Raw genomic sequence first — 55,005 nt, 5'->3', positions numbered from 1 at the left:
ATCGCCCTGGCTGTCGATCGGGTTGGCGACGCGCGGAATGGTCGAGAGATCGGCGGCAGAAATGCCGAAGACCTCGACACCGGAGTTTCGGCCATTGGCGGTGGCCATGACCTGGCCCTTGACCAGCGGCGCGGCGCGGGTGACGAAATCGAGCGCGGAGATCCGCGCCCGCAAGGCATCGAAATCCTCGATGCTGCGTTCGATCTGGCCGAATTCGTTGATCTGCTGCTGATAGTAGACGGTGACATGGGCGTTGGTGCCGACGATGGTATCGACGAATTCCTCGCGAAACCCCGAGCGCACCGCCAGCGTGGCAATCAGCGCAAAGACCGCCAGCGTGATGCCGATCAGGCTGATCCAGGTCATGGTGCTGACGCCGCCTTCGGCGCGTTTGGCGCGCAGGTAGCGCCAGGCGATCATCCATTCGAAGGCGGCGAAGGGCGCGGGGCTGCGCGGAGTGGCTCTGCTCATGGGCTTTCCTTGTTTCGCGCGGAAATTGGTCAAAGGGGCCGCAAGGGTCAAGCGGCGAATGCCGCGGCGCCGCGCGGGCTGTCGCGATTGTGTTGTTCGGGCGCGATGGCGGAGCGCTTGCATCCTTCGGCCGGCTCGGGATAGTGCAGGGGGATGAGAGGACCGCGTTTCACCGATATCGTCGCCGCCCTGCCGCCCACCGTGCCCTTCGTCGGCCCGGAACAGATGGAGCGTGACCGGGGCGCGCCTTTCGTGGCCCGTCTTGGCGCCAACGAAAGCGTCTTCGGCCCGTCGCCGCTGGCCAGCCGGGCGATGCAGGCAGCAGATGCCGAGATCTGGAAATACGGCGACAGCACCAGCTTTGATCTGCGGCATGCGCTGGCCGAGGATTTGGGCATCGGTGCCGACAATATCGTCCTCGGTGCCGGGATCGACGGGCTGCTGGAATCCACCGTGCGGCTGATGGTCGGCCCCGGAGATCAGGTGGTGACCTCGGATGGCGCCTATCCGACGTTCAACTTTCACGTGGCGGGCCATGGCGGCACGCTGCACCGGGTGCCCTATCGCGACGATCACGAGGATACCGAGGCACTGCTCGCCAAGGCGCGCGCGGTCGGGGCAAAGCTGATCTATCTGGCCAACCCCGACAATCCGATGGGCAGTTGGCTCTCGGCGGCGCAGGTCGAGGCGATGATCGCGGCGCTGCCGGCGGGATGTGTGCTGGTGCTCGACGAGGCCTATGTCGAATTCGCGCCTGAGGATTCGGTGCCGGCGTTTGACGTCACGGACCCGGCGGTTCTGCGCTTCCGGACTTTTTCCAAGGCGCATGGCATGGCCGGCGCGCGGGTGGGGTATGCCATCGGCCAGGCTGATGTGATCGCCGCCTATGAAAAGGTGCGCAACCATTTCGGGATGAACCGCTCGGCCCAGGCGGGCGCGCTGGCGGCCTTGCAGGATCGCGCGTGGCTGGCCCGGGTGCAGCGCGACGTGGCCACGGCGCGCGACAGAATCGCGGCGATCGCGCGGGACAACGGGCTTCGGCCGCTGGCCTCGGCCACCAATTTCGTGGCGGTGGATTGCGGCGCCGACGGCGATTTCGCCCGCCGGGTTCTGACCGGCCTGCTGGCACAGGGGGTCTTTGTGCGAATGCCCTTTGTTGCGCCGGAAGACCGCTGCATCAGGATCAGCGCCGGCACGCCGGAGATGCTCGACGCTTTTGCCGCCGCACTGCCCGAGGCGCTCGCCGTCGCGCGACGGGGCTGAGCCACTGGTCTTTGCCGGCCTGCGGCCTATCTTCGCTGCATGCAGATTCTCATCTTGTATTTCGCCACCGCGCTGGTCTTTCTCGGCCTCGATGTCATCGGGTTGCGGCTCCTGATCCGCCCGGTGTTCGAACGCCATGTCGGCGACCTTCTGGTCGACGGGTTCCGCCTTGTTCCGGCGCTGGTCTTCTACCTGTTCTACGTCGCAGGGCTGATCTGGTTCGTCAGCCTGCCGGCCCTGCGGGCCGAAGCGCCGGCGCAGGCGGCGCTGGGCGGGGCCTTTCTGGGGGCGCTGGCCTATGGCACCTACGAGTTCACCAATCTGGCGACCTTGAAAGGCTGGTCCTGGTCGATGCTGCTGACCGATCTGAGCTGGGGCATTTTCCTCACCGGCTTTGCCGCCTGGGCGGGGCTGATGATCACCCGCGCGCTGAGCTGATCAGCGCCGCCGCCGCCGCCCGGCGCGCGGGATCGAACTGCGTGACAGCGGATACGTGGCATCGGGATGCGGCGGGTGGCCTTGGGTTTTCGCCCAGAAGCGCGGCCCGCCAAGCCGCATCCACAGCGGAAGGCAGAGCACGATCCCGGCGACGAAGCCGCCGGCATGGGCCCAATAGGCGACGCCGCCGCCATCGCCCGGCGTGCTGAAGCCGCCAAAGAGCTGCATGCCGAACCACAGCCCCAGCATGATCCAGGCCGGCAGCGGCAGAACCTTGAAAAAGACGATGAAGATCAGCAGGATATCCACCTTGGCCCGAGGGTAGAGCAACAGGTAGCCGCCCATCACCCCGGCAATCGCCCCCGAGGCGCCGACCACCGGCACCATCGATTGCGGCGCACTGGCCCATTGCAGCACCGCGGCGGCCAGCCCGCAGGCGAGGTAAAAGCCCAAATAGGGCAGGTGCCCCATCTCATCCTCGATATTGTCGCCGAAGATGAAGAGAAACAGCATGTTGCCCGCAAGGTGCAGAAAACCGCCATGCAGGAACATCGAGGTGAAAACCCCGGTGATCCCCTCGCCGGCGCTGACCTTGGCCGGGATCAGCGCGTAATCCCAGTAGAAATAGGACAGCGCCCGGTCGCCCATGTCCACATATGACAGGAACACGACGATATTGATCGCCATGAGCGCATAGGTGACAAAGGGCGTCCGGCCGGAGGGGTTGTGATCGCGGATCGGGAACATGGGGGAAAGCTTGTGGCTTTCCCCCCGAAGGTCAAGAGATCACACGCCGGTCATGACATTCCCGAGAGCAGCGCGGCATTGCCGCCCGAGGCGGTGGTGTCGACGCAGACATGGCGTTCATGCGCCACGTGCCCCTTGTCGGGCAGGCCGGTGATCAGCGGCAGGATCGGCCCGTCACGTCCGGCCAGCGCCTGCGCATAGGCCCGTCCGGTGGATGCGTCGCCCCACCAGAGCGCACCCGAGATGGCCTCCAGCGCGCCCAAGGCCGCCGGTTCCAGCGCGCCGGCGACGCGGACGCCGCTGCCGCCAAGCGCCTCGACGGCCGCTTTCTGCGCCTGCGCTGCGGCATCCCCCGGCCCGAGGCAGAGCAGCGGCGGGCGCGGCAGGGCGGTGAGCCGGTTGGATTCGCCGGTCGGTCCCGGCAGCGAGAGCGGCTGATCGGCTTCGGGCAGTTCGCGGGCCTTCAGCGCCTCTTGCAGGGCCAGGCTGTCGACCTGCGCGCCGGGGCTCTCGCTGGCGAGGGGGGCGGGATGGCTGGAATAGCGCGCCAGATAGTTCGGCCCGCCCGCCTTGGGCCCGGTGCCCGAAAGCCCCTCGCCGCCAAAGGGCTGGCTGCCGACGATGGCACCGATCTGGTTGCGGTTGACGTAGATATTGCCGGCATGGATGCGCTCGGACACATGTTGCACCCGGTCGTCGATGCGGGTGTGCAGCCCGAAGGTGAGGCCGTAGCCGGTGGCATTGATCGTGTCGATCACCTGATCGAGTTGATCGGCCTCGAAGGTGGCGAAATGCAGCACCGGGCCAAAGATCTCGCGGTCCATCTCTTCGATGCCGCTGACGCGCAGCAGGGTGGGGGGGATGAAATGGCCGGTTTTCGGCACCGAGATCTGCTTGATGACGCGGCCTTCGGATTTGGCCTTGGCGATATAGGTGGCGATGCCTTCATGCGCCTCGGCGTCGATCACCGGGCCGAGATCGGTAGAGAGCTGCCAGGGCAGCCCGGGTTGCAACGCCTCCATCGCGCCGGTCAGCATCTCGATGAACGGCCCGGCAATGTCGCGCTGCACGTAGAGACAGCGCAGGGCGGAACAGCGCTGGCCGGCGGACTGAAAGGCGCTTTCGACAATGGCCTGAACCGCCTGTTCGGGCAGGGCGGTGCTGTCGACGATCATCGCGTTCAGCCCGCCGGTTTCGGCGATCAGCGGCGCGCCGGGGGCGAGGGTGTCGGCCATGCTGCGGCGGATTTTCAGGGCCGTCTCGGTCGAGCCGGTAAAGGCCACGCCGCCGACGCGCGGATCGGAGGTGAGCGCCGCACCGACGTCACCTGCACCGGGCAGACATTGCAGCACGTCGCGCGGCACACCGGCCTCGTGCAACAGCTCGACCGCGCGGCAGGCGATCAGCCCGGTCTGTTCCGCAGGTTTGGCCAGCACCGCATTGCCCGCCGCCAGCGCCGCCGAGACCTGACCGGTGAAGATCGCCAGCGGAAAGTTCCAGGGGCTGATGCAGGTAAAGGTGCCGACCGGCGCGTCCTCGGGCGCATTGGCGGCGTAGTAGCGCAGGAAATCGACCGCCTCGCGCAGCTCGGCCACCGCATCCGGCAGGCTTTTGCCCGCCTCGCGGGCGACCAGGGCGAAGATCTCGCCGTAATTGGCCTCGTAGAGATCGGCGGCCTTGTTGAGGATGGCGCCACGTTCAGCCGCAGAGGCCTGCCATGGGCGGGCCGTGTCCAGGGCGGTTTCGCAGTCGGCGGGGCTGGCAAAGGCGACCGCGCCGACCGTTTCGGAGGGCAGCGCCGGGTTGGTGACGGGCACGGCCTCGCGCGGTGCGGCCTTGCCGGCCAGCAGCGGTGCGGCCTGCCACTGGTGCGTCGCGAAGGGCGCGCGGGCGGCATCGATTTCCGCCAGCGTCGGGCGGTGCGCCAGATCCCAGCCGCGCGAATTCACCCGCTCGGGCTGAAACAGCTCCGGTCCCTTCGGCAGATGGGGCTGCGGATCGCCCACCGCCTCAAAAGGATCGCGCGCCACCACCTCTGGCGGCACATCTTCGTCGACAATCTGATTGACGAAAGACGAATTTGCGCCGTTTTCCAGCAGCCGCCGCACCAGATAGGCCAGCAGGTCCTTGTGCGCGCCGACCGGGGCGTAGATCCGGCAGCGGGTGCCTTCGGATTTCAGAACGATGTCATGCAGCGCCTCGCCCATGCCGTGCAGACGCTGGAATTCAAAGCTGTCCTTGTCCTCGGCCATGTCGAGAATCGCGGCCACGGTATGGGCGTTGTGGGTGGCGAACTGCGGATAGATCCGGTCGGTCATGTTCAGCAGACGGCGGGCATTGGCGATATAGCTCACGTCGGTCGCCGGTTTCGAGGTGAACACCGGGAACCCCGCCAGCCCCTCGACCTGCGCCAGCTTGATCTCGGTGTCCCAATAGGCGCCCTTGACCAGCCGCACCATGATCCGGCGGTCGGTCTCTTCGGCCAGCGCGTGAAGATATTCGAGCACCGCGCCGCAGCGCTGACCAAAGGCCTGCACCACCACGCCCAGGCCATCCCAGCCGGCAAGACCCGGATCGCGCATCAGCCGCTCGATCAGATCCATCGAGATCGACAGCCGGTCGGCCTCTTCGGCGTCGATGTTGAGCCCCATCCGGCGGCCGCGCGCCATCAGCGCCAGGTCGCGCAGGCGGGGATAGAGCTCGGCCATCACCCGGTCTTTCTGCGCCTCTTCGTAACGCGGATGCAGCGCCGAGAGCTTGACCGAAATGCCGGGGTTCCTGCGCACGTCGTCCGAGCCGCAGCCCTTGGCAATGGCCTCGATGGCGCGGCCATAAGCGGCGTGATAGCGCATCGCGTCGGCATCGGTGCGCGCGGCCTCGCCCAGCATGTCGTAGCTGTAGGTATAGCCCTTCTGCTCCATGCCGCTGGCGCGTTTCATCGCGGCGCGGATGTCCTCGCCCAGCACGAACTGGCGGCCCATCTCCTTCATCGCGCGGCCGACGGCGGTGCGGATCACCGGCTCGCCCAGCCGCTTGACGGCGGCGCGCAGGTGGCCGACCGGGCCGGGCTCGGCATCCTCGCGCAGCACCTTGCCGGTGAGCATCAGCGCCCAGGTCGAGGCATTGACGAGCGGCGAGGTGGAATGGCCCATGTGGCGGCCCCAGTCCGACGGCGCGATCTTGTCCTCGATCAGCGCATCGATGGTTTCCGGGTCGGGCACCCGCAGCAGCGCCTCGGCCAGGCACATCAGCGCCACACCCTCGTCGGTCGAGAGACCGTATTCCGCCAGAAAGACCTCCATCATTCCGGGGTCGGAATTGTCGCGGATGCGGCGGACCAGTCCGGCGCCGGCGGCCGAGATGCGCGCCCGGTCCTCGGGCGAGAGCGCCGCGGTCTCGATCAGCCGCGCGACGGTGTCGGCCTCGTCCGCATAGGTGAGCACGTCGATGCGGTCGCGCAGCGCCGCCAAGTCATTCTGTGTCATTCGAATCCCCGAGGGTTGTCTTTGCGCCCAAGATATCGCGATTCCACTGGCCATTTCTCCCGGAGTTTGCTTTATTGGAAGCCATATTCATCGAATTTTCGGGTATTCGCAGTGCATCTTGACCAAATAGAGCTCGACCGTTTCGATCGGTCCATCGTCACCGTTCTGGCCGAGGACGGCCGCATCTCGATCACCGATCTGGCCAAGCGCATCGGCCTGTCGAAATCACCCACCCAGGCGCGGCTGCGGCGGCTGGAAGAGGCCGGGGTGATCCGCGGTTACCGGGCGCTGCTCGATCCGATCCGCCTGGGGCTGGATCATGTGGCCTTTGTCGAGGTCCGGCTCGAGGATACACGCGAGGCGGCGCTGGCGGCCTTTGCCGCGGCGGTGGCGAAAATTCCCGAGATCGAGCAATGCCATCTAATTGCGGGAAATTTCGACTATCTGATGAAGGTGCGCACCTCGGACATGCGGGCCTATCGCAAGGTGCTGGCCGAGAAGATCTCGACCCTGCCGCATGTCTCGAACACCTCGACCTATGTGGCGATGCAGGCGATCAAGGAAAGCGGTCTCGGCGATGTGACTTGATCGCTGGCGTCCGCGTGGCACCATGGGGCATGTCGCGCCTTGCCCTGATCGTTCTTGTCCTGCTGTTGCCACTCACGGCCCGGGCCGAGACCTGCCCCCCGCCGCCGGATCATACCGAGACCTTTGATGGGCTGTTCGAAGAGGTGCAGGCCGCGCCCGACGCGGGTGCCGCGCAGCAGGTGGTGAACCGGATGTGGGCGCTCTGGGCGGATGCGCCCGATGCGCGCGCGCAGGAAATCCTCGATCGCGGGATGCGGCGGCGGTCGGCTTACGATTTTCTCGGGGCCATGCAGGATTTCGACCGGTTGATCGCCTATTGCCCGGATTACGCCGAAGGCTACAACCAGCGCGGCTTCGTCAGCTTCATCCGGCAGGATTATCCCGCCGCGTTGATCGACCTCGACCGGGTGATCGCGCTCAACCCGCGTCACACCGGCGCGCTGACGGGGCGGGCGCTGACCTTGATGGCGCTGGGCCGGACGGCCGAGGCGCGGGCGGATCTGCTGGCGGCGCTGGCGCTCAATCCCTGGCTGCCGGAACGGCGCTTTCTCGATCAACTGACGCCGGGGCCCGAGGAAACCGATCTTTAGCGTGATTTTGCGGTTTTCCACCGCGTCAGAGGGGCTTATGGTCGGCCCCGCTGGCCCGCGTGGTGGAATGGTAGACACAGGAGACTTAAAATCTCCAGGCCCCTGGGCCGTGCCGGTTCGAGTCCGGCCGCGGGTACCAGCGAAGATCGGGATATCCCAGCGGTCAGACCGCCTCGGGGTCCATCACGCTGGCCCAGCGCAGGCGCGTCGCGGCGACCTCTCTGGTCAACGCATTGGCCAGCCAGAGCCGCAGCCAGGCCAGGGTGACCGCGCCGAACATCATCGAACCGCCGGCCATACGCTTTCGATCCGGGTTGTCATCACACCCATTGCCAGGTGCCAGGTTGCGGCGAGAAAGAGCGCCAGCATGGCGGTCATGAGCAGCCATGATCCGATGGATCTGAGAGTGAGTTTCGGCATGATGTCCTCCGGCATTTCGCGTCCCCGATCCCGAGCTTTGACGCGAAATGCGGCGGAACTGCGGCCGAGATGGGGAATTGCCGGCGGCGGGGCGCTCAGCCCTCTCTGCGCCGCAGGCGGATCACCACGTCGACGCTGGCGATTTCGGCGCCCTCGGGCGCGTCGGGTAGGGCCACGATCTTGAGCTGGTCGGCCGGGGCATCGGTCAGATAGCCGTCGTCTTCCCAGTAGAAATGCGGGTGGTCGTGGGTGTTGGTGTCGAAATAGCTTTTCTGGCCATCCACCGTCACCTCCTGCATCAGCCCAGCGTCGCAAAAGGCGCGCAGGGTGTTGTAGACCGTGGCCAGCGACACGCTTTCGCCGGCTTCCTGAACCTTGGAAAACAGGCTCTCGGCAGTGACATGGCGGTTCTTGCCGTCGCCCACCAGCAGCTGCGCCAATGTCAACCGCTGCCGCGTCGGGCGCAAGCCCGCGCCAGAGAGCCAGGTGGCACCGCGGTCCAAAGCTGGGGACGTCATTCTCATGCCTCGCTTGTCATGCACGGTTTCAATATAGGGGCCTTCGCGAATGGTTTTCAATGTCCAGCTGACCTCGGGGACGGTTGATTTGCGGCCAATGGGCTGAAAAAGCGGTGGCCTTGCATGGGTCGCGGACGGAATGCTAGACCGGTTCAAACTTGTGATGACCCTTCCAGAAAGGCGCCTGAATGGCCGATTTTCCCACCAGCTTCGACAAAGACGACCTCCTGAAATGCGCGCGGGGCGAGCTCTTTGGACCCGGCAATGCGCAGCTGCCGGAACCGCCGATGCTGATGATGGACCGGATCACTGAGGTTTCGGCGGATGGCGGCGAACACGGCAAGGGCCATGTGCGCGCCGAATTCGACATCACCCCGGACCTGTGGTTCTTTGACTGCCACTTTCCCGGCAATCCGATCATGCCTGGCTGTCTCGGCCTTGACGGTCTGTGGCAGCTTACCGGCTTCAACCTCGGATGGCGCGGCTGGCAGGGGCGCGGCTATGCGCTGGGCGTGGGCGAGGTCAAGCTGACCGGCATGGTGCGGCCCGACCGCAAGATGCTGACCTACAAGGTGGATTTCACCAAGGCGGTACAGACCCGCCGGCTGACCATGGGCGTGGCCGATGGCATCGTCGAGGCCGACGGCGAGGTGATCTATCAGGTCAAGGACATGAAGGTGGCGCTCAGCGAGAGCTGATTGGCGCCCGCCAGCGAGATGTGTCGGACGCCGGCTGCGCAGCATCGCAGCCGGCGTTTTTGTGCGCGAGGAGGGCAAGGCAGGGCCATGGCGGGTGCCTTAACCGCAATGTCATGGCGCGGTCGCAAAAGCGTTACGATCCGGGCTTAGGCGCAGAGCGAACCGGCGCGGCCCCGAAAGGCGGCGCCTTTCTCAGCCAGACAGTCTAGCAAGGGATTACTGACATGGTGGACAAATCGCTCATCGACCTTTCGTGGGATGACTTCGACGAACAGCGCGATCCGCGCCCCGCGGGCAACCAGTTCGACGCCGTCGTCGACCGTGCCATTTCGCGCCGCGGCTTTCTTGGCGGCGCGCTCGCCTTCGGTTCGGGCGCGGCCGTCTTCGGCACCGGCCTGCTGTCGTCGACCACCGCGTCGCGCGCGGCCGGTCACGGCGGGTTTGCCTTCGAGCCGATCGACATTGCCACCGACCACGAGATCCATGTGCCCGCCGGCTATGCCCACAAGGTTCTGGTTCGCTGGGGCGATGCGCTCTGGTCCGAGGCCGATGGTGCCTATTCGCCCGAGACCGGCGTGTCGGTCGACATGTCCGACAAGGTCTTTGGCGAAAACACCGACGGCATGGAGCTCTTCGAGGTCGACGGCCGCGAGGTGATCGCCGTCAACTCGGAATACGTGAACCCTAAGATCAACCTGCCCGCCGCTTCGGAAGGTGTGCCGCAGACCGCCGACGAGGTGACCCTGCTGAAGAACCTGCAAGGTGTCACGGTGATGGAGGTGACCCGGGGCGACGCCGGTTACGAGGTGGTCAAGGACAGCCCGCTGAACCGCCGCATCACCCATGAGACCGAGATGACCCTCGAAGGGCCGCTGGCCGGTCATGACCTGGTCAAGACCAATGCCGATCCCGAAGGCCGCACCGTCAAGGGCACGATGAACAACTGCGGTTCCGGCCGGACACTCTGGGGCACCTACCTGACCTGCGAAGAGAACTTCAACGGCTACTTCGGCGCCACCGGCGAGATGCCGGAAGGCGAGGGCTACAGCCGCTATGGCATCGGTGGCGAAGGCCGCTATGCCTATGAGATCTTCGATCCGCGTTACGACATCTCGCAAGAGCCGAACGAACCGCACCGCCATGGCTTCGTGACCGAGATCGATCCCGCCGATCCGGCCTCGACCCCGATCAAGCGCACTGCTCTGGGCCGCATCAAGCACGAGAACGCGGCCATGACCCAGGCCGCCGACGGCCGTGTGGTTGTCTATATGGGCGACGACGAGCGCGGCGAGTTTCTTTACAAATACGTCTCGAACGGCACTTGGGAAGAAGGCCAGGACGGCGGCGATCTGCTGAACGACGGCACGCTCTATGTCGCCAAGTTCAATGACGACATGACGGGCGAATGGCTGGCGCTGACGCCGGAAACCACCGGCATGGCGCTGCCCGAGCTCCTCGCCTTCACCCGCATGGCGGCCTCCGCTGCGGGCGGCACCACCATGGACCGCCCCGAATGGGTCGCCGTGAACCCGGTGAAACCCGAGGCCTATGTGGCGCTGACGAACAACTCGCGTCGGGGCGAAGGTGCCACCAACGCCGGCGGCGACGACATGTCGACCAACGCCGCCAATCCGCGCGAGACCAACAACTTCGGTCAGATCGCACGCTGGACCCCGGCAGACGGCAATCACGCCGCCGAGGCCTTTACCTGGGATCTTTATGTCATGGCCGGCAACCCGGCGGTGTATGACAACGCCTATGCCGGCTCGGAGAATGTCACCGAGGGCAACATGTTCAACTCGCCCGACGGGATGATCTTCTCCTCCGACGGCATGCTCTGGATCCAGACCGACGGCGACGACGACAACGAAGGCGACTTCGCCGGCATGGGCAACAACCAGATGCTGGTGGGCAACCCCGAAACCGGCGAGATCGCGCGCTTCATGACTGTGCCGAACGGCGCCGAGGTGACCGGCCTGTGCTTCTCGCTCGACAAGTCGGTGGCCTTTGTCGGCGTGCAGCACCCCGGCGGCGCATGGCCCGACGGCGAAGGCGCCCCGCGTTCGTCCATCGTCGCCGTCTGGCGCGAGGACGGTGCGACCATCGGCTAAGCTGGACCTGAAAGTACAGTGCGCGGCGCCGGGGAACCCTTCGGCGCCGTGTTGCATTGGGGCCTGCGCCGGCGGCGCCCAATCTGCTTGCCCCTAAACCCCTGCCTGTCTTACACAGGGCGCCAACAGGCCAAAGGGAGTGCGTTCATGCGCCGTGTCGTCGTCACCGGGTTGGGGATCGTTTCCTCCATCGGCAACAATATCGAGGAGGTCCTCACCTCGCTCAAGGCCGGAAAATCCGGCATCACCGCCAACGAACAGATGAAAGAACATGGCTTCCGCAGCCAGATCGCGGGGGATATCAAGCTCGATGTCGCGGATCACGTCGACAAGCGGACCCTGCGGTTCATGGGGCCGGGCGCGGCCTATGCCTATATCGCCATGGGCCAGGCAATCGCCGATGCCGGGCTCGACGCCGACGTGATCTCGAACCCGCGCACCGGGCTTGTCGCCGGCTCGGGCGGGCCCTCGACCAGCGCGATGTTGCAGGCCCATCAGACCGTCCTGAAAACCGGCGCGACCAAGCGCATCGGGCCGTTTGCCGTGCCCAAGACCATGTGCTCGACGATTTCGGCCAATCTCTCGACCGCCTACGAGATCAAGGGCATCAACTATTCGATCACCTCGGCCTGCTCGACCTCGCTGCATTGCATCGGCAATGCCGCCGAGCAGATCATGCTGGGCAAGCAGGACGTGATGTTCGCCGGCGGTGGCGAAGAACTCGACTGGACGCTGAGCTGCCTGTTCGACGCGATGGGCGCGATGTCCTCGAAATTCAACGACGCGCCGGAAAAAGCCAGCCGCGCCTTCGACAAGGACCGCGACGGATTTGTCATCGGTGGCGGCGGCGGCATCGTGGTGCTGGAAGACCTCGAGCACGCCAAGGCGCGCGGCGCCAAGATCTATGCCGAGGTCACCGGCTACGCCGCCACCTCGGACGGCCATGACATGGTGGCCCCCTCGGGCGAGGGTGGCGAACGTGCGATGCGGCTGGCGTTGCAGAGCCTCGGCGCGGATCGCAAGGTGGGCTACATCAACGCCCATGGCACCTCGACCCCGGTGGGCGATGTCGGCGAGATCGAAGCCGTGCGCCGGGTCTTTGGCGAGGGCACGACCCCGCCGGTCAGCTCGACCAAATCGATGACCGGCCACAGCCAGGGCGCCACCGGCGCGCAGGAGGCGATCTACTGCCTGCTGATGCTCGAACATGATTTCATTGCCCCCTCGATCAATGTGGACAGCCTCGACCCGGCGCTGAAGCCGGAGGAGATCGCCACTTCGCTGGTCGAAAACGCCGGATTGGATTCGGTGATGACCAATTCCTTTGGGTTCGGCGGCACCAACGGGTCGATGATCCTGAGCAAGTACAACGGATGATTTGAAGATGTCTCATTCCATGCAGGGCAAACGCGGGCTGATCATGGGCGTCGCCAACGAGCGCTCGATCGCCTGGGGGATCGCCAAGGCGATGGCCGGGGCCGGGGCCGAACTGGCGTTCTCCTACCAGGGCGAGGCCTTTGGCAAGCGGGTGGAGCCGCTTGCGGCTTCGGTCGGCAGCGATTTCCTGGTCGATGTCGACGTCACCGACGATGCCTCGCTCGACCAGGCCTTCGAAAAACTGGGCGCGCGCTGGCCGACCATCGATTTCCTAGTCCATGCCATTGCCTTTTCCGACAAGACCGAGCTGACCGGCCGGGTGCTCAACACCAGCCGCGACAACTTCAAGAACTCGATGGACATTTCGGCCTATTCCTTCATCGAGGTGGCCCGCCGGGCGCATCCGCTGATGGTAGAGAACGGCGGCACGCTCCTGACGCTCACCTATATGGGATCGAACCGGGTGACGCCGAATTACAACGTGATGGGCATCGCCAAGGCGGCGCTCGAGGCCTCGGTGCGCTATCTCGCCAATGACCTCGGCCCCGAAGGCATTCGCGTCAACGCGATCTCGCCCGGCCCGATGAAGACGCTGGCCGGCGCGGCCATCGGGGGCGCGCGCAAGACCTACAAGCACACCGATCAGAACGCGCCCCTGCGGGCCAATGCCACGCTCGAGGCGGTGGGCGGCACCGCGGTCTATCTGGCCTCCGATGCCGGAGTCTGCACCACCGGCGAGATCATCCGCGTCGATGGCGGCTTTCACGTCTTGGGCATGCCGCAGGCGGAATACCTCTGATGCGCGAATATCGGTAAATCGCCACAACTCTGGCGGTTTTGCGCCCCGTTCCTGCCAAGGAGCGGGGCTAATTTTTTTCCATGACACCAGATCAGGCTCTGAAAACCGCCATGATGGGCGACGCGGCCCAGCCGAAGGGCAAGCCCGCGAAACCGCCGCGCGCCGCTGCCCGGCCGAAGTCCCGCGCCTTTCGCTGGACAATCCGGCTGCTGTTTGTCGCGCTGTCGCTGATGATCACCCGCGGCGTGCTTCAGACGCCCGAGATCCGTGCGATGCTGGATGATGGCGTCGCGACGGTGCTGGCGGTGCTCGCCAAGGAACGCGCGCAACAGGACGCCATGGCCGGTGCCGCAAGGCTGGAAGAGATGCAGGGCAGCGCGCTGCAACAAGCGCCGGCACCGGAGATGTTCGAGGATCGCGTTGCGGTGCGCCGATCCGAAAGCCCCGCCGGGCCGCGCAGGCTGACCGGCCCGGTAGAGGCGGTGATTGCCGGCAATGCCTTCATGCTGGGCGGCGTGCCGGTGGTGCTCGACGGCCTGGTCTGCGCCGCCCCCGACACCGAGGCCGGGCGCAGGGCGACGGACGGGCTTGAGGAACTCACCCGCGCGCAAGACCTGCGCTGCACTGTGACCGGCGCCGCCGGCGAACATGCGGTCCGGGCGACATGTATGCTCAAGGGCGGGGGCGACCTGGCGCTTGCGATGCAGGCCGACCGGCTCTGCGACGCGGACTAGCGGTCAGAACCACTGCCCGGGCTCCATCAGCCCCAGATCCAGCAATTGCCGCGAATGCCATTCGAAGGGCACCGAATTGTGCCAGGTGAAGGCCGCGATGTCATAGGTCGAGCCGGGGTTGAGCTTGAGTGCCTTGGCGGTGCGGAACGAGGCCACCGCCGCGGTGATGTTGTGATGCCACGGGCAGGAATAGGTGTTGTATTCCTCGTCGGAAAAGGTGTGATCGGGCCGCATCTTCAGCTTGGGCCGGGCCCGAAAGATCGAGATCCGGTCGATCTTGCGCCGGTGCGCCGGCACATGTTCCTCATAACGCCAGCGCAGCCCGCCGTGGAAATCGAGCTGTCGTTCCTTGGGATGATTGTTGTTCGCGGGATCGGGCCGGGCCAGAGCGTAATAGCCGGTGCGGTCGAGATGCGCGCTCTCGAGCGAGACGGCATTGCCGAAACGCCGCAGATCCCCGGCATAGAGATCGACGACAAAGCTCAGCATCGCATCCCGCCGTTCCTCGCTGTGAAAGGCCAGCATCTCGCCGATGGTCCGTGTTTCGCAGAAGGGATAGAACAGGTATTCGGCGTTGTAGCAGTAATAGACCCAGTTATCGCCGGCCCGGGGGATCACCGCGTTGACGATGGTGTCGATGCCGCCGTCGCGCACGTGGCTGTGGTCGACCCGGTGAATGCTGTCCACCAGATCCTCGGGCAGGGTGATCCGCGCGGGCATGAACCCCACGACCGCCTTGAAGCCCTGATATTGGTGGTGGCGCAGGGTCGAGGCGACCTCGGCCTCATCCTCGCAGAGGATCAGCGCCACGGGCCCTCTGGCCAGCGCGTCTTTGCCTCGGGCGAGGAAATCGGAAAGCGACGAATACTGCATCTCGGCCTCGTTTTGCCGCAGAATCGGTGAATTTTGTGTGCATTGCAAGAGAGGGGGCTTTTGATGTAGGCACGCGGCTCAGACGCGCGTCCGAGGAATCCCCCAATGTCCGACTTGAAGCCCGAACCGAAGAAGCTCTTTATCAAGACCTATGGCTGTCAGATGAACGTCTATGACAGCGAACGCATGGCCGAGACGCTGGGCGGGCAGGGCTATGTCGAGACGTCTTCGCCGGACGACGCCGACATGATCCTGCTCAACACTTGCCATATCCGTGAAAAGGCGGCGGAAAAGGTCTATTCCGAGCTGGGCCGCTACAAGGGGTTGAAGGCCGAGAAACCCGATCTCAAGATCGGCGTAGCCGGCTGCGTCGCGCAGGCCGAGGGCCAGGAGATCATGCGCCGCCAGCCGCTGGTCGATCTGGTGGTCGGCCCGCAGAGCTATCACCGCCTGCCCGAGATGGAGGCGAAGACGCGCGAGGGGGCCAAGGCGCTCGATACCGATTTCCCCGAGGAAGACAAGTTCGAACGGCTGAAATCGCGCCCCAAGGCGGCGCGCGGCCCGACCGCCTTTCTCACTGTCCAGGAAGGCTGCGACAAGTTCTGCGCCTTCTGTGTCGTGCCCTACACCCGCGGCGCCGAGGTCTCGCGCCCGGCGGTGCAGGTGCTCGACGAGGCCCGCGATCTGGTGGATCGCGGGGTGCGCGAGATCACCCTGCTGGGGCAGAACGTCAACGCCTATCACGGCGCCGGAGAAGGCGGCGACTGGTCGCTGGCGCGGCTGGTCCGGGGCCTGAGCAAGATCGACGGACTGGCGCGCATCCGCTATACCACCTCGCATCCCAACGACATGACCGACGATCTGATCGCGGCGCATGGCGAGTGTGACAAGCTGATGCCCTATCTGCACCTGCCGGTGCAGGCCGGTTCGGACAAGATCCTCAAGCGGATGAACCGCGCCCATACCGCCGAAAGCTATCTGAAGCTGATCGACCGGCTGCGCGAGGTGCGTCCCGATCTGCATCTGTCTGGCGATTTCATCGTCGGCTTCCCCGAAGAGACCGAAGAGGATTTCCAGGCCACGCTCGATCTGATCCGGGCCGCCCGCTACGGCACCGCCTTTTCCTTCAAGTATTCCACCCGCCCCGGCACCCCGGCCGCCGAGCGCGATCAGGTGGCCGAGGACGTCAAGAGCGACCGGCTCCAGCGTCTCCAGGCGCTGATCAATCAGCAGCAGCGCGAATTGCAGGACGCCATGGTCGGCCGCGAGGTTTCGGTGCTGTTCGAAAAGGCAGGCCGTCTGCCCGGCCAGATGGTCGGCAAGTCGGAATATCTGCACGCCGTTCACGTCGCCGAGGCCAATGTCGCCCGGGGCGAGATCGCCCGCGTCCGCATCGTCGACAGCGCCGCGAATTCCCTCGCCGGCGTCTTGATCTAGGCGGCGCGGCCCGCCGGCCCGTCACAACAAAAGGGCGGACCGAGGCCCGCCCTTGCGTCTCCTGCTCCCCTGCGGGGTGTCAGTAGTTGTGTTTCCGGTGCGAGGCGCGGTTGCGATAGATGTTCCGCATCGTCGATTTCAGCCCCTCGGGATTGCCCACCAGCGCCTTGTCGCGGCAGACCCGCTCGGCAATGGCATGTGCGGTGGGGTATTCGTAGCCGACCGCCACCAGGCTGTCGACGAAGACCGCGTTCGGACGATCCCAGATCACCTCGTTCCACGGGCCGCGAAAGCAGCTCACGACGATCGTGTTGTCGGTCGGGCCATATTCGCGGTTGTGTTTCTTGTGATATTTGCCGCCGGCCATGGCGGGGGCCGCGAGCGCCGCGCAGACAGCGGCCAGTACAAGTGCTTTTTTCATAAGTTTACCCTAACCTAAATCATAGGCCAATTCTTCGGCCAAGCATACGCCCAGACAAACGCTGTCTGCCCGGTTTCGCGGGGCAGCCCATCCAGCGCATCTCAACGAGACTGTGCGGCAGAGTACCGGTCCGTTAAGATTTTCAAAAGAAATTTTTAACTTTGTTGCCCGCAGTGCGCCAAACACGCCATTTTATGGCGATTGTCCTGTCTTTCTGCGCAATCCTGTGGTGTGGGCGCGCCAGCGGCCGATGAGGAACATCTCGTCCCGGTTGTCTAACCGCCTGAGAATCTTTGCACTATTTTGCGACCGAACCCGGCGGCATTGGACGATATAGCGGCATGCCCCGCAAGTCACCGCAATATCTGGATTTTCTCCTTCACACCTATCAATTGTTTGCTAATGTGTTGATGTCAAATGAGTTCAGGTCCCGTGCGGCGATTCTCGTGCCGGGATCTCTGGGGGAAACAATTTCGAACAAGGGACAGACGCTGTGGGGATCACAATCACCAAAGCCTTTCGGGCCGCTGCCACCGGATGCGCCGCCGTTGCCGCGGCCGCCCTGCTGACGGCCACTTTGGCCAATGCACAGGGTTTCGCACGCGACACGCCGTCGCAACAGGGGCGCGATCAGGGCCAGTACATACCCAATATCGTGCTCACGCCGGATGGCTGCGAGGTCTGGGCCGCCGATGACGGTGCCGAGGGCTATGCCTCCAACCGGCTGACGCGCAAGGGCACGCCGATCTGCCACGACGTGACGCCCTGCGGGCGGGTCAACACCGATCAGTTCTTTGCCACCGACAGCTATCGCATTCACGCCAACGGCCGCGCCCGGCTGCAAGAGTTCTTCCGGGGGTCTTCGGCCTTCGCCTATACCATCGTCGGCCATACCGACAGCCGCGCCAGCCATGAATACAACCTCCGCCTCAGCTACAACCGCGCCATCGCCGTGGCCAAGGTGGCGGAATCGGTCGGCGCCAAGATCGCCGATGTCCGCGGCATGGGCGAAACCGCGCCGGTCGCACCGAACAGCTCGGTCGAAGGCATGGCGCGCAACCGCCGCGTCGAAATCCTGTGCTTCCAGTAAGGGGACAAGAGATATGAACATCGTCAAACTCTGTGCCGCCCTGACGCTGGGCTTTGCGGTTTCGGCCTGTGACGAAGGTCCGCGCGGCTATCCCGCCGACAAGACCATCGACCGCGGAATCAATGCGCATTCGCTGAAATCGCTGAAGTGGGGCGTCTATGTCGATCCCGACGGCTGCGATCACTGGATCTCCGACGATGGCGTCGAGGGCTATCAGGTCAACCGTCTCGACCGCTACGGCAAACCGGTGTGCTCGGGCGTGGCCCCGCCGACCTATACCGCCGGCGATTTCAAGGGCGGCTCGCCGATCGCCGATCCCAACTGATCCGGGGCAGGGCGCCTGACGAAGCCGACAGCCGCGGAACCGCTCCGCGGCTGTTTTTCGTGACCCGGCAATGACATTTCCATCCGCCCCCTTGCCAAGCCCCGCACACTCGGCCACGCTCGACCTGGATACACGACGGAGACCCCCTTGAGCGCACCGCATCTCGACGACCCGATCACCCCTGACACCCTACAGGAGACGGTGCTTGAGTTCCCCGACAATCGCCTGCTGATCGACCTCTGCGGTGAATTCGACGCCAATCTCGCGGCGCTCGAGGCGCGGCTATCGGTGCAGATTCTGCGCCGCGGCAACCAGCTTGCCGTGATTGGCGAGACCGAGGCTCGCGACCAGGCTGCCGCCGTGCTCACCGCGCTTTACGAGCGGCTCGAAGCCGGCCGCCCGGTCGAGCCCGCCGACATCGACCGCGAGCTGCGCATGGGCGGCCCCGCCGAGGCCACCGGCGCCCGCGACGGCGATCAGCTCGACATGTTTCCCAAGGGCGCGGTCGAGATCAAGACCCGCAAGAAGCTGGTCGAGCCGCGCACCGAGGCGCAGAAGGCCTATGTGCAGAGCCTGTTCGAAAAAGAGCTGGCCTTTGGCATCGGCCCCGCCGGCACCGGCAAGACCTATCTCGCGGTGGCCGTCGGGGTGAACATGTTCATCAACGGCCATGTCGACCGGATCATCCTGTCGCGCCCGGCGGTCGAGGCCGGCGAAAAGCTCGGCTACCTGCCCGGCGACATGAAGGACAAGGTCGATCCCTACATGCAGCCGCTCTATGACGCGCTGAACGATTTCCTTCCGGCCAAGCAGTTGGGCAAGCTGATCGAGGAAAAGAAGATCGAGATCGCGCCACTGGCCTTCATGCGCGGCCGGACGCTCGCTAATGCCTTCGTAGTGCTCGACGAGGCACAGAACGCCACCTCGATGCAGATGAAGATGTTCCTCACCCGTCTGGGCGAAGGCTCGCGCATGGTGATCACCGGCGACCGCACCCAGGTCGACCTGCCGCGCGGCGTGCAATCGGGGTTGGCCGATGCCGAACGGCTGCTCAAGACCATCCCCAAGATTGCCTTCAACTATTTCACCGCCAAGGACGTGGTCCGCCATCCGCTGGTTGCCGCCATCATCGAGGCCTATGACAAGGATGCCGAGACGCCGTGACCGGCCGCCGGGCGGGCACCGCCCATCCGTCTTCTTCTGTTTGAAAATACCGCGGGGTCCGGGGCAGCGCCCCGGCGATCAGCCATATGCTCACCGAAACCATCTTCGAAGACGACCGCTGGCAGGAGGCCGGCCTCGAGACGCTGGCCGAAACCGCCGCGGCGGCGACTCTGGCGCATCTCGGCCACAGGGCGGCGGAATACGAGATTGCCGTTCTGGCCTGTGACGACGCCCGCATCGCCGTGCTCAACGCCGATTTCCGCGGCAAGCCCCGGCCCACCAATGTGCTGAGCTGGCCCGAAGAGGATCTGGCCCCCGAAGCGGCGGGCGCCGCGCCCGAGGCGCCGGAACCGGGCGACGAAGCCGATCCGCATCACCTCGGCGATGTCGCCATCGCCTGGGAGACTTGCCAGCGCGAGGCGGCAGAGCAGGACAAGCCATTTGCCGCTCATGTCACCCATCTGATGGTGCATGGGGTGTTACATTTGCTCGGGTTTGACCATATCCGCGACAAGGATGCCACTGTGATGGAGGCACATGAACGTGCCATACTTGGCAAACTGGGTATTTCAGACCCATATAGGAGCGATCAGGGCCCGTCAGGCCCGTAACGGACAGATTGATGGACGACATAGACCCCAGCTCTAAGGCAGCGCAACGCGCGCTTCCCGACCTCGACACAGACACACCCCAGCGTCCCGGCCTCTTTGGCAGGATGTTCCAGGTGTTGCGCCCGTCGGACACCGACGAAGCGGCAGACCTTCGCGCCAACCTCCCGGCGCCGCTGCCACAGACCCACGGCATGATCAACCTCCGCCGCCTCGCGGTCGAGGACGTGGCCATCCCCAAGGCCGATATCGTCGCCGTGCCGATCACCATCACCCGCGACGATCTTGTCGATGTCTTTCGCGACAGCGGCTTGTCGCGGCTGCCGGTGTACAACGGCACGCTCGACACGCCCGTCGGCATGGTCCACCTCAAGGATTTTGCCCTCAAGCACGGTTTCAACGGCAAGGGCGGGCGTTTCTCGCTCAAGGCGATGCTGCGGCCGCTGCTCTATGTGCCGCCTTCGATGCCGATCGGCGTGCTGCTCACCAAGATGCAGGCCGAGCGTCGCCACATGGCGCTGGTGATCGACGAATACGGCGGCGTCGACGGGTTGGTGACGATCGAGGACCTGATCGAACAGGTGATCGGCGAGATCGAGGACGAACACGATCTCGACGAGGACAAGCTCTGGACGGTAGAGAAATCCGGCACCTACCTGGCCCTGGCCAAGACCCCGCTGGATGAGTTCCAGGCCGAGATCGGCATGGATCTCACCGCTACCGACGAGGTCGACGCCGAAGAGATCGACACCCTCGGCGGGCTGGTTTTCGTGCTGGCCGGCCATGTGCCGGCGCGCGGCGAGATGGTGCCGCATCCCGACGGGCCCGAATTCGAGGTGGTGGACGCCGATCCGCGCCGCATCAAGCGGCTGCGGGTGCGGCTCCAGGCGCTGGCGCGAAACGGTGTGGATCAGACCCCCGTCGCGGACGCCTCCTAGCGATGCCGGCAGCTCCGGCACATGGCGTGGCGCAGGGCCTGGCCCGAGGGCTTCGCCGGCATCCCTGGCGTCAGCGGCTCTGCGCCGCCTTGCTGGGCGCGCTTGCCGCCACCGGCCTGGCGCCTCTGGGCTGGGCGGCGCTGGGCTTTGTCGCGCTGATCGGCCTTTTCGCCCTCTCCGGCGAGCCGATGGCGCCGCGCCGGGCGGCCGTCCTCGGCTGGTTCGCCGGCACCGGCTATTTCGCCGCCGGGCTGAACTGGATCGTCGAACCTTTTCTCGTCGAGCCCGAGATCTACGGCTGGATGGCACCCTTCGGCCTGATCGGCCTTGCCGGCGGACTGGCGCTGTTCTGGGCGCTGGCCTTCTGGGGCGCGGCGCGGCTGGGCGGCGGGCCGTTGCGCCTTGCCCTCGGGCTGGCCGCTGTGGAGTTGGCGCGGGGCTATGTTCTGACCGGTTTTCCCTGGGCGCTGCCGGGCTATATCTGGACCGAGACGGTTTTTGCCCAGCTGGCGGCCTGGATCGGCCCCTACGGCCTGACGGCCCTGACCCTTGCCATGGCGGCCCTGCCGGTCTGGCTCTGGCAGCGCCTCACGGTCTCGCTGCCGCTGCTCAAGGCCGGTCGGGTCTTCGGTCTCACCGTCGGGCTGGGCACGCTGCTGTGGTATGCGGCGGTGACACTTGATGCCCGGGTGCTGCCAGAGACCCCCGAGACGGCGCCGGTGCTGCGTCTGATCCAGCCCAATGCACCGCAGGACCAGAAATGGGATCCCGACATGATCCCGGTCTTTTTCAACCGCATGGTGGCATTTTCGGCCGAGGGCCCACGGCCCGATCTGATCCTCTGGCCGGAAAGCGCGGTGCCGGTGCTGCTCGAGGATGCGGCGCCGACGCTGGCCTATATTTCCGAGCAGGTGGGGGGTGTGCCGCTGCTGCTGGGCATCCAGCGGGCCGAGGGGCGGGCGTTCTACAACTCCGCCGTGCTGGCGGACGCAGAGGGCCGTGCCGGGCAGGTCTATGACAAGCATCACCTGGTGCCGTTCGGAGAATACATGCCCTTTCCCGGCTTCTGGCAGCGTCTCGGCATCACCGGTCTCGCCGCGCGGGTCGAGAGCGGCTATGCGGCGGGCCCCGGTCCGGCGTTGCTCGACCTCGGCTTTGCCCGGGCCTTGCCTCTGATTTGCTACGAGGCGGTCTTTCCGCAATATGCCCGCTACCGGCCGCGCCCGGATGTGCTGATCCAGCTCACCAATGACGCTTGGTTCGGCGCCCATACCGGGCCCTATCAGCATCTGGCACAGGCAAGGATGCGCGCCATCGAGACCGGGCTGCCGCTGGTGCGCGCGGCCAATACCGGCGTCTCGGCGGTGATCGACGCCAAGGGGCGCATCGTCGAGGCGCTGCCGCTGAACGCGGCCGGCTATTTCGACGCGGCGCTGCCGCCCGCGCTGCCACCCACGCCTTATGCCCGGACGGGCGACATACCGCTGCTGGTGTTGCTGATTGCTCTCGGCCTAGCCGCAATCGCACGGCGCCGGCGCATTCCTGGTTGACCTTGCCCCCGACGCGGCATAGCGCGTTAATTCATTCGGGCGTCACAACGGCTTCCTGGCGTGACGCCGGCAATCAATGGAGCAATCCCAATGTCTCGTCAGAACTACATTTTTACCTCCGAGTCCGTCTCGGAAGGGCACCCCGACAAGGTCTGTGATCGGATCTCGGACGCCGTGCTCGACGCGCTGCTGGCCGAAGATGCGATGGCCCGTGTCGCCTGCGAAACCTTTGCCACCTCAGGGCTTGTCGTCATCGGCGGCGAGGTCGGGCTGACCGATCAGGAGTTGCTCAAGAACTACATGGGCCGGATCGGCCAGATCGCCCGCGACTGCATCCGCGAGATCGGCTACGAGCAGGAGAAGTTCCACTGGAACACCTGCCACGTGCTGAACTTCCTGCACGAGCAATCGGCGCATATCGCGCAAGGTGTCGACAAGGACGGGGCCGGCGACCAGGGCATCATGTTCGGTTATGCCGCCAACGAGACGCCCGAGCTGATGCCGGCGCCGATCCAATACGCCCATGCCATCCTGCGCCGGCTGACCGAGGCGCGCAAATCCGGCGATGAGCCGACCCTGCGCCCGGACGCGAAATCGCAGATCTCGGTGCGTTATGAAGACGGCAAGCCGGTGGGCGTGACCTCGATCGTGCTGTCGACCCAGCACGAGAGCGAATACCAGAAATCCGCCGACATCCGCGCCATCGTCGAGCCCTACATCCGCGAAGTGCTGCCCGCCGACTGGATCACCGAGGAAACCGAATGGTGGGTCAACCCGACCGGCACCTTCGTGATCGGCGGCCCGGATGGGGACGCCGGCCTCACCGGCCGCAAGATCATCGTCGACACCTATGGCGGCGCCGCCCCGCACGGCGGCGGCGCGTTCTCCGGCAAGGATCCGACCAAGGTGGACCGTTCGGCGGCTTATGCCGCGCGCTACGTCGCCAAGAACGTCGTCGCGGCCGGTCTGGCCGACAAGTGCAACGTGCAGCTCTCCTATGCCATCGGCGTGGCCAAGCCGCTGTCGATCTATGTCGACACCTTTGGCACCGAAAAGGCCGATGTCGAGGCAATCGAACGGGCGATCCCCAAGGTGATGGACCTCACGCCGCGCGGCATCCGCGAGCACCTTGACCTCGCCAAGCCGATCTATGCCCGCACCGCGGCTTATGGCCACTTCGGCCGCGAGCCGGAGGCCGACGGCGGCTTCAGCTGGGAAAAGACCGATCTGGTCGACGCGCTGAAGAAAGAGATCTGAGACGACGGGTACGGGGGGCTTTGCCCCCCGGCCTGCGGCCTTCCGCTGAGGGTACTATCGAACAGAAAAAGAGCCCTGCGGCTCTTTTGTGACAGCCGGGGCGCACGCGATGACACGCATTGAGTATTCCGAGATTTCCAAGACGCTTGCCGCCTTGACCGAAGGGGAAAGCGACGAGGTCGCGCTCATGGCGACAATGGCCTGCGAGCTGCATCACGCCGACGACCGCTTCGACTGGACCGGATTCTACCGCGTGACCGGGCCAGAGATGCTCAAGATCGGGCCTTATCAGGGCGGTCATGGCTGCCTGACCATTCCATTTTCGCGCGGGGTCTGTGGTGCGGCGGCGCGGACCGGCGAGGTGCAGCTTGTCGAGGATGTGGAGGATTTTTCCGGCCACATCGCCTGCGCCACGTCGACCCGGTCGGAAATCGTGTTGCCGGTCCGGCGCGGCGATGGCCGGCTGATCGGCGTGCTCGACATCGACAGCGACCGGCCGGCGGCCTTCACGCAAGCGGATGCCCGGGGATTGGCCGGCCTGCTGACGCAGGTTTTCGGCCAAGTCTGAGCGCCGCAGCGCGGCGTGAAATTTTCTTGCGAAATTTCACGACTCGGTTCACCGTGAAAAACAGGCCCGGATTTTCACCGGGATCGTTCGCACGGGAAGGCCGATGGACCATCACAGCACCAACAGTCAGAGCCTCGGGGCCGACCTGCGCGCTTTGCGCCGGGCGCGGGGGCTGACTCTGGCCGAACTGGCGGCGCGGCTCGAAAGGTCGGTGGGCTGGCTGAGCCAGGTCGAACGCGATCTCTCGGAGCCTTCGATCGACGATCTGCGCCAGATCGGCGCGGTGCTTGAGGCGCCGATCTCGATGTTGTTCGGCCATACGCCGATTCCCGCCGAAGAAGCCGGCCTGGTGGTGCGCCGCGATGCCCGGCGGCGGCTGGGTTCCGGCGCGGCCGGGCTGGTGGAAGAGCTGCTCTCGCCCGATCTGACCGATGATTTCGAGATGGTGCATTCCACCTTTCTGCCCCGAAGCGAGATCGGCGAGACCGTCCGCCGCCCGACCCAGGAGGTGGGGTATCTGATCACCGGCAGGCTCGATCTTGAGATCGGCGCGCGCCGCTTCACGCTGGAGCCGGGCGACAGCTTTCGCATCCGCGGCGAGCCGTTTCGCTGGATCAACCCCTATGACGAACCGGCGGTGGCAATCTGGGTGATTGCCCCGCCGGTCTACTGAAACCGACAAGCACAGGACCGAACCATGAGCGATTTTCCCACCCAGGCCCGCGTGGTCATCATCGGCGGCGGCGCCGTCGGCGCCTCTTGCGCCTATCACATCGCCAAGGCGGGCTGGGAGGTTGTGCTGTTGGAAAAGAACGAGCTGACCGCCGGCAGCACCTGGCATGCGGCGGGCAATTGCCCGAACTTCTCCACCTCCTGGGCGGTGATGAACATGCAGCGCTATTCGCTGGAGCTCTATCGCCGCCTGTCGGACGAGGTGGATTACCCGATGAATTATCATGTCACCGGCTCGATCCGGCTGGGGCACGGCAAGGAACGGGTGATGGAGTTCGAGCGCGCGTGCAGCATGGGCAACTATCAGGGCCTCTCGCTCGAGATGATGCAGGTCTCTGACCTAAAAGACCGCTATCCCTTCATGGAAACCCACGATCTGGCGGGCGCGCTCTATGATCCGGACGACGGCGATATCGACCCGGCACAGCTCACCCAGGCCTTGGCGCGCGGCGCCCGCCAGGCCGGGGCGCGGATCGAACGGTTCTGCCCGGCGACCGGTGTGAGCCGCAAGGACGACCAGTGGGTCGTGCACACCGACAAAGGCGACATCACCTGCGAAAAGGTGGTGAACGCCGCCGGTTACTATGCCCAGCGGGTGGGGGAATGGTTCAAACCCTATGGCGGGCGCAGCGTGCCGATGACGGTGATGAGCCACCAGTATTTCCTCACCGAGCCGGTGGCCGAACTCGAGGCCTGGTCGCAGGAGAACGGCAAGCTGCCGCTCCTGCGCGACGTCGACAGCTCGTATTACCTGCGGCAGGAGAAATTCGGTCTCAACCTCGGCCCCTACGAGCGCAACTGCAATGCACATTGGGTCACGCCCGACGATCCGATGCCCGAGGATTTCTCGTTCCAGCTCTACCCCGACGATCTCGAACGGCTGGAATGGTATATCGAGGACGCCATGGCGCGGGTGCCCCTTCTCGGGCAATCCGGTGTCGGCCGCGTCATCAACGGGCCGATCCCCTATACCCCCGACGGGCTGCCGCTGATCGGCCCGATGCCCGGCGTGCCGGAGGCCTATGAGGCCTGCGTCTTCACCTTCGGCATCACCCAGGCGGGGGGCGCCGGCAAGGTGCTGGCGGAATGGGTCACCGAGGGCCAGACCGAATGGGACATGTGGGCCGTCGATCCGCGCCGTTTCACCGACTACACCGATCCGGCATATTGCCAGGCCAAGGCGATGGAGGTCTATGGCCACGAATATGCCATGCATTTCCCGCATCATCGCTGGCCCGCCGCACCCGACCGCAAGCTGTCGCCGTTGCATGGCCGGTTGCAAGCGGCGGGGGCGGTCTTTGGCGATTACAACGGCTGGGAACGGGCGAACTGGTTTGCCAAACCCGGCGACGACACCTCCGAAGAGGCCACCCACACCTGGGCCCGCTCCGGCCCCTGGGCGCCGCGGGTGCAGGAGGAATGCGAGGCGGTGCGCGATCACTGCGGCATTCTCGCGATCTCGGGCTTTACCCGGCTCAAGGTCGAGGGCCCCGGCGCGCGCGATTACGTCGATAGTCTCACCGCCTCGCGGCTGCCTGGCGAAGGCCGGGTCGGGCTTTGCTATTTCCCCGATGGACGCGGCCGGATCCTGACCGAGATGACGGCAATGGTGCACGGGCCCGATGACGTCGGGCTGATCACCGCCGCGGTGGCGCAGTGGCACGACGCCGAGCTGCTCTGGCGGCAGGCGCCCGAGGGCATCACCGTGACCGATCATTCCGACGCGGTCGAATGCCTGCTGGTCACCGGCCCGAAGGCGCGCGAGATCCTCGGGCCGCTCACCGATCACGACCTGACGAAACCCTGGCTTTCGGCCAGTTTCGAAGGCGCGGTCGCGGGCAGGCCCTGCGCCTTGCTCCGGGTTTCCTTCGCCGGCGAGCTGGGCTGGGAAATCCACTGCGCCACCGAGGACGCGCCGACGATCTGGGATGCCGTCACCAAAGCCGGGGCAAAGCCCTTCGGCATGTTCGCTCTCAATGCCTTGCGACTGGAAAAGGGCTATCGGGCGTGGAAGGGCGATCTGTCGACCGATTACACCTTGCTCGAAGGCGGGCTGGACCGCTTTATCGACTGGTCCAAGGAGTTTCCCGGCAAGGCAGCCCTGGCGGCAGAGAAACAGCAGGGTTCGGTCAAAGGCTGCGTCTCGCTGCAAATCGATGCCGGGGAATGCGACGCGCCTTACATGGCGACCCTGTGGAAAGGCGACGAGGTGGTCGGCGAGGTTACCTCGGGCGACTGGGGTCATCGGGTCGGCGGCTCGATCGCGCTGGCGATGCTGCGCAGCGATCTGACCGCGCCGGGCAGCGAGATCGAAGTCGATATTTTCGGCACACGTTGTCCCGCCCGGGTTCACCCGGTCGGCGGCCTCTGGGACCCCAGGAACGAAAGAATCCGCGCATGACCGATCCGGCCTTTCTTTTGTGTCCAATTGCCCTCGGGAGTGTCCTCGCGCGCGGGGACAGAGGCGGCGCCGCAGAATGCCCGGCCTGCCGCACCCACCCCGGCCGAGGCGTGGCACGATGAGCCGGATCACCCTCCTCGACGGCGGCATGGGCCAGGAGCTGGTGCACCGCGCCGGAGACCGGCCGACGCCGCTCTGGTCGACCCAGGTGATGCGCGACCATCCCGGCCTGGTGGCGCAGGTGCATGCCGATTTCTTTGCCGCGGGCGCCACCGTCGCCACTGCCAACAGCTATGCCATCCTGCGTGATCGGCTGACCCAGGCCGGCATCGAAGCGCAGTTCGCCGCGCTGCATGACCGGGCCCTGCACGAGGCCGAGACCGCGCGCCGGGCGCATGGTGCGGGCCGCATTGCCGGTGCCATCGGCCCGATCGGCGCCTCCTACCGCCCCGATCTGCATCCGGCGTCGGATGCGGCCGTGGCGATCTATCGCGAGATCGCGGTGCTGCACATTCCGCGGGTCGACCTGATCCTCTGCGAAACCGTCGCCTCTCTGGCCCATGCCCGTGACATCCTCGCCGCGACGGTGCCGGGGGGCAAGCCGGTCTGGCTGGCCTGCACCGTGGATGACGAGGACGGCAGCCGGCTGCGCTCGGGCGAGCCGGTCACCGAGGTCGCCCGGATCTCCGTCGGCGAGGGCGCCGCCGCCGTGCTGGCCAATTGCTCGGCTCCAGAGGCGATGCCCGCGGCGCTGGATGCCATGGCCGGGGCGGGGCTGCCGACGGGCGCCTATGCCAACGGCTTCACGCAGATCACCAAGGAGTTCCTCAAGGCCAATCCCACCGTCGACGCGCTGGCGCCGCGCCGCGACATGGGGCCGGAAATCTACGCCCGGCACGCCCTGCGCTGGGTTGCCCAGGGCGCCACCATCATCGGCGGCTGCTGCGAGGTCAGCCCCGCCCATATCGCCGAGATCGCCCGCCGCCTGAAAACCGAAGGCCACAGCATCGTCTGAACCCTCACCCGTTCCAACTCTTTCCGGGTCCGGGGACGCGCCCCGCGAGGCCCGGCCTGCCAGGAAAGTCTGCCCCATGCCGCATCTTCCCGCTCACGCCCGCGCCGTCATCATCGGTGGCGGTGTCATCGGCTGTTCCGTCGCCTATCACTTGACCAAGCTGGGCTGGAAAGACGTCGTGCTGCTTGAACGCAAACAACTCACCTCGGGCACCACATGGCATGCCGCCGGGCTGATCGCCCAGCTCCGCGCCACCGCCAACATGACGAAGCTGGCGAAATACAGTCAGGAGCTCTATGGCGCGCTCGAGGCAGAGACCGGCGTTGCCACCGGCTTCAAGCGGGTCGGGTCGATCACCGTGGCATTGACCGGCGAACGGATGGAGGAACTGGCCCGGTCCGCCGGCATGGCGCGCGCCTTCGGGGTCGAGATCGAAGAGATCGGCCCGGACGACATCGGCCGGCGGTATGCCCATCTCAACCGCGAGGATGTGGTCGGCGGCGTCTATCTGCCGAAGGACGGGCAGGGCGACCCCGGCAATATCGCGCTGGCGCTGGCCAAGGGCGCGCGCCAGCGCGGCGCGGTGATCGCCGAGCGCACCAAGGCCACCGGCGTCACCCGCACGGGCCGCCGCATCACCGGCGTCGACTGGCAGGCCGAGGACGGCAGCCAGGGCCATATCGCCTGCGAACATGTCATCAACTGCGCCGGAATGTGGGGCCGCGAGGTGGGCGCGATGCTGGGCACCGACGTGCCGCTGCATGCCTGCGAGCATTTCTACATCGTGTCCGAACCGATTGCCGGGCTCAGCGAGCTGCCGGTGCTGCGGGTTCCCGATGAATGCGCCTATTACAAGGAAGACGCCGGCAAGATCCTTTTGGGCGCCTTCGAGCCGGTGTCGAAACCCTGGGGCATGGCGGGCATTCCCGACAGTTTCGAATTCGACCAGTTGCCCGAGGATTTCGACCATTTCGAGCCGATCCTGGAGCAGGCAGTCAATCGCCTGCCGATGCTGGCCGAGGCCGGCATCCACACCTTTTTCAACGGCCCCGAAAGCTTCACCCCCGACGACGCCTATCACCTGGGCCTCTGTCCTGGCATGGACAATGTCTGGGTCGCCGCCGGCTTCAACTCGGTCGGCATCCAGTCGGCCGGTGGCGCCGGCATGGCGCTGGCCGACTGGATGGGCAGCGGCGAAAAGCCGTTCGACCTGGGGGACGTCGATATCGCCCGCATGGCGCCGGTGCAGAACAACCGCCATTACCTGTTCGAGCGGTCGAAAGAGACGCTGGGCCTGCTCTACGCCGATCACTTCCCCTTTCGCCAGAAGGCCACCGCGCGCGGTATCCGGCGCACGCCTTTCCATGCGCATCTGGCCGCCGAAGGCGCGGTCTTTGGCGAGTTGGCGGGCTGGGAACGCGCCAACTGGTTCGCCCGCGACGGGCAGGCGCGCGATTACGAATATTCCTGGAAGCGGCAGAATTTCTTCGACAATGTCGCCGATGAAGTGGCCGCGGTGCGCAGCTCTGTCGGCATGTACGACATGACCTCTTTCGGCAAGCTGCGCGTCGAGGGGCCGGATGCCGAGGCCTTTCTCAACCATGTCTGCGGCAATGACATGTCGGTGCCGGCGGGCCGCATCGTCTATACCCAGTTTCTCAATGCGCGCGGCGGGATCGAGGCCGATGTCACCGTCACCCGCCTCTCCGAGACCGCGTATCTGGTGGTCACGCCGGCGGCCACACGGTTGGCCGACGAGACCTGGCTGCGCCGCCACCAGGGCGAATACCGTGCCACGATCACCGACATGACCGCCGCCGAAGGCGTGCTGGCGGTGATGGGGCCGAACGCCCGGGCGCTGCTGCAATCGGTCTCGCCCAATGATTTCTCGAACGCGGTCAACCCCTTCGGCACGGCGCAGGAGATCGAAATCGGCCTAGGGCTGGCGCGGGCGCATCGCGTCTCTTACGTCGGCGAGCTGGGCTGGGAGCTGTACGTCAGCTCGGACATGGCGGCGCATGTGTTTGAAACGCTGCGGGCGGCGGGGGCGGACCACGGGCTCAAGCTCTGCGGCATGCACATGATGGATTGCGCCCGGATCGAGAAGGCCTTTCGCCACTTCGGCCACGACATCACCTGCGAGGATCACGTGCTCGAGGCGGGCCTCGGGTTTGCGGTCAAGTCCGCCAAACCGGCGTTCATCGGCCGCGACGCGGTGCTGCGCAAGAAGGAGGCCGGGCTCGACCGGCGCCTGCTTCAGTTCCGCCTGACCGATCCCGAGCCGCTGCTCTATCACAACGAGCCGATCCTGCGCGACGGCAAGATCGTGGGCTACCTGTCGTCGGGTGCCTATGGCCACCATCTGGGCGGCGCCATCGGGCTGGGGTATGTTCCTTGCGCCGGCGAAAGCGCGGCCGAGGTCAAGGCCTCGCGCTACGAGATCGACGTCGCCGGGCAGCGGGTGCCGGCCGAAGTTTCGCTGCGGCCGATGTACGATCCCGGAAACGACCGCATGCGGGCTTGACCTTGGCCTGGCACGGGGATGAAACTGCCGCGCAAAATTGCGCGGGCAGCAACGCAGGGATCACATTCTGCCCTCGCCAGCGACCGGAAGTTGTGCGATTTCACGATTTTTTCACGATTGAAGCGCGTGGGCCTCTTGGCAGAAGTGTGTAACAACAGTCATCTAGACCGCAAAATGGGGGCGGACGGATGGCGGGCGTTTACGAAATCAGATTCTTTGGCACCTTTTCGATGCAGGCGCCTGACGGCCGCGATGTCACACCGCGCGGATCCAAGGCGCGCGCGGTTCTGGCGCTGCTGGCGGCGGCGCAGGACATGCGGCGAGGGCGGCGCTGGCTCGAGGGCAAACTCTGGAGCGACCGCTCGCAGACCCAGGCCAGCGGCAGCCTGCGCCAGACCCTGAGCCAGATTCGCGCCGCTCTGCCTGATGACGAGACGATCTTCGAGGCCAGCCGGCTGAACGTCTGGCTCGAGCCCGGACGCATCCGCACCGATCTCGATCCGGCGGGGGGATTGCCCCGGGCCGATCGCGAGATGCTCGAGGGGCTGACCGTCCGCGACCCCGAATTTACCAAGTGGAAGGCCGATCTGATCCGCCGCCATGCGCCCCCCGCCGAGGTGTCGATGGCCCAGATCATCCGGCCGCGCGGCAGCGTCGGGCTGGTGGTACGCTCGGCGCCCGCCGGCGAAGGGCCGGCGGCGGAACGCATCACCGGCCAGATCCTCGCCGATCAGGTCGCCAAGAGCCTCGAAGAGCGCTTTTCCGTGGTGCGTTTTGCCTGGGGCGACAAGATGCCGGCCGACCTGCTTCCCGATATCGAGGTGCGCTGCGACGTGGCCGAGGACGGCGGCCGCGCGGTGGCCTTCCTGCGGGTGGAGAACGGCAGCGACGGGCGGGTGATGTTTTCGGACTATCGCAGCATGGCCGGGCCGGTGACCGAGATGATCAGCGCCGAGACCGTCACCGGGCTGGCCCATTCCGCCGCCGCGCGCATCCTGCACCGGTTGCCCGCCATGGTGCCGCTCGACCGGCCCGAAGCCGCCGCCGCCGGGTATGGCAGCCTCGGCATGCGCAAGCTGGCGCAATTCGACAAGGTTTCGCTGCAAGAGGCGAACCAGTTTTTCCGCCGCGCCCATGAGGCTGACGGCAATGGTGTCTACCTCGCCTGGCAGGCCTATGTCCGCATGGCGCAACTGCTCGAGACCGGACACGGCAGCGGCCCCGCCGACCGCGAAGAGACCGATGCGCTGATCACCCAGGCGCTGGAAAGCGCGCCAGACAATGCGCTGGCGATCTCGCTGGTGGCGCTGACCCGGATCGGGTTGCAGCATGATCCCGAAGCCCCCGCCGATCTCGCGATGCAGGCGATGAAATTCAATCAGTACAACCTGTTCGCGCAGCAGACGCTGGCGCTGGCGCACAGCACGCTGGGCAATCCGGCCGAAGCCTACCGGCTGTCGATCGCGGCGCGGGCCTCGGAGCCGGACGATGATCTCAGCCACCTCTGGGATCTGTTTCACACGCTGATCTGCATTTCGGCCGGCAAGCTCGACGAGGCGCGGCTTGCCGCCGCCCGCGCCAGCCGTGCCGCGCCCGGGTTCATCACCCCCAAGCGGCAGCTTGTGGTGCTGTGCGCCCATGCCGGCGACATCAAGGGGGCGCAACGCTACATGCGCCAGATTCAGGCGCTGGAGCCTGATTTTACCCTCGACCGTTTCCTCAACGATCCGGCTTATCCGGTGCCGACGCTGCGCCGCGCCGGGCTGATCTCGCAGCTTCGCAAGGACGAGCTGATCGGCTGAATCAAGCCGTCTTGCAATCGCCGATCCGCCGTGAAACGCTCCGCTCATGCGGGTGCATCTCTGCGGGTGCACCACGCAAGTCCCGACGCGATCGCGGCGGGCAAGCCGGGCCGCATTTCCACCCGGCTGCGAGGCGCGGGCGGCCACGGGGCTGCGGATTGTTTTGGAGAATAGCAGGACGGGCGGCTGGCGCGGCCTCTTGCGGAAAGGAAGATCATGCTGAAAAACGACATGCTCGAACAATGGGACCGGGAGAATTTCTTTCACCCCTCCACCCATCTGGCCGATTTCGCGCGAGGCGAGGTCGCACATCGTGTGGTGACCACCGGCGATGGCTGTCACATCGAGGATCGCGACGGCAATCGCCTGCTCGATGCCTTTGCCGGGCTGTACTGCGTCAATGTCGGCTACGGGCGCAAGGAGATCGCCGAGGCGATCTCGGATCAGGCGCATGAGCTGGCTTATTACCATGCCTATGTCGGCCATGGCACCGAAGCCTCGATCACCCTGGCCAAGATGATCCTCGACCGCGCGCCCGACCACATGTCCAAGGTCTATTTCGGCCTGTCTGGCTCGGATGCGAACGAGACCAACGTCAAGCTGATCTGGTATTACAACAACATTCTCGGCCGGCCCGAAAAGAAGAAGATCATCTCGCGCTGGCGCGGCTATCACGGTTCGGGTCTAATGACCGGCTCGCTCACCGGGCTCGAGCTGTTTCACAAGAAATTCGACCTGCCGCTGGCGCAGGTGGTCCACACCGAAGCGCCCTATTACTTCCGCCGCGACGATCTCGATCAGAGCGAGGCGGAGTTCGTGGCGCATTGCGTCGCCGAGCTGGAAGCGCTGATCGCGCGCGAGGGCGCCGATACCATCGCCGCCTTCATCGGCGAGCCGGTGTTGGGCACCGGGGGCATCGTGCCGCCGCCGGAGGGCTATTGGCCGGCGATCCAGAAGGTGCTGCAAAAGCACGACATCCTGCTGGTGGCCGACGAGGTGGTGACCGGGTTTGGCCGCCTGGGCTCGATGATGGGCTCGGATCACTACGGGCTGAAGCCCGACCTGATGACCATCGCCAAGGGGCTGACCTCGGCCTATGCGCCGCTCTCGGGTTCGATCGTGTCCGACAAGATGTGGAAGGTGCTGGAGCAGGGCACCGACGAGAACGGCCCGATCGGCCACGGCTGGACCTATTCCGCCCATCCCATCGGAGCCGCAGCCGGGGTGGCCAACCTCAAGCTGATCGACACGCTCGGGCTGGTCAAGAACGCCGGCGAGACCGGCGCCTATTTCAACAAGGTGATGGCCGAGGCGCTGGGCGGGCATGCCCATGTCGGCGACGTGCGCGGCGAGGGCATGATGTGCGCCGTGGAATTCGTCAAGGACCGCGACAGCCGTGGCTTCTTTGACGCTTCCGAAAAGGTCGGCCCCCGGGTCGCCGCCGCGCTGTTGGAGCAGGGGGTGATCGGCCGGGCGATGCCGCAGGGCGATATCCTGGGCTTTGCGCCGCCGTTCTGCCTGACCCCGGCCGAGGCCGATGAGGTGGCGGAAAAGACCCGCGTGGCGGTGAGCCTGGTTCTGGGGTGATCCCGGGCTGAGCGTGGCCCGGCAAAGTCAGCGCGGCGGGATTGCCCCGCCGCGTGTTACACGCCCGGTTCTTTCCGGGCGCCGGTGTCAGCCGCTGGCGCGCCGCCCGGATGCCCGATCAGCTGCCATCCGCGCCCATATCGGGGCCGATCTTCTTGAGGAAGGCATAGAGGTCTTTCGCCTCGTCTTCCTTGCGCACCCGGAAGCTCATCTTGGAACGGGCGGAACCGTCGCCGGTAACTTCCTGAACCGCGCCTTTCGGATCCATCACGAATGCCACGAAGCTCGCCTCGTCAAACACCAGCCCGGCCTCGCCGGCGGCGATCATGTCCTTGCCATAGCGAAAATCCTCGACGGTACCGGCGGTGCGGCCGACGACGCCATAGAGGTTGGGGCCGGTCTTGGCCTTCTTGCCGGCCAGCACCTCGCCGGCGTCGTTGGTGACGACGTGGCAGGACTGGCACTTGCGGAACGCCTGTTCTCCGGCATCTGCATCGCCGGTGGCGGTTAGGTCGGGGCCGTGGCTGTCGGCCATCGCGGGCATGGCAAGCGCCATAGCCAGAAGCGATGTCAGGGCTAGGGTCTTCATCGGTCAAATCTCCTCAGCAATTCTTTCAGGACATAGGTTCGGGGCCATTAGGTCAAGCGCGACGTTTTGGCAAATCCTGCCCGCCATGGCGCCAGAGCCTTGATTTCCTTGGCGCTGAAAGGGTAGGCGGTCGGACAAGATGCCGCGCCCCGGCCGGGGCGTGGGGGCCTTTGACACCGACAGGAGGGGCATAATGGAAGACATGGTGCCCGCCTGGGTTGACGGAGAGCTTACACCCGTTGGCAAGCTCGAGGCGCATGAACGCGGGCTTCGGCACAAGGCAGTGTCGGTTTTCGTGCTGGCCGGCGATGCAGTGCTGATCCAGCAGCGCGCGGCGGGCAAATACCACACGCCAGGGCTCTGGGCCAACACCTGCTGCACCCATCCGCTCTGGGGCGAAGCGGCCGAGACCTGTGCCATGCGGCGGCTGGAGCAGGAACTGGGCATCACCGCCGTCACTCCGATCTGGCGGCACCAGGCGGAATACCGGGCCGATGTCGGCGGTGGCATGATCGAGCATGAGGTGGTGGAGATCTTCACCGTCGAGGCCAGCCGCGACCTTCCGGTCATTCCCAACCCCGACGAGGTGCAGGCGGTGCGCTGGGTGACGCGGGCCGAGTTGGTGGCCGAGATCGCCGCCATGCCGCAGATCTACACCCCCTGGATGCGCATCTACATGGCCGATCACGCCTCGGCGATCTTTGGTCACGGCCCGGCGGGCTGAGCGGCCGGCGGGCTGGCGCCTGCGCCGGCAAAGGTGTATCCGAGGGCAAAGACAGCGATGAAGGCAGCAGCATGACCAGACAAGCGGCGGATTTCGCAGCGGTGGCAGAGACCGGGCGCCGGGTGTTGCAGACCGAGGCGGAGGCGCTTCTGGCGCTCGGCCGGGCGCTGCCGGAGGATTTCGAGGCGGCGGCGCAGCTGCTGGCCGCGCTCGAGGGCCGGGTGATCGTCTCGGGCATCGGCAAGTCGGGCCACATCGGCCGCAAGATCTCGGCCACCCTGGCCTCGACCGGCACGCCGTCCTATTTCGTGCATGCCTCCGAGGCGAGCCACGGCGATCTCGGCATGATCACCCGGCATGACGTTTGCCTGCTGATCTCCAATTCCGGCGAGACCGCCGAGCTGCGCGACATCCTGCTGCACACACGGCGGTTCTCGATCCCGATGATCGGGATTTCGTCGAACCCGAACAGCACGCTGATGCAGGCCGCCGATTTCAAGCTGACCCTGCCGAAACTCCCCGAGGCCTGCCCGATGGGCCTCGCTCCCACCACCTCGACCACGCTGACCCTGGCGCTGGGCGATGCCCTGGCGGTGGCGGTGATGGAGCTGCGCGGCTTCGGCTCGGAGGATTTCCAGGTGTTCCATCCGGGCGGCAAGCTCGGCGCCCAGCTCAGTCGGGTGGAAGACCTGATGCACGGGCCGGAGATGCTGCCGCTGGTGCCCGCCGACATGGCGATGGCGGATGTGCTGATCACCATGACCTCGAAAAGCTTTGGCATCGCGGCTGTGGTCGACGACGGCCGGCTGGTGGGGGTGATCTCGGACGGCGACCTGCGGCGCAACATGGCCGGGCTGATGAAGATGACTGCCGGCGAACTGGCCAGCCGCAACCCGGTGACGGTGACGCCGGATGTCTTTGCCGCCCAGGCGCTGGCACTGCTCAACGAGCGCAAGATCGGTGCGCTGATGGTTGTCGATGACGACAGCCGCCCGGTCGGCATTCTCCATATCCACGATGTTCTGCGCGCAGGTGTTGCATGAAAACCGTTATCCTGATCCCCGCCCGCTATGCCTCGGCGCGCTATCCCGGCAAGCCGCTGGCCGAGCTGACACAGAAGGACGGCAGCAGGAAAAGCCTGATCCAGATGTCCTGGGAGGCCGCGCGCCAGATCGCCGGCGTGGACGAGGTGCATGTGGTCACCGATGACGACCGCATCCGCGAGGCCTCGGAGGGTTTTGGCGCCTCGGTGATCATGACCTCGCCCGAGGCCGAAAACGGCACCGCCCGCTGCGCCGAGGCGCTGGCCAATGGCGCGATCTCGGCCGATCTGGTGGTGAATTTCCAGGGCGACGCGCCGCTGACGCCGCCCTGGTTCGTGGAAGAGCTGATCGCTGCGATGAAGGCTGATCCCGGCGCGCAGATGGCCACGCCGGTGCTGCAATGCGATCCGGCGACCTATGACATGTTTGTCGAAGACCGCCAGAACGGCCGGGTCGGAGGCACCACGGCGGTATTTGGCGAAGATCACCGGGCGCTCTATTTCTCCAAGGAGATCGTGCCCTATATCGACCCGGCCAAGGTGCCCGAGCGCGACATTCCGGTCTATCACCATGTCGGCGTCTATGCCTACCGGCCCGAGGCGCTGCGGTCTTACACCTTCTGGGGTGTGAGCCGGCTCGAGACGCTGGAGGGGCTGGAGCAGCTGCGCTTCCTGGTGCACGGCGTGCCGGTGCGCTGCGTGGTGGTCGAATCGCGGGGCCGGATGTTCTGGGAGCTGAACAACCCCGCCGATGTGGCGCGGATCGAGAAGGTGTTGAAAGAGCAATGACAGAGACCAGAACCGTCACCATCGGCGAGATCGCCATCAGTGCGCAGGATCCCCTGGCGCTGATCACCGGGCCCTGCCAGCTCGAAAGCCACGACCATGCCCGGATGATGGCCGAGAAGATCGCCGAGGCCTGCGCGCCAAGCGGCACCCGGTTCATCTTCAAGGCCAGCTACGACAAGGCCAACCGGTCCTCGATCTCGACCCAGCGGGGCCTGGGGATGGAGGAAGGCCTGACCATCCTGTCGAAGATCCGCGAGGAATTCGGCTGCCCGGTGCTGACCGACGTGCATTCCGAGAGCCATTGCGCCCCGGCGGCCGAGGCGGTCGACGTGCTGCAAATCCCCGCCTTTCTCTGCCGGCAGACCGATCTGCTCTTGGCGGCGGGCGAGACCGGTGCCGCGATCAACGTCAAGAAAGGCCAGTTCCTGGCGCCGTGGGACATGGGCAATGTCGCCGAAAAAATCGCTTCGACCGGCAATCAGCGCATCATGCTCTGCGATCGCGGCACCTCCTTCGGCTACAACACTCTGGTGAGCGATTTCCGTGGCCTGCCGACCATGGCCAAGACCGGCTATCCGGTGGTCTTCGACGCGACCCATTCGGTGCAGCAGCCCGGCGGGCAGGGCACCGCCTCGGGCGGCCAACGCGAGTTCGCTCCGGTGCTGGCCCGGGCGGCGGTCGCGGTGGGTGTGGCGGCGCTCTTCATCGAGACGCACGAGGATCCGGACGATGCGCCGTCGGACGGGCCGAACATGATCCCGGTGGATCAGATGCGCGCGCTGATCGACCGGCTGGTGGCTTTCGACCGGCTGTCCAAGGGGCTCTGAGCCCCCGCGTCCCGGCCCCGCGCCGGGACCTCGCGCCGCAAACCGTGAGGCCCCGGAACAGGTCCGGGGCGCGGGGATTGCGCCGCAGCCCGGGCCGCTTGCGGGCGGGTTCTCTTGGGGCTGAGAGGCCCCGGCGCGAGGCCGGGGCGTGCTGCGCGACCCTCTGCCCCCGGTCCCGCAATAGAGAGCGCATTTTCCGGGTCGCCTTTGTCGCGCGGTTCTGGCAACAGGATCCGGTCGCCTTGCAGAAGGATCCGCCAGATGCGCCCTGCCGAAGCTCTCAAGCCCAAGACCAACGAAGATACCGCGCAGGGCCTGGCCTTTGCCGTCTCGGCCTATGTCATCTGGGGCTTTCTGCCGCTTTACATGAAGCTGCTGGCGCATATTCCGCCGGCCGAGGTGGTGGCGCACCGGGTGATCTGGTCGGTGCCGATCGCGGCGGTGGTGCTGGTGGCACTGGGGCGGACGGCCACCCTGCGCGAGGCGCTGCGCAACCCGCGGATGCTGGCGATGGGCTGCGTGACGGCGGCGCTGGTGTCGATCAACTGGGGCATCTACGTCTGGGCGATTGCCAACGATCGTGCGCTCGACGCGGCGCTGGGGTACTACATCAACCCGCTGTTCTCGGTCTTTCTCGGCGCGGTCCTGCTGGGTGAACGGCTGAGCCGGGCGCAGATCGCCGCCATCGCCCTGGCGGCGGCGGCGGTGCTGGTTCTGGCGCTGGATGCCGGGCGGCTGCCCTGGGCGGCGGTCGGGCTGATGCTGTCCTGGGGATTCTATGCCCTGGCCAAGAAGCAGTTGCCGATCGGCCCCAACCAGGGGTTCCTGCTCGAGGTGCTGATCCTGACGCCGCCGGCGCTGGGTTACATCGCCTGGACGGTCGCGACCGGACAATCGCATTTCACCACCAGCCTGACGCTGGACACCTGGCTGCTTCTGGGCTGTGGTGTCGTCACCGCCGTGCCGCTCCTGTTTTATGCCAATGGCGCCAAGGGGCTGCGGCTTTCGACCATCGGCGTGCTGCAATATATCGCGCCGACGATGATCTTTCTCTGCGCGGTGCTGGTTTTCAAGGAGCCCTTCGGCCAGGCTCGGATGATCGCCTTTCCGATGATCTGGGCGGCGTTGGTGATCTATTCGGTGGCAATGCTGCGCGGCATGCGGCGGCTGGGCGCCTGACCCGTGGACCCTTGCGGCGGCGCCGCGCATTTGCCACACCCTCGGCGCATGGATGACAGCTATCAGCCCCCCGACACGCCGCTCGACGTGCTGCACGAAGATCACGAGATCCTCATCGTCAACAAGCCCGCCGGCCTCCTGTCGGTGCCGGGCAAGGGGCCGCATCTGGCCGATTGCCTGATCGCCCGGGTGCAGGAGGCCTTTCCGACGGCGCTGCTGGTGCACCGGCTGGACCGCGACACATCCGGCGTGATGGTCTTTGGCCTGACGCCGCATGCCCAGCGCCACCTTGGTCTGCAATTCGAGAAGCGCGGCGTCAGGAAAACCTACGTCGCGCGGCTCTGGGGCCGGCTGGAGCCGCGCACCGGCACCGTCGATCTGCCGCTGATCGTCGACTGGGAGAACCGGCCGTTGCAAAAGGTCTGTCACGAGACCGGCCGGGCGGCGCAGACCGATTGGCGGGTGCAATCCTACGAGGCCGACGAGACCCGCGTGCGCTTCATGCCCAAGACCGGGCGCAGCCACCAGTTGCGGGTGCATGCCCTGGCGCTGGGGCATGTGATCCTCGGTGATCCGCTTTATGCCAGCGGTGCGGCGCGGGCCTATCCTCGGCTGATGCTGCACTCCGAGGAGCTGCGGTTCCGCCATCCAGATGGCGGCGAGGGGGTGAAGTTCCGGGCGGTGGCGCCGTTCTGAGGGCGCCGGCCGGTTTCAGTGGCCGCCGGTATCGGCGTCGCGGCGGGTGAGCCCCATGTCGCGCAGTGCCGCGTCGCTCAGGCGGCGCATCTGCTGGCGCTGGCGATAGGCACCGTCGGCGGCGATCAGCCAGCCCAGGACGCGGGCCAGGATCGAGCGGGTGGCGGGGCGGTGAAGCGGGCGGGGGAGGCTGCGATGGGTCTGCATGGTCGGGCTCCTTTCGAGGTATGACATTGGATGACCTCAGACTGACAGCCGCCTGCAAAAGCAGCGCAAAAAGCCGGGTGCAAAGGCCGCCCCCGCGTGCAAGACTTTCGTAAAATGAGCCGGATACACCGTAAAATCGGCGCTGAGAGGAGCCTGACAGCCGAAATGCCCGACCTCGTGATCCATCTGCGCGGCCCCTTGCGGATCGCCACCGGCGACGGCCGGCCGCTGGCCGGCCTGACGCGGCGGGGGCAGGCGATGCTGGTCTGTCTGGCGTTGCAGCCGGGGATGCGGGCCGAACGGGGGTATCTGGCCGAGCTGCTCTGGAGCGACCGGTCGGAAGAACAGTCGCGCGCCTCGCTGCGACAGGAGCTTTCGGTGCTGAAACGGGCCGTGCCGGAGGCGATTCTGGCGGCGGATCGCCAGTCGGTCTGGCTCGATGCCGGCGCGGTGCAGGTTGACGAGGGCGGCGCCGGCGATCTGCTCGAGGGATTCGATCTGGCTTCGGAAGGTTTCGAGGACTGGCTGCGGCAGGCACGGGCGGGGCGCGCCGCAGAGGCGCCCGCCGATGCCGGCGACGCGGCGCGGGGCGAGCGGCCGACGCTTGCGGTGCTGCCGTTCGAGGAATTTGGCGCCGCCGCGCGGGACATGTTCGCCGACGGTGTGGTCGACGAGATCACCAGCGCGCTCAGCCGGTGCAAGGAGTTCCGCGTCATTGCCCGGCAATCGGCTTTTGCGCTGGGCGATCCGGGGCTTTCGGTGCCCGAGGCGGCGGCGCGACTGAAGGCGGATTACATCGTCGAGGGGTCGGTGCGCCGCGCGGGCGAACGGCTGCGGATTTCGGTGCAGCTGGTGCGGGGCCACGACGGGCATACGCTCTGGACCGCGCGCTTCGATGATCGGCTGGACGATCTGTTCGACCTGCTCGACCGGATCGCGGCCCAGGTGGCGGGGCAGATCCTGCCCAACCTGCGCGCCGCCGAGATCGCCCGCGCCCGCGCCCGGCCGCCGCAGGACCGGACCGCCTATGAGCTGATGCTGACCGCGCTGCCGCATTTCTGGGCGCATCGCGGCGAAGAGAACGAACGCGCCATCGCACTGCTGGATCAGGCGTTGCTGCATCAGCCGGATTTCGCGCCGGCGATGGCCTACAAGGCGTGGTGCCATGCACATCACTGCTGCTACACTTGGACAACCGACGGCGCACCGCATCAGGCGGCGGCCCGGACGCTCGTGTCTCGGGCGGCGCCGATGGTGCAGGACGATCCCGGCGCGCTGGTGGCGCTGTCGGCGGCCTGCGGGCTGGCGCTCAACGATTTTGCCCGGGCGCGGAGCCTGGTCGACCGGGCGTTGCTGCTTGATCCGAACAACGCCTGGGGCTGGCTGCGGCTGGGCTGGACGGCGGTTTATGTCGGAGAGTTCGACACCGGCATGGCGGCCTTTGATCGCTACGATCAGCTCAGCCCGCTCGATCCCTTCCGCTTCAACGGGCTGTTCGGCCGCTCTGCCGCGCTGCGGGCGATGCGGCGGTTCGACGAATCGGTGGCGCTTTGTGAACAGGGGCTGCGCGAAGGGACCGGGGTGACCTGGGCCTACCGGATGCTCTTTGGCACCCATTGGCTGGCCGGCAACAAGGATGCGGCAATGGAGGCGGCGCGGAAATGGCGGGCCGCCTATCCCGACATCACCTTCGAGATGGCGCGCAACCTGATGCCGAAATGGCAGCACGACCCGGCCTATTACAAGGCGCTTCAGGAATTGTGGCGGCAGGACGGCTGAGTCGCGGGCCGGATCAGGCGCTCTTGCTCAGCCGCGCTTCCAGCACGTCGAAGGGCACGCCGGGCTCGTCCTTGGCGCCGCGGATCACCAGCGAGGTCTTGACCGAGGCGACATTGGGCGCGGTCAGCAGTTCGCCGGTCAGAAAGCTCTGAAAGCTCGACAGATCGGGCGCCACGCATTTCAGGATGAAATCCACCTCGCCATTCAGCATGTGGCACTCGCGCACCAGCGGCCAGGCGCGGCAGCGGTCCTCGAAGGCCGAAAGATCGGCCTCGGCCTGGCTCACCAGACCGACCATGGCAAAGACCTGCACCTCGAATCCCAGCTCGCGGGCGTCGATATCGGCATGGTAGCCGCGTATGAATCCCTGCTCTTCGAGCGTGCGCACCCGGCGCAGGCAGGGCGGGGCCGAAATGCCGACCCGGCGGGCCAGCTCGACATTGGTCATCCGCCCGTCGGCCTGAAGCTCGGCCAGGATTTTGCGATCTATCGGGTCTAGTCGAGTTCCCGGCATGTATCCCTCCGCCGAAATTGCGTTTGTTATACCAGCCCTGTCAGGCGACGCAATAATGTTTCGCTCTTGCGCAAGATTGTTTTTGCCGCGCCGGTCTGGCTGGTGTCAGGGCGCATAGCGGCCCTGCATGGTCTTTTCGTCGGGCGACGGGATCGCTATATGCGGCCTCTGACATGCAAGCGCAAGCCAAAGGGGCACAACATGGGTGAGACACGCCACACCAAAGTTCTGATCATCGGGTCCGGCCCCGCGGGCTATACCGCCGGGGTCTATGCCAGCCGCGCCATGCTGAGCCCGATCCTCGTGCAGGGAATCGAGCCGGGCGGCCAGCTGACCACCACCACCGAGGTCGAGAACTGGCCCGGCGACACCGAAGTGCAGGGCCCCGATCTGATGGTGCGGATGGAGGCCCATGCCAAGGCGATGGGCACCGAGATCATCGGCGACATCATCACGTCGCTCGATACCTCCAAGCGGCCGTTCGTGGCCAAGGGGGACAGCGGCACCACCTACACCGCCGACGCGGTGATCCTGGCCACCGGGGCGCGGGCGAAATGGCTGGGGCTGGACAGCGAAGAGGCCTTCAAGGGCTTTGGCGTCTCGGCCTGTGCCACCTGCGACGGTTTCTTCTATCGCGGGCAAGAGATCGTCGTGGTCGGCGGCGGCAACACCGCTGTCGAAGAGGCGCTGTTCCTGACCAATTTCGCATCCAAGGTCACGCTGGTGCACCGCCGCGACGAGCTGCGCGCCGAGAAGATCCTTCAGGAACGGCTGTTGAAACACCCCAAGATCGAGCCGCTGTGGTTCCATGAGCTGGATGAGGTCTTTGGCAATGACATGCCCAAGGGCGTCGAGGGCGTGCGGGTAAAGCACGTCAAGACCGGCGAGATCACCGAAATCCCCTGCAAGGGCGTCTTTATCGCCATCGGCCATGCGCCGGCGACCGAACTGGTGAAAGACACGCTGGAGCTGCACAACGGCGGATACGTTAAGGTCGAGCCGGGCAGCACCCGCTCTTCGGTGCCGGGCATCTTTGCCGCCGGAGATCTGACTGACCACATCTATCGCCAGGCGGTGACCTCGGCCGGAATGGGCTGCATGGCGGCACTCGATGCCGAGAAGTTCCTGGCCGAGCACGGCGAAGCCGAGCGCAGCCCCGAGGCGGTGACCGAACCGCTGGGCTACGGCGCCGAAACCCCGGCTTGAGCCGGGGTCCAAGTCGCCCGGTGCACCCCCGGGGGTGATGGGCGCGCCGCCATCCCCCCGCGGCGGTTGAGGCGGCGCCTAGGGGTGGATGTCGCGCGGCGTGCATCCCGATTCCAGCACCACCGCGATCCAGTTGACCTCGGGCTCGAGGCCCAACTCGTTCAGCCAGGCCTGTTGCAGCCGATAGGCGGGCAGTTCCTGCGCGCCGGGGCAATACCAGTGCCGCGCCTCGGCCTGTCGGTGGTGCGCCAGCTCATGCAACAGCGTGCTGACGTCAAAGGGATCGCGCGGCGACCAGGGACGGATCAGCCAGATCACCTGCGCCTCGGCATCGTAGAGCCCGCGCAGGGCGGCGTGCCGCGAGGACAGCCCGTCCAGCGCGGCGGCCCGGGCGGCGCTGACAAGCCGCACGGCGGGCGGCTGGGCACGGCGCGGCAGATCGGAGCGGCGGTCGAGCCAATCGTCGAGATGGGCCACGAGTTCGACCAGCGTCGGCGCGGTGCGCCAGGCCAGCGGATCGGCCGGTTCGGCAGCAGCGGGCAAGAGGGACAGCATCAGGCATAGGGCGCCTGTGCGTGCCAGCGCAAGGCTGGCCCGGAAAGGGAAGGTCATTACGTCCTCCGCATCTTGTTTTGTCAGGCTGTGCTTTGATGATACGCTGGGGGCGAGGGATGCCGCAAAAGACGTTTTTTCATCCCCGGATGAAGGGAATTCATCTGCCATGGGCCGACATTTTCCGCCTTTCGCCGCGGTGCGGGCTTTCGAAGCCGCCGCGCGCCACCGCAGCTTCAAACACGCCGCCGAGGAGCTGTGCCTCTCGCCCTCGGCGATCAGCCATCAGATCCGCGCGCTCGAGCAATATCTCGACACTGCGTTGTTCGAGCGGGACGGCAACCGGCTCGAGCTGACGCTGACCGGGCGCGGCTACGCCGGCAAGCTGACCGGCTTGCTCGACCAGCTCGACGAGAGCACCCGCGCGGTCAGCCAGGCCGGGGCGCGGCCTTTCCGGGTGCTCTGCACGCCGGGCTTTGCAGCGCGCTGGCTGGTGCCGCGGCTGGACCGGCTGGAATTTGGTGACCGGGTGCGGCTTCGGGTCTCGACCGGCGCGCCATCGACCGATTTCGCCAGCAACGGCAGCGACGTGGTGATCCAGTGGTCGGTGACGCCGACGGCGGGCGTATCTACCGAGCCCCTGATGGAATCGAGCCGCTATCCGGTGATAAGCCCCGAGTTGAAACACCGGGCCGCCGTGCACCGGCCCGGTGACCTTCTGCGCCTGCGGCTGATGTACGACGAGACCGACGATGCCTGGGGCGAATGGTTCCAGGCCGCTGGCGTGACGCCGGCCGCACTGCCGCAGGGCCCGGTCTTTCCCAATTGCGAGCTGGCAACCACCGCGGCCGAGCGAGGGCAGGGGGTGTCGCTGGCCTATGATGCGGTGGTGCGGGCCACGCTGGCATCCGGGCGGCTGGTGCGGCTGTTCGAGGCGGTGACCCTGCCGATGGTAATCTATTCCCTGGCCTATCCCGAGGGGCGGGCCGGCGATCCGATGATCCGCGCCTTTCGCGACTGGATCTTCGCCGAGGTCGCGCGCGAGCAGGTCGGGGTGCGGGTGGCTTCGGCGCTGGCCTGAGCGCGTCATGCGGCTGCTGCAAAGCGGCATTTCGGCAACGGCGTGCCTGCGCCGCCGCTTCGGGCTTTCCTGGGGCGGCGACTTGTGCGATGTGTTCAGCGTTGAACATACTTTGAGTCGCTCCCATGGCCCCGCCCAAAGCCAAACCGATCACCGATGAGGACGGCAATGTCTTTCGTCTCCTGCGCCAGCTCGATCTGGCGCCGGAGGCGTCGCAGCGGTCGATCGCCGAGGCGCTGGGCCTGTCGCTGGGCACGCTGAACACGCGGCTCAAATCTGCCGAGGCGGCCGGGTTCATCAAGATCAGCGAACGTTCGGGGCCCGACCGGCGCCAGCGGTTCGCCTATGTGCTGACCCCGCGCGGGGCAGCGGAAAAGAACCGGCTGACCGAGAGTTTCCTCGCCCGCAAGCTGGCGGAATACGAAGCGCTTCATGCCGAACTGACGGGCACCGCCAGCGGTCTCGTCCCCATCAAACACAGGACTGAATTGATGCAGAACAACCTGGCTCCGATTTCGGAACTCTATGTCTCTTACGAGAGCGCCCAGAAGCTGAAGGTGGAGGCCGGCAATCTGGTCAGCCACGATCTCAGCCCGCGCCAGATCTGTGATCTGGAACTTCTGATGAACGGCGGTTTCAACCCGCTCAAGGGGTTTCTGTCGGAAGAGGACTACAACGGCGTTGTCGAGAACATGCGCCTGGCCGACGGGTCGCTCTGGCCGATGCCGATCACGCTCGACGTTTCCGAGGAATTCGCCGCCTCGCTCGAGATCGGCCAGGACATCGCGCTGCGCGATCAGGAAGGCGTGATCCTCGGCACCATGACCGTGACCGACCGCTGGACCCCCGACAAATCGCGCGAGGCGGAAAAGGTGTTCGGCGCCGATGATGCGGCCCACCCGGCGGTCAACTACCTGCACAACACCGCCGGAAAGGTCTATCTCGGCGGGCCGGTGACCGGTATCCAGCAGCCGGTGCATTATGATTTCCGCGGCCGCCGCGACACGCCGAACGAGCTGCGCGCCCTGTTCCGCAAGCTGGGCTGGCGCAAGGTCGTGGCCTTCCAGACCCGCAACCCGCTGCACCGCGCCCACCAGGAGCTGACCTTCCGCGCGGCCAAGGAAGCCCAGGCCAACCTGCTGATCCATCCGGTCGTCGGCATGACCAAGCCGGGCGACGTCGATCACTTCACCCGCGTGCGCTGCTACGAGGCGGTGCTGGACAAGTATCCGCAGTCGACCACCAACATGTCGCTGCTGAACCTGGCGATGCGCATGGGCGGCCCGCGCGAGGCGGTCTGGCACGGGCTGATCCGCGCCAACCACGGCTGCACCCATTTCATCGTCGGCCGCGACCACGCCGGCCCTGGCAAGAATTCCCAGGGCGAGGATTTCTACGGGCCTTATGATGCGCAGGATCTGTTCCGCGAGTACCAGAGCGAGATCGGCGTCGAGATGGTGGACTTCAAGCACATGGTCTATGTGCAGGAGCGCGCGCAATACGAACCCGCCGACGAGATCGAGGACCGCGACAATGTCACCATCCTCAACATCTCGGGCACCGAGCTGCGCCGCCGTCTGCAAGAGGGGCTGGAGATCCCCGAATGGTTCTCGTTCCCTGAGGTGGTGGCCGAGCTGCGCCGCACCCGTCCGCCGCGGGCCAAACAGGGCTTCACCGTGTTCTTTACCGGTCTCTCAGGCTCCGGCAAATCGACCATTGCCAATGCGCTGATGGTCAAGCTGATGGAGATGGGTGGCCGCCCGGTGACGCTGCTCGACGGCGACATCGTGCGCAAGAACCTCAGCTCCGAGCTGGGCTTCTCGAAGGAGCACCGCGACCTCAACATCCGCCGCATCGGTTATGTCGCCAGCGAGATCACCAAGAACGGCGGCATCGCCATCTGCGCGCCGATCGCGCCTTATGCCACCACCCGCCGTGCCGTGCGCGAGGACGTGGAGCAATTCGGCGCCTTCATCGAGGTGCATGTGGCCACCTCGCTCGAGGAATGCGAGCGGCGTGACCGCAAGGGGCTCTACAAGCTGGCGCGGGAAGGCAAGATCAAGGAATTCACCGGCATCTCCGATCCCTACGACGTGCCGGCGGATCCTGAATTGAGCGTTGAGACCGAGAATGTCGAGGTCGACAACTGCGCGCATCAGGTGATCCTGAAGCTCGAGAGCATGGGGCTGATCGCCGGCTGATCGCGGCAAAGGCCACGCAAAACGACAAAGGCCGCGGGCGATCCCGCGGCCTTTTGCCTGTCATACGGAGTGTGTCCGCCCGGCTCGGTACGGCGGGGAGGGCGGCCTAGTGGACCGCGACCGGCGCCATGTCGTGCTGCCGCGCCAAAACGAAGGCCAGCTTGCGGTCGGCCACGAGGGCCAGCTGCTCGCCATCCTCGCGGTGGACGGCGTAAAGCGTTTCGGCGCCATGCGCCTGATCGCGGATTTCCTCGGGCAGGTCGGCGACCGCCACCGGTTTCACATAGACGATATTGAGCGGCACCGTCTGGCCGAAATCATAATTCGTGTTCATGACATTCACCCTTTCCTGATATTGATCGTCTGCACCACGGTTTCCGGGCGTTGCATCGTCAGATCGACATGCAGCAACCCGTTTTCCATCACCGCTTCGCCCACCTCGACACCATCGGCCAGCACGAAGCTGCGCTGGAACTGCCGCGCCGCGATGCCGCGATGGAGAAAGACGCGTTCGCTGCCGTCGTCGCGCTGGCGGCCGCGGATCACCAGCTGTCGGTCCTCGACGGTGATCGAGAGATCGCCCTCGGCGAATCCGGCCACGGCCAGAGTGATGCGATACGAATGATCGGAGGTCTGTTCGATATTGAAAGGCGGATAGCCTTCGTTGCCGGTCTTCGCCGTGCGTTCCAGCAGGCGCTCCAGCTGCTCGAACCCCAGCATATGGGGGTAGGAGCCCAGGGTCAGTTTTGTCATGACACGTCCTTTGGCAAAGCGACATCTCTTGACCGGCCCCGTCAGCGGCAACCGGTTCACAACGAATATGGTGTGGCATCCGTTGGGCTGCAAGACCTTTGCCAAAAGCCTTTGAACACAGTATCCTGAACACCTGCCCGCGATGGAGAATACCCGGATGAACATGCAGACCGAACTGGCGATGAAGACCGACGAGGTCTTGCGCGTTGAACTCGAGGTCTTCAAACGCGAGCACCGCGATCTCGACCAGGCGATCGATGCGCTTCAGGCCGAGGGCCGCGCCGATGCGCTGACCATTCAGCGGCTGAAGAAGAAAAAGCTGATGCTGAAGGACAAGATCGCCCAGATCGAGGACCGCCTGCTGCCCGACATCATCGCCTGATCCGCCATGGCGCGGCCTGCGGTCCGGCCCAAAGTCTGGCCCCAACGCCTGCGGCGTGCGCTGCTTGGCGTCCTGGGGCTGTTTGGCCTCCTGCTGCTGGCGCTGGGGGTGCAGCATCTGCGTCTCTCGGGCGGGCCGGCGCTGGGCCCACCTGTGCCGGGCGGGCTGCGGCTGGCCACGCACAACGTGCATTACATCGTTACCCGGCGCGACACCGGCCGCTGGTCGCTGGCGGACTGGCGCCGGCGCAAGCCGGTTCTGGATGCGACCTTCAAGGCGCTCGCGGCCGATCTGGTGGCCTTTCAGGAAATGGAAAGCTTCGCCGGCGGTTCGGGCAGCGACGAGAACCTCGCCCGCGACTGGCTGTTGCAGCAGAACCCGGGCTATGCCGCCGCGGCCACCGGACCCTGGCGGGAATTTCCGCCGACCCAGCCGATCCTCTACCGCCGCGCCAGGCTCGAATTGCTGGATCAGGGCTGGTTTTTCTTTTCAGAGACGCCGGAGGTGATTTATTCGCGCACCTTCAATGGCTCCTGGCCGGCCTTTGCCGCCTGGGCCGAGTTCCGCGACCGTCGGGGCGGCACGGTGTTTCGGGTGTTGAACCTGCATCTGGATTATTCCAGCCTGGACAACCGGCGCAAATCCGTCGTGCTGATCCGCGCGCGGCTGGCGGACTGGCGGGCGGCGGGCCATTCGATGGTGGTGCTGGGTGATTTCAACGCGCTGGCGGGCTCGGCGCTGCTGGCGCCGCTGGAGGCGGAGGGGCTGCGGTTCGTGCCGGTGCCGGGGGCGACCTATCACTTCGATCGCGGGCTCAACCTCTTTGGCGCGATCGATCATGTCGGGTTGGGGCCGGGGCTGCGCGCGCTGCGCCCGGCGGCGGTGTTTCGCGAGCGGTTGGGGCCGGTCTGGCCGAGCGACCATTACCCGGTGGTGGTGGATGTGACTTTCGGGGATTAGGGGCGCTGCCCCCGGCCTGCGGCCTCCCCCGGCGGTATTTTTCAAGAGAAGAAGCCACGGGAATGCGAAAATGCTGCCGCTGCGACCGGCGGGGCCGTTGCCAATGGGGGCGCTCTGGCTATAGTGCGGCCTTCCTAACGTGAGGGGATGCGATGACAGAGCCGGTAGTGGGCATCATCATGGGCAGCCAGTCGGATTGGCCCACCATGAAGGAAGCGGCGGATGTGCTGGACGAGCTGGGCGTGGCCTATGAGGCGCGCATCGTCTCGGCGCATCGGACGCCGGACCGGCTCTGGGACTACGGCAAGACGGCGGTGGACCGGGGGGTGCAGGTGATCATCGCCGGCGCCGGCGGCGCGGCGCATCTGCCGGGTATGATGGCGTCGAAGACCCGGGTGCCGGTGATCGGCGTACCGGTGCAGACCCGGGCGCTCTCGGGGGTCGATTCGCTGTATTCGATCTTGCAGATGCCGCGCGGCTATCCGGTGGCGACCATGGCGATCGGCGCGCCGGGAGCGAAAAACGCGGGGCTGATGGCGGCGGGCATTCTGGCGTTGCAGGATGCCGGGCTGGCGCAGCGGCTGGAGGATTGGCGTGCTGCGCTCTCGGCCTCGATCCCGGAGGTGCCGGTCGATGAATAAGGCTCTGGCGCAGGGGGCGGTGATCGGCATTCTGGGCGGTGGCCAGCTTGGCCGCATGCTCGCGGTGGCGGCGAGCCGGCTGGGCTTTCGCTGCCATGTCTTCGAGCCGGGGGCCCATCCGCCGGCCGGTGATGTCGCCTGGAAAGTGACGACGGCGGGCTATGACGATGCCGCGGCATTGCGGGCCTTTGCTGAGAGCGTCGATGTCATCACCTATGAATTCGAGAACATTCCGACGGCGGCGCTCGACATCCTCGAGGCGCTGCGGCCGATCCGGCCGGGGCGCGAGGCGCTGCGGGTGAGCCAGGACCGGCTGATCGAGAAGGACTTCCTGTCGGGGTCGGGGCTGACGGTGGCGCCTTATGCCGATGTCGGTGACGCGGCATCGCTGGAGGCGGCGCTGGCGCGGATCGGCACGCCGGCGATCCTCAAGACCCGGCGCTTCGGCTATGACGGCAAGGGCCAGGCGCGGATCATGGCGCCGGGCGATGCCGGTCAGGCGCTGGCCGACATGGCGGGCGCGCCGGCGGTGCTGGAGGGCTTCGTCGATTTCGAGCGCGAGATCTCGGTGATCGCGGCGCGCGGGGTGACCGGCGAGGTGGCCTGTTTCGACCCGGGCGAGAATGTGCACGAGGGTGGCATCCTGCGCACCACCACGGTGCCGGCCGAGATCCGGCCGATGATGCAGGCCGATGCGGTGCTGCTGGCCGGGCAGATCCTCAATGCGCTGGATTATGTCGGCGTGATGGGGGTGGAGCTTTTTGTCACCGGCCGGGGCCTCGTGGTCAACGAGATCGCGCCGCGGGTGCATAACTCGGGCCATTGGACCCAGGCGGGCTGTGCCGTCGATCAGTTCGAACAGCATATCCGCGCCGTGGCGGGCTGGCCGCTGGGCGATGGCGGCCGACATGCCGATGTGGTGATGGAAAACCTGATCGGCGAGGACATGGACCGGGTGCCGGAGATTGCCAGGGAGCGCCATGCCAGCCTGCATCTTTACGGCAAGACCGAGGTCAAGCCGGGGCGCAAGATGGGGCATGTGAACCGGGTGAAGACCGCAGGATAAACCCGTCGGCGGCGGGGGGCTCTCTGCTGCGAAGATCTGCGATCGGGGAGGTCCCGGATCGGGGTCCGGGACGGGGTCAGGCGGTGACCAGCCGGCGGGCGGTTTCGCCAGCCAGATGGGTGAAGACCCCGGCGCAGAGCGTCGCCTCGACCCGGCGGGTCGTGGCGTCGAGCACCACCAGATCGGCGCGTTGGCCGGGCGCCAGCGTGCCGCGGTCTGTCAGGCCCAGCACCTGTGCCGGGCCGGAGGAGATCAGCGCCCAGGCCTGCGCCAGATCCCGCTGTCCGAGATCGACCAGCTGCCAGACCGCGTTGCGCGGGGCCGGGTAGTGGTAGTCCGAGGCCAGCGCGGTGCAGAGCCCGTCCTCGACCAGCGCCCGGGCCGAGACCTTGCCCTTGTGGCTGGCGCCGCGCACCACGTTGGGCGCGCCAAGCACCACCGGCTGGCCACGGTCCCGCGCCGCCTGGGCGGCCTCGCGGGTCTCGGGGAATTCGCTGATCGCGGCGCCGCGGGCGGCCCAGATGGCGCGGTCCTCGGCGCTGGCATCGTCGTGGCTGGCGTAGCGGATGTCGCGCCGGCGCAGATCGGCGCAGACCGCATCCAGCGCCGCCGGCACTTCGGCCGAGCGCGCATGCAGCGCCTGCATCAGCGCCAAATGCGCCTCGGGGCTGCGGCCGGATTTCAGCGCCGTGCCGGTGAGCCGCGGGATCGCGCGGCCCGATGCCAGCCGGTCGTGCGGCAGATGATCGTTGAAGGCGACATAGCGGATGTCATGCTCTGCCAACAGCCCGAGCACTGTCCGGAAATCGTCGATCATATGGGTCTCGAGCCGCAGCTGGACCTGTAAATCCGTGTCGAGCTGCGGCCGCACCCGGGCCAGCGCCGCCAGCATCCGCCTGGCGAACTCGGGGCTACGCAGCCCGCCTTCCCAGGAATAGAATTGCGCCAGAACGGCGGTGGTGATGCCATTGGCGGCCAGTTCGGCTTCGGCCGAGACCAACCCGGCGGCAAGGTCGGTCATGGCGCCGCGGCGGGGGGCGAGATGGCGTTCGAAACCGTCGCCGTGCAGATCGACGATGCCGGGCAGGATCAACTTGCCGGAGACGTCGACAGGGCGCCCGCCAGCCGCCGCGCCGACCAACCCGCCGGAGATCGCCAGCGGCCCGCCGCGCAGCCCATGCGGCGAGAGCCAGCGCGCGCCGGTGAAGGTGAGATCAATTGGCATCGTCATCTCCGAACAGCATGTCGGCAAGATCCATGCCGGGGTCGAAACGGCCTTCGCGCAGGAACAGCAGGGTCTGTTGTATCACGATCGGATTGTTCATCATGAAGGTATGGGTGACCGGCAGGGTAATATGCCAGTCCATGCCCTCGACCTTGGTCGAGGCGACCGAGACCTTGCCATCGTCCGGCCCGTCGATCAGCGACGAGAAATAGGGGTTGAGCGAGCGGTTGCCGGCGATCACGCCGAGTTCTGCCTCCACCGGGGGAAGCTGCGGCGGCAGGCTTTCGGGATCGGTGCCCAGTTGCAGCCCGGCCGGGCCGTTCATCCAGCGGAACAGCTCGAGCCCGCCGAGCTCGTCCACCAGCTCGCTACCGTGGTTGGGCGGGGCGAGCATCACCACGCGGCCCAGATTGTCGGGCGTGCCGTGATCGCGCAGCCAGACGCGCAGCAGAATGCCGCCCATGGAGTGGGTGACGAAATGCGTGGTCTGGGTGCCGCATTGCGCCAGGGCTTCGGGCAGGGTCTTGCCGACCAGGGTTTCCACATCGGCCGAGGTCGAGGGATAGGAGGGCAGCACCGTGTCATAGCCTTCGAGGCGCATCACCTGTTCCATCACCGCGAAACTGTATTCGCTGCGGGCCAGGCCGTGCAGGAAGACGATGCACTCGGCCCGGACGACGCCGGGCAGCATGAACAGGACAAGGGCAAGGACAAGACGCATGAGGCCTCAGATAAGCGGCGGGCGGGGCATGCGGAAGGGGTTACCTTGCGCGCAATGACAGCGCCACGCCGCCCAGCACCAGAAGCGCCGAGAGTACGAAGCGCAGAGTAAGCGGCTCGGCCAGGAAGAGCATGCCGCCGGCCATGGCGATGATCGGCACGGTCAGCTGGACCACGGCGGCGGTGGCGGCGCGCAGTTGCGGCAGCACGGTGTACCACAGCGCATAGCCCAGGCCCGAGGTCACCGCACCTGCGATCACCGCGAGGATCACGCCGCGCAGGTTGGTCGCATCCGGCCAGAACGCAAAGGCCAGGGCGCCGAGCGGCACCGACCAGAGGAACGACGCGCTCATGGTCTGCAACGGCGCGCCTCGCTTGCGTCCGATCAGCGAAAACAGCCCCCAGCCCAGCGCGGCGGCCAGCATCAGCGCCGCGCCCAGCGGATCGGGCCGTTCCGCGCCCGGCCCCATCAGCCAGGCCAGGCCGGCAAAGGCAATCGTCGCGCCGAGGATGCGCAGCGGCGGCAGCGGCTCGCGGGCCAGAACCGCGCCGGCGAACATGGTGATCTGCACCCCGCCAAACAGGATCAGCGCGCCGATCCCCGCCGGCAATGTCCGATAGGCAAAGGAGAAGCCGAGGATATAGAGCGTCAGCGTCGCCACCCCGGGCCAGACCGCTCGGGTCGGGCGCAGGGCGCGCGCCTCGCCGCGCAGCGACACCAGCAGGCCGAGCAATGCGGCGCCGGAGATCAGCCGGATCAGGGCAAAGCTCGAGGCACCGGCGCCGCCTTCGAGCGCCATGCGGTTGAGCACAGAATTGGCCGCAAAGGCCACCATCACCAGCGCCGTCAGCCCGACCAGGCGCAGGCCGGCGCTCCCGGCCGGCGGGGGGGCCGAGGCGGCGCTCATGCCGCTGCCTCCGGCACGATCTGCTGCACGATGCCGACCGAGATCAGGTAGAGCGAGGTCACCACCAACCCCCAATGCGCCCAGCTCTGGGGATCGAAGTTCACCCAGGCGGCCCAGCCGGCAAAGAAGGTCCAGGCCAGCGCCACGGGCAGCGACAGCAGGCGCCAGCGCTCGGTGCGGACCGGGTGGATGAACTTGAGCGGCAGGAACATCGCCACGGCACAGACCAGCACGATGGCCAGGATCACCGGCGGCGGCGGCGCGATGGCAAACATGACAATCACCACCATGTTGAAGCAGCCGGGGAAGCCGGCGAAGGAATTGTCTTTTGTCTTCATGCCGGTATCGGCGAAATACAGCGCGCTGGCAAAGGTCACCACAATGATCGCGAGCCAGCCGGGCCAGCCGGGTAGCAGGCCGGATTGAAACAGCG

At 66.3% G+C, this 55,005-nt stretch carries 56 protein-coding genes, 1 tRNA gene and 1 riboswitch (2 of these 58 running past the window's edge); of the genes, 39 read left to right on the top strand and 18 right to left on the bottom strand.

The annotated features are described in order from the left end of the window. Window positions 1-471 carry the 5' end (the start) of a lipoprotein-releasing ABC transporter permease subunit gene (locus tag PVW49_RS13905; protein WP_048532888.1) on the bottom strand. It extends 828 nt beyond the left edge of the window, so 471 of the gene's 1,299 nt are visible here — the first part of the coding sequence; the start codon lies at window positions 469-471; its stop codon lies off the left edge, out of view. Window positions 472-624: 153 nt separating this feature from the next. On the opposite strand from PVW49_RS13905, the gene PVW49_RS13900 reads away from it, so the two are divergent. Next, window positions 625-1,734 (top strand): pyridoxal phosphate-dependent aminotransferase, encoded by a 1,110-nt coding sequence (locus tag PVW49_RS13900; RefSeq protein ID WP_274590808.1) that lies wholly within the window; start codon window positions 625-627, stop codon window positions 1,732-1,734. Window positions 1,735-1,773: 39 nt separating this feature from the next. Further along, a complete protein-coding gene (locus PVW49_RS13895; RefSeq protein WP_074836165.1) occupies window positions 1,774-2,172 on the top strand; it encodes a DUF2177 family protein in 399 nt (132 codons plus the stop codon). Here PVW49_RS13895 and PVW49_RS13890 read toward each other — a convergent pair whose 3' ends face one another. Together PVW49_RS13890 and putA are read right to left on the bottom strand one after the other, a co-directional pair. Beyond that, window positions 2,173-2,919, bottom strand: coding sequence for a rhomboid family intramembrane serine protease (locus PVW49_RS13890; protein WP_048532884.1), 747 nt, complete (start codon window positions 2,917-2,919; stop codon window positions 2,173-2,175). A 50-nt stretch (window positions 2,920-2,969) separates the two neighbouring features. Continuing rightward, on the bottom strand, window positions 2,970-6,404 hold the full coding sequence (putA, locus tag PVW49_RS13885) for a bifunctional proline dehydrogenase/L-glutamate gamma-semialdehyde dehydrogenase PutA (protein WP_274590807.1): 3,435 nt from the start codon (window positions 6,402-6,404) through the stop codon (window positions 2,970-2,972). 111 nt (window positions 6,405-6,515) lie between these two features. Here putA and PVW49_RS13880 point away from each other — a divergent pair, with 111 nt between their 5' ends. The 3 genes from PVW49_RS13880 (at window position 6,516) to PVW49_RS13870 (ending at window position 7,721) form a co-directional block, all read left to right on the top strand. Further along, a complete protein-coding gene (locus PVW49_RS13880) occupies window positions 6,516-6,992 on the top strand; it encodes an Lrp/AsnC family transcriptional regulator (RefSeq protein WP_048532880.1) in 477 nt (158 codons plus the stop codon). 29 nt (window positions 6,993-7,021) lie between these two features. After that, window positions 7,022-7,582 carry a tetratricopeptide repeat protein gene (locus tag PVW49_RS13875; protein ID WP_274566054.1) on the top strand — a complete coding sequence of 187 codons (561 nt, stop codon included), beginning with the start codon at window positions 7,022-7,024 and terminating at the stop codon, window positions 7,580-7,582. Window positions 7,583-7,635: 53 nt separating this feature from the next. After that, a tRNA-Leu gene (locus tag PVW49_RS13870) sits at window positions 7,636-7,721 on the top strand. Window positions 7,722-7,745: 24 nt separating this feature from the next. On the opposite strand, the gene PVW49_RS13865 is transcribed toward PVW49_RS13870, so the two are convergent. The 3 genes from PVW49_RS13865 to irr form a co-directional block, all read right to left on the bottom strand. Further along, on the bottom strand, window positions 7,746-7,880 hold the full coding sequence (locus tag PVW49_RS13865) for a hypothetical protein (protein WP_274590806.1): 135 nt from the start codon (window positions 7,878-7,880) through the stop codon (window positions 7,746-7,748). Continuing rightward, a complete protein-coding gene (locus PVW49_RS13860; RefSeq protein ID WP_274590805.1) occupies window positions 7,862-8,002 on the bottom strand; it encodes a hypothetical protein in 141 nt (46 codons plus the stop codon). The genes PVW49_RS13865 and PVW49_RS13860 overlap by 19 nt, the downstream gene beginning before the upstream one ends. Window positions 8,003-8,097: 95 nt before the next feature. After that, window positions 8,098-8,520 (bottom strand): Fur family transcriptional regulator Irr, encoded by a 423-nt coding sequence (gene irr / locus PVW49_RS13855; RefSeq protein WP_048532876.1) that lies wholly within the window; start codon window positions 8,518-8,520, stop codon window positions 8,098-8,100. Window positions 8,521-8,708: 188 nt separating this feature from the next. Between irr and fabA the strand changes: the two genes are divergently transcribed. The 5 genes from fabA to PVW49_RS13830 all read left to right on the top strand — a co-directional run bounded on the left by fabA (window position 8,709) and on the right by PVW49_RS13830 (window position 14,239). Further along, window positions 8,709-9,218, top strand: a complete 510-nt coding sequence (gene fabA, locus PVW49_RS13850) for a bifunctional 3-hydroxydecanoyl-ACP dehydratase/trans-2-decenoyl-ACP isomerase (RefSeq protein WP_048532875.1) — start codon at window positions 8,709-8,711, stop codon at window positions 9,216-9,218. 224 nt (window positions 9,219-9,442) lie between these two features. Then, window positions 9,443-11,329: a PhoX family protein gene (locus PVW49_RS13845; protein WP_274590804.1), complete on the top strand. Its 1,887-nt coding sequence runs from the start codon at window positions 9,443-9,445 to the stop codon at window positions 11,327-11,329. Between the two features lie 147 nt (window positions 11,330-11,476). Continuing rightward, a complete protein-coding gene (gene fabB / locus PVW49_RS13840; protein ID WP_274590803.1) occupies window positions 11,477-12,706 on the top strand; it encodes a beta-ketoacyl-ACP synthase I in 1,230 nt (409 codons plus the stop codon). A 7-nt stretch (window positions 12,707-12,713) separates the two neighbouring features. Next, entirely contained in the window at window positions 12,714-13,505 is a 792-nt protein-coding gene (locus tag PVW49_RS13835) for an enoyl-ACP reductase FabI (protein WP_274590802.1), read from the top strand. A gap of 80 nt (window positions 13,506-13,585) precedes the next feature. Next, window positions 13,586-14,239 carry a hypothetical protein gene (locus PVW49_RS13830; RefSeq protein WP_274590801.1) on the top strand — a complete coding sequence of 218 codons (654 nt, stop codon included), beginning with the start codon at window positions 13,586-13,588 and terminating at the stop codon, window positions 14,237-14,239. Window positions 14,240-14,242: 3 nt separating this feature from the next. Here the strand turns inward: PVW49_RS13830 and PVW49_RS13825 are convergent, their stop codons facing one another. Continuing rightward, window positions 14,243-15,112 (bottom strand): hypothetical protein, encoded by an 870-nt coding sequence (locus PVW49_RS13825; RefSeq protein WP_074836436.1) that lies wholly within the window; start codon window positions 15,110-15,112, stop codon window positions 14,243-14,245. Between the two features lie 105 nt (window positions 15,113-15,217). On the opposite strand from PVW49_RS13825, the gene miaB reads away from it, so the two are divergent. After that, on the top strand, window positions 15,218-16,549 hold the full coding sequence (gene miaB, locus PVW49_RS13820) for a tRNA (N6-isopentenyl adenosine(37)-C2)-methylthiotransferase MiaB (RefSeq protein ID WP_274590800.1): 1,332 nt from the start codon (window positions 15,218-15,220) through the stop codon (window positions 16,547-16,549). Window positions 16,550-16,628: 79 nt separating this feature from the next. On the opposite strand, the gene PVW49_RS13815 is transcribed toward miaB, so the two are convergent. After that, window positions 16,629-16,970 (bottom strand): hypothetical protein, encoded by a 342-nt coding sequence (locus PVW49_RS13815; protein WP_048532868.1) that lies wholly within the window; start codon window positions 16,968-16,970, stop codon window positions 16,629-16,631. 493 nt (window positions 16,971-17,463) lie between these two features. Between PVW49_RS13815 and PVW49_RS13810 the strand changes: the two genes are divergently transcribed. The 14 genes from PVW49_RS13810 to PVW49_RS13745 all read left to right on the top strand — a co-directional run bounded on the left by PVW49_RS13810 (window position 17,464) and on the right by PVW49_RS13745 (window position 34,531). Next, a complete protein-coding gene (locus tag PVW49_RS13810) occupies window positions 17,464-18,060 on the top strand; it encodes an OmpA family protein (RefSeq protein ID WP_048532867.1) in 597 nt (198 codons plus the stop codon). A 13-nt stretch (window positions 18,061-18,073) separates the two neighbouring features. Continuing rightward, window positions 18,074-18,385 (top strand): hypothetical protein, encoded by a 312-nt coding sequence (locus PVW49_RS13805; protein WP_274566048.1) that lies wholly within the window; start codon window positions 18,074-18,076, stop codon window positions 18,383-18,385. Between the two features lie 147 nt (window positions 18,386-18,532). Beyond that, window positions 18,533-19,549: a PhoH family protein gene (locus PVW49_RS13800; RefSeq protein WP_048532864.1), complete on the top strand. Its 1,017-nt coding sequence runs from the start codon at window positions 18,533-18,535 to the stop codon at window positions 19,547-19,549. Window positions 19,550-19,635: 86 nt separating this feature from the next. Beyond that, a complete protein-coding gene (gene ybeY / locus PVW49_RS13795; RefSeq protein ID WP_274590799.1) occupies window positions 19,636-20,160 on the top strand; it encodes an rRNA maturation RNase YbeY in 525 nt (174 codons plus the stop codon). Between the two features lie 11 nt (window positions 20,161-20,171). Beyond that, on the top strand, window positions 20,172-21,095 hold the full coding sequence (locus tag PVW49_RS13790; RefSeq protein ID WP_048532861.1) for a hemolysin family protein: 924 nt from the start codon (window positions 20,172-20,174) through the stop codon (window positions 21,093-21,095). Between the two features lie 2 nt (window positions 21,096-21,097). Beyond that, entirely contained in the window at window positions 21,098-22,645 is a 1,548-nt protein-coding gene (gene lnt, locus PVW49_RS13785; protein WP_274590798.1) for an apolipoprotein N-acyltransferase, read from the top strand. Between the two features lie 36 nt (window positions 22,646-22,681). Next, a riboswitch (SAM-SAH riboswitch) is annotated at window positions 22,682-22,729 on the top strand. Window positions 22,730-22,735: 6 nt separating this feature from the next. Then, complete coding sequence (gene metK, locus PVW49_RS13780; protein WP_274566044.1) at window positions 22,736-23,902, top strand: methionine adenosyltransferase; 1,167 nt, start codon at window positions 22,736-22,738, stop codon at window positions 23,900-23,902. Between the two features lie 109 nt (window positions 23,903-24,011). Further along, the gene (locus PVW49_RS13775) at window positions 24,012-24,470 is read left to right on the top strand and encodes a GAF domain-containing protein (protein ID WP_274590797.1); all 459 of its coding nucleotides are present in this window, start codon (window positions 24,012-24,014) and stop codon (window positions 24,468-24,470) included. Window positions 24,471-24,573: 103 nt separating this feature from the next. Next, entirely contained in the window at window positions 24,574-25,143 is a 570-nt protein-coding gene (locus PVW49_RS13770) for a helix-turn-helix domain-containing protein (RefSeq protein ID WP_048532857.1), read from the top strand. 24 nt (window positions 25,144-25,167) lie between these two features. Further along, the gene (locus PVW49_RS13765; protein ID WP_274590796.1) at window positions 25,168-27,603 is read left to right on the top strand and encodes a GcvT family protein; all 2,436 of its coding nucleotides are present in this window, start codon (window positions 25,168-25,170) and stop codon (window positions 27,601-27,603) included. Window positions 27,604-27,721: 118 nt separating this feature from the next. Continuing rightward, window positions 27,722-28,618, top strand: coding sequence for a homocysteine S-methyltransferase family protein (locus PVW49_RS13760; RefSeq protein ID WP_274590795.1), 897 nt, complete (start codon window positions 27,722-27,724; stop codon window positions 28,616-28,618). Between the two features lie 76 nt (window positions 28,619-28,694). Then, a complete protein-coding gene (locus tag PVW49_RS13755; protein ID WP_274590794.1) occupies window positions 28,695-31,142 on the top strand; it encodes a GcvT family protein in 2,448 nt (815 codons plus the stop codon). 188 nt (window positions 31,143-31,330) lie between these two features. Further along, window positions 31,331-32,944 carry a hypothetical protein gene (locus tag PVW49_RS13750; RefSeq protein WP_074836185.1) on the top strand — a complete coding sequence of 538 codons (1,614 nt, stop codon included), beginning with the start codon at window positions 31,331-31,333 and terminating at the stop codon, window positions 32,942-32,944. Between the two features lie 216 nt (window positions 32,945-33,160). Continuing rightward, the gene (locus PVW49_RS13745) at window positions 33,161-34,531 is read left to right on the top strand and encodes an aspartate aminotransferase family protein (RefSeq protein ID WP_048532846.1); all 1,371 of its coding nucleotides are present in this window, start codon (window positions 33,161-33,163) and stop codon (window positions 34,529-34,531) included. Window positions 34,532-34,649: 118 nt separating this feature from the next. Here the strand turns inward: PVW49_RS13745 and PVW49_RS13740 are convergent, their stop codons facing one another. Beyond that, window positions 34,650-35,120 carry a c-type cytochrome gene (locus PVW49_RS13740; protein WP_074836186.1) on the bottom strand — a complete coding sequence of 157 codons (471 nt, stop codon included), beginning with the start codon at window positions 35,118-35,120 and terminating at the stop codon, window positions 34,650-34,652. Window positions 35,121-35,313: 193 nt separating this feature from the next. Between PVW49_RS13740 and idi the strand changes: the two genes are divergently transcribed. The 6 genes from idi to PVW49_RS13710 all read left to right on the top strand — a co-directional run bounded on the left by idi (window position 35,314) and on the right by PVW49_RS13710 (window position 40,377). Continuing rightward, window positions 35,314-35,844, top strand: a complete 531-nt coding sequence (idi, locus tag PVW49_RS13735; RefSeq protein WP_048532844.1) for an isopentenyl-diphosphate Delta-isomerase — start codon at window positions 35,314-35,316, stop codon at window positions 35,842-35,844. A gap of 71 nt (window positions 35,845-35,915) precedes the next feature. Continuing rightward, window positions 35,916-36,887: a KpsF/GutQ family sugar-phosphate isomerase gene (locus PVW49_RS13730; protein ID WP_074836188.1), complete on the top strand. Its 972-nt coding sequence runs from the start codon at window positions 35,916-35,918 to the stop codon at window positions 36,885-36,887. Further along, a complete protein-coding gene (locus PVW49_RS13725; protein ID WP_048532842.1) occupies window positions 36,884-37,675 on the top strand; it encodes a 3-deoxy-manno-octulosonate cytidylyltransferase in 792 nt (263 codons plus the stop codon). The genes PVW49_RS13730 and PVW49_RS13725 overlap by 4 nt, the downstream gene beginning before the upstream one ends. Further along, window positions 37,672-38,502: a 3-deoxy-8-phosphooctulonate synthase gene (kdsA, locus tag PVW49_RS13720; protein WP_274590793.1), complete on the top strand. Its 831-nt coding sequence runs from the start codon at window positions 37,672-37,674 to the stop codon at window positions 38,500-38,502. The genes PVW49_RS13725 and kdsA overlap by 4 nt, the downstream gene beginning before the upstream one ends. A gap of 261 nt (window positions 38,503-38,763) precedes the next feature. Beyond that, window positions 38,764-39,681, top strand: a complete 918-nt coding sequence (gene rarD, locus PVW49_RS13715; protein ID WP_074836191.1) for an EamA family transporter RarD — start codon at window positions 38,764-38,766, stop codon at window positions 39,679-39,681. 48 nt (window positions 39,682-39,729) lie between these two features. After that, a complete protein-coding gene (locus tag PVW49_RS13710) occupies window positions 39,730-40,377 on the top strand; it encodes a pseudouridine synthase (RefSeq protein WP_274590792.1) in 648 nt (215 codons plus the stop codon). Between the two features lie 15 nt (window positions 40,378-40,392). Here PVW49_RS13710 and PVW49_RS13705 read toward each other — a convergent pair whose 3' ends face one another. Next, a complete protein-coding gene (locus tag PVW49_RS13705; protein ID WP_274590791.1) occupies window positions 40,393-40,584 on the bottom strand; it encodes a DUF1127 domain-containing protein in 192 nt (63 codons plus the stop codon). 165 nt (window positions 40,585-40,749) lie between these two features. Here PVW49_RS13705 and PVW49_RS13700 point away from each other — a divergent pair, with 165 nt between their 5' ends. After that, a complete protein-coding gene (locus tag PVW49_RS13700) occupies window positions 40,750-42,363 on the top strand; it encodes a hypothetical protein (protein WP_274590790.1) in 1,614 nt (537 codons plus the stop codon). Window positions 42,364-42,376: 13 nt separating this feature from the next. Here the strand turns inward: PVW49_RS13700 and PVW49_RS13695 are convergent, their stop codons facing one another. Further along, on the bottom strand, window positions 42,377-42,877 hold the full coding sequence (locus PVW49_RS13695; RefSeq protein WP_048532836.1) for an Lrp/AsnC family transcriptional regulator: 501 nt from the start codon (window positions 42,875-42,877) through the stop codon (window positions 42,377-42,379). 201 nt (window positions 42,878-43,078) lie between these two features. On the opposite strand from PVW49_RS13695, the gene trxB reads away from it, so the two are divergent. Then, window positions 43,079-44,083: a thioredoxin-disulfide reductase gene (gene trxB, locus PVW49_RS13690; RefSeq protein WP_074836197.1), complete on the top strand. Its 1,005-nt coding sequence runs from the start codon at window positions 43,079-43,081 to the stop codon at window positions 44,081-44,083. Window positions 44,084-44,161: 78 nt separating this feature from the next. Here trxB and PVW49_RS13685 read toward each other — a convergent pair whose 3' ends face one another. Further along, window positions 44,162-44,695, bottom strand: coding sequence for a DUF6647 family protein (locus PVW49_RS13685; protein WP_274590789.1), 534 nt, complete (start codon window positions 44,693-44,695; stop codon window positions 44,162-44,164). Between the two features lie 109 nt (window positions 44,696-44,804). On the opposite strand from PVW49_RS13685, the gene PVW49_RS13680 reads away from it, so the two are divergent. Together PVW49_RS13680 and PVW49_RS13675 are read left to right on the top strand one after the other, a co-directional pair. Then, entirely contained in the window at window positions 44,805-45,716 is a 912-nt protein-coding gene (locus tag PVW49_RS13680; protein WP_274590788.1) for a LysR substrate-binding domain-containing protein, read from the top strand. 125 nt (window positions 45,717-45,841) lie between these two features. After that, a complete protein-coding gene (locus tag PVW49_RS13675) occupies window positions 45,842-47,917 on the top strand; it encodes a bifunctional sulfate adenylyltransferase/adenylylsulfate kinase (RefSeq protein WP_048532831.1) in 2,076 nt (691 codons plus the stop codon). A gap of 106 nt (window positions 47,918-48,023) precedes the next feature. Here the strand turns inward: PVW49_RS13675 and PVW49_RS13670 are convergent, their stop codons facing one another. Further along, window positions 48,024-48,251 carry a DUF1150 family protein gene (locus tag PVW49_RS13670; RefSeq protein ID WP_048532830.1) on the bottom strand — a complete coding sequence of 76 codons (228 nt, stop codon included), beginning with the start codon at window positions 48,249-48,251 and terminating at the stop codon, window positions 48,024-48,026. Between the two features lie 5 nt (window positions 48,252-48,256). After that, on the bottom strand, window positions 48,257-48,670 hold the full coding sequence (locus tag PVW49_RS13665; RefSeq protein ID WP_048532828.1) for an Hsp20 family protein: 414 nt from the start codon (window positions 48,668-48,670) through the stop codon (window positions 48,257-48,259). Between the two features lie 157 nt (window positions 48,671-48,827). On the opposite strand from PVW49_RS13665, the gene PVW49_RS13660 reads away from it, so the two are divergent. The 4 genes from PVW49_RS13660 to PVW49_RS13645 all read left to right on the top strand — a co-directional run bounded on the left by PVW49_RS13660 (window position 48,828) and on the right by PVW49_RS13645 (window position 51,719). After that, a complete protein-coding gene (locus tag PVW49_RS13660) occupies window positions 48,828-49,052 on the top strand; it encodes a YdcH family protein (RefSeq protein WP_048532827.1) in 225 nt (74 codons plus the stop codon). 6 nt (window positions 49,053-49,058) lie between these two features. Beyond that, the gene (locus PVW49_RS13655) at window positions 49,059-50,012 is read left to right on the top strand and encodes an endonuclease/exonuclease/phosphatase family protein (RefSeq protein WP_274590787.1); all 954 of its coding nucleotides are present in this window, start codon (window positions 49,059-49,061) and stop codon (window positions 50,010-50,012) included. Window positions 50,013-50,164: 152 nt separating this feature from the next. After that, entirely contained in the window at window positions 50,165-50,653 is a 489-nt protein-coding gene (purE, locus tag PVW49_RS13650) for a 5-(carboxyamino)imidazole ribonucleotide mutase (RefSeq protein ID WP_048532826.1), read from the top strand. Next, on the top strand, window positions 50,646-51,719 hold the full coding sequence (locus tag PVW49_RS13645) for a 5-(carboxyamino)imidazole ribonucleotide synthase (protein ID WP_074836203.1): 1,074 nt from the start codon (window positions 50,646-50,648) through the stop codon (window positions 51,717-51,719). Before purE ends, PVW49_RS13645 begins: the two co-directional genes overlap by 8 nt. 76 nt (window positions 51,720-51,795) lie before the next feature. Here PVW49_RS13645 and PVW49_RS13640 read toward each other — a convergent pair whose 3' ends face one another. The 4 genes in view from PVW49_RS13640 to PVW49_RS13625 are tightly spaced (at most 40 nt apart) and all read right to left on the bottom strand, a layout consistent with a single transcriptional unit that may run on beyond the window. After that, entirely contained in the window at window positions 51,796-52,944 is a 1,149-nt protein-coding gene (locus PVW49_RS13640; RefSeq protein WP_244526467.1) for an alpha-D-ribose 1-methylphosphonate 5-triphosphate diphosphatase, read from the bottom strand. Beyond that, window positions 52,934-53,665 carry an esterase/lipase family protein gene (locus tag PVW49_RS13635; RefSeq protein ID WP_074836206.1) on the bottom strand — a complete coding sequence of 244 codons (732 nt, stop codon included), beginning with the start codon at window positions 53,663-53,665 and terminating at the stop codon, window positions 52,934-52,936. The genes PVW49_RS13640 and PVW49_RS13635 overlap by 11 nt, the downstream gene beginning before the upstream one ends. Before the next feature lie 40 nt (window positions 53,666-53,705). Further along, complete coding sequence (locus PVW49_RS13630; protein ID WP_244526468.1) at window positions 53,706-54,572, bottom strand: DMT family transporter; 867 nt, start codon at window positions 54,570-54,572, stop codon at window positions 53,706-53,708. After that, window positions 54,569-55,005, bottom strand: partial view of a CDP-alcohol phosphatidyltransferase family protein gene (locus PVW49_RS13625; protein WP_048532821.1) — the 3' portion only. 256 nt of this gene lie beyond the right edge of the window; 437 of the gene's 693 nt are visible here — the last part of the coding sequence; the start codon falls outside the window, past its right edge; it ends in the stop codon at window positions 54,569-54,571. Before PVW49_RS13625 ends, PVW49_RS13630 begins: the two co-directional genes overlap by 4 nt.

The sequence above is a fragment of the Marinovum sp. PR37 genome, assembly GCF_028807375.1.
GTDB classification, from domain to species: Bacteria; Pseudomonadota; Alphaproteobacteria; order Rhodobacterales; family Rhodobacteraceae; genus Marinovum; species Marinovum algicola.
Note: the sequence above shows the minus strand (reverse complement) of the source record. Positions and strands in the feature narration are given on the sequence as shown.

Excerpts from the sequence above, each read along its gene's own strand:
- PVW49_RS13755 (WP_274590794.1), top strand. The coding sequence starts at position 28,695 with ATGCCGCATCTTCCCGCTCACGCCCGCGCCGTCATCATCGGTGGCGGT.
- kdsA (WP_274590793.1), top strand. The coding sequence starts at position 37,672 with ATGACAGAGACCAGAACCGTCACCATCGGCGAGATCGCCATCAGTGCG.
- PVW49_RS13875 (WP_274566054.1), top strand. The coding sequence starts at position 7,022 with ATGTCGCGCCTTGCCCTGATCGTTCTTGTCCTGCTGTTGCCACTCACG.
- putA (WP_274590807.1), bottom strand. The coding sequence starts at position 6,404 with ATGACACAGAATGACTTGGCGGCGCTGCGCGACCGCATCGACGTGCTC.
- PVW49_RS13835 (WP_274590802.1), top strand. The coding sequence starts at position 12,714 with ATGTCTCATTCCATGCAGGGCAAACGCGGGCTGATCATGGGCGTCGCC.
- PVW49_RS13740 (WP_074836186.1), bottom strand. The coding sequence starts at position 35,120 with ATGAAGACCCTAGCCCTGACATCGCTTCTGGCTATGGCGCTTGCCATG.
- PVW49_RS13845 (WP_274590804.1), top strand. The coding sequence starts at position 9,443 with ATGGTGGACAAATCGCTCATCGACCTTTCGTGGGATGACTTCGACGAA.
- PVW49_RS13705 (WP_274590791.1), bottom strand. The coding sequence starts at position 40,584 with ATGCAGACCCATCGCAGCCTCCCCCGCCCGCTTCACCGCCCCGCCACC.
- metK (WP_274566044.1), top strand. The coding sequence starts at position 22,736 with ATGTCTCGTCAGAACTACATTTTTACCTCCGAGTCCGTCTCGGAAGGG.
- PVW49_RS13645 (WP_074836203.1), top strand. The coding sequence starts at position 50,646 with ATGAATAAGGCTCTGGCGCAGGGGGCGGTGATCGGCATTCTGGGCGGT.
- fabB (WP_274590803.1), top strand. The coding sequence starts at position 11,477 with ATGCGCCGTGTCGTCGTCACCGGGTTGGGGATCGTTTCCTCCATCGGC.
- fabA (WP_048532875.1), top strand. The coding sequence starts at position 8,709 with ATGGCCGATTTTCCCACCAGCTTCGACAAAGACGACCTCCTGAAATGC.
- PVW49_RS13675 (WP_048532831.1), top strand. The coding sequence starts at position 45,842 with ATGGCCCCGCCCAAAGCCAAACCGATCACCGATGAGGACGGCAATGTC.
- purE (WP_048532826.1), top strand. The coding sequence starts at position 50,165 with ATGACAGAGCCGGTAGTGGGCATCATCATGGGCAGCCAGTCGGATTGG.
- PVW49_RS13900 (WP_274590808.1), top strand. The coding sequence starts at position 625 with ATGAGAGGACCGCGTTTCACCGATATCGTCGCCGCCCTGCCGCCCACC.
- PVW49_RS13745 (WP_048532846.1), top strand. The coding sequence starts at position 33,161 with ATGCTGAAAAACGACATGCTCGAACAATGGGACCGGGAGAATTTCTTT.
- rarD (WP_074836191.1), top strand. The coding sequence starts at position 38,764 with ATGCGCCCTGCCGAAGCTCTCAAGCCCAAGACCAACGAAGATACCGCG.
- PVW49_RS13775 (WP_274590797.1), top strand. The coding sequence starts at position 24,012 with ATGACACGCATTGAGTATTCCGAGATTTCCAAGACGCTTGCCGCCTTG.
- PVW49_RS13890 (WP_048532884.1), bottom strand. The coding sequence starts at position 2,919 with ATGTTCCCGATCCGCGATCACAACCCCTCCGGCCGGACGCCCTTTGTC.
- PVW49_RS13765 (WP_274590796.1), top strand. The coding sequence starts at position 25,168 with ATGAGCGATTTTCCCACCCAGGCCCGCGTGGTCATCATCGGCGGCGGC.
- PVW49_RS13865 (WP_274590806.1), bottom strand. The coding sequence starts at position 7,880 with ATGGCCGGCGGTTCGATGATGTTCGGCGCGGTCACCCTGGCCTGGCTG.
- lnt (WP_274590798.1), top strand. The coding sequence starts at position 21,098 with ATGCCGGCAGCTCCGGCACATGGCGTGGCGCAGGGCCTGGCCCGAGGG.
- PVW49_RS13895 (WP_074836165.1), top strand. The coding sequence starts at position 1,774 with ATGCAGATTCTCATCTTGTATTTCGCCACCGCGCTGGTCTTTCTCGGC.
- PVW49_RS13830 (WP_274590801.1), top strand. The coding sequence starts at position 13,586 with ATGACACCAGATCAGGCTCTGAAAACCGCCATGATGGGCGACGCGGCC.
- trxB (WP_074836197.1), top strand. The coding sequence starts at position 43,079 with ATGGGTGAGACACGCCACACCAAAGTTCTGATCATCGGGTCCGGCCCC.
- PVW49_RS13685 (WP_274590789.1), bottom strand. The coding sequence starts at position 44,695 with ATGACCTTCCCTTTCCGGGCCAGCCTTGCGCTGGCACGCACAGGCGCC.
- PVW49_RS13770 (WP_048532857.1), top strand. The coding sequence starts at position 24,574 with ATGGACCATCACAGCACCAACAGTCAGAGCCTCGGGGCCGACCTGCGC.
- PVW49_RS13805 (WP_274566048.1), top strand. The coding sequence starts at position 18,074 with ATGAACATCGTCAAACTCTGTGCCGCCCTGACGCTGGGCTTTGCGGTT.
- miaB (WP_274590800.1), top strand. The coding sequence starts at position 15,218 with ATGTCCGACTTGAAGCCCGAACCGAAGAAGCTCTTTATCAAGACCTAT.
- PVW49_RS13670 (WP_048532830.1), bottom strand. The coding sequence starts at position 48,251 with ATGAACACGAATTATGATTTCGGCCAGACGGTGCCGCTCAATATCGTC.
- PVW49_RS13700 (WP_274590790.1), top strand. The coding sequence starts at position 40,750 with ATGCCCGACCTCGTGATCCATCTGCGCGGCCCCTTGCGGATCGCCACC.
- idi (WP_048532844.1), top strand. The coding sequence starts at position 35,314 with ATGGAAGACATGGTGCCCGCCTGGGTTGACGGAGAGCTTACACCCGTT.
- PVW49_RS13725 (WP_048532842.1), top strand. The coding sequence starts at position 36,884 with ATGAAAACCGTTATCCTGATCCCCGCCCGCTATGCCTCGGCGCGCTAT.
- PVW49_RS13655 (WP_274590787.1), top strand. The coding sequence starts at position 49,059 with ATGGCGCGGCCTGCGGTCCGGCCCAAAGTCTGGCCCCAACGCCTGCGG.
- PVW49_RS13665 (WP_048532828.1), bottom strand. The coding sequence starts at position 48,670 with ATGACAAAACTGACCCTGGGCTCCTACCCCCATATGCTGGGGTTCGAG.
- PVW49_RS13635 (WP_074836206.1), bottom strand. The coding sequence starts at position 53,665 with ATGCGTCTTGTCCTTGCCCTTGTCCTGTTCATGCTGCCCGGCGTCGTC.
- PVW49_RS13815 (WP_048532868.1), bottom strand. The coding sequence starts at position 16,970 with ATGAAAAAAGCACTTGTACTGGCCGCTGTCTGCGCGGCGCTCGCGGCC.
- irr (WP_048532876.1), bottom strand. The coding sequence starts at position 8,520 with ATGACGTCCCCAGCTTTGGACCGCGGTGCCACCTGGCTCTCTGGCGCG.
- ybeY (WP_274590799.1), top strand. The coding sequence starts at position 19,636 with ATGCTCACCGAAACCATCTTCGAAGACGACCGCTGGCAGGAGGCCGGC.
- PVW49_RS13760 (WP_274590795.1), top strand. The coding sequence starts at position 27,722 with ATGAGCCGGATCACCCTCCTCGACGGCGGCATGGGCCAGGAGCTGGTG.
- PVW49_RS13730 (WP_074836188.1), top strand. The coding sequence starts at position 35,916 with ATGACCAGACAAGCGGCGGATTTCGCAGCGGTGGCAGAGACCGGGCGC.
- PVW49_RS13860 (WP_274590805.1), bottom strand. The coding sequence starts at position 8,002 with ATGCCGAAACTCACTCTCAGATCCATCGGATCATGGCTGCTCATGACC.
- PVW49_RS13630 (WP_244526468.1), bottom strand. The coding sequence starts at position 54,572 with ATGAGCGCCGCCTCGGCCCCCCCGCCGGCCGGGAGCGCCGGCCTGCGC.
- PVW49_RS13750 (WP_074836185.1), top strand. The coding sequence starts at position 31,331 with ATGGCGGGCGTTTACGAAATCAGATTCTTTGGCACCTTTTCGATGCAG.
- PVW49_RS13640 (WP_244526467.1), bottom strand. The coding sequence starts at position 52,944 with ATGCCAATTGATCTCACCTTCACCGGCGCGCGCTGGCTCTCGCCGCAT.
- PVW49_RS13695 (WP_048532836.1), bottom strand. The coding sequence starts at position 42,877 with ATGCCGGGAACTCGACTAGACCCGATAGATCGCAAAATCCTGGCCGAG.
- PVW49_RS13680 (WP_274590788.1), top strand. The coding sequence starts at position 44,805 with ATGGGCCGACATTTTCCGCCTTTCGCCGCGGTGCGGGCTTTCGAAGCC.
- PVW49_RS13825 (WP_074836436.1), bottom strand. The coding sequence starts at position 15,112 with ATGCAGTATTCGTCGCTTTCCGATTTCCTCGCCCGAGGCAAAGACGCG.
- PVW49_RS13660 (WP_048532827.1), top strand. The coding sequence starts at position 48,828 with ATGAACATGCAGACCGAACTGGCGATGAAGACCGACGAGGTCTTGCGC.
- PVW49_RS13790 (WP_048532861.1), top strand. The coding sequence starts at position 20,172 with ATGGACGACATAGACCCCAGCTCTAAGGCAGCGCAACGCGCGCTTCCC.
- PVW49_RS13710 (WP_274590792.1), top strand. The coding sequence starts at position 39,730 with ATGGATGACAGCTATCAGCCCCCCGACACGCCGCTCGACGTGCTGCAC.